The sequence below is a fragment of the Mesorhizobium sp. M0830 genome (assembly GCF_040319965.1).
Classification (GTDB): Bacteria; Pseudomonadota; Alphaproteobacteria; order Rhizobiales; family Rhizobiaceae; genus Mesorhizobium.
Genome location: NZ_JAMYOR010000023.1, coordinates 1 through 55858, shown reverse-complemented (window position 1 = coordinate 55858; position 55858 = coordinate 1). Strand labels below are relative to the sequence as shown.

General features: G+C 61.2%; 60 protein-coding genes and 1 tRNA gene (1 of these 61 cut by a window edge). 26 read left to right on the top strand and 35 right to left on the bottom strand.

The annotated features are described in order from the left end of the window. The 10 genes from NKI20_RS16010 to NKI20_RS15965 all read left to right on the top strand — a co-directional run. Nucleotides 1-838, top strand: the 3' portion of a protein-coding gene (locus NKI20_RS16010; protein ID WP_352831860.1) for a dihydroorotase. The gene continues 449 nt to the left of window position 1, outside the view; the window shows 838 of its 1287 coding nt (coding positions 450-1287); the start codon falls outside the window, past its left edge; it ends in the stop codon at nt 836-838. 58 nt (nt 839-896) lie between these two features. Next, nucleotides 897-1484, top strand: coding sequence for a glycerol-3-phosphate 1-O-acyltransferase PlsY (plsY, locus tag NKI20_RS16005; RefSeq protein ID WP_352831859.1), 588 nt, complete (start codon nt 897-899; stop codon nt 1482-1484). After that, nucleotides 1481-2620, top strand: a complete 1140-nt coding sequence (gene dprA, locus NKI20_RS16000) for a DNA-processing protein DprA (protein ID WP_352831857.1) — start codon at nt 1481-1483, stop codon at nt 2618-2620. The genes plsY and dprA overlap by 4 nt, the downstream gene beginning before the upstream one ends. A 216-nt stretch (nt 2621-2836) precedes the next feature. Further along, nucleotides 2837-3721 (top strand): dihydrodipicolinate synthase family protein, encoded by an 885-nt coding sequence (locus NKI20_RS15995; protein ID WP_352831855.1) that lies wholly within the window; start codon nt 2837-2839, stop codon nt 3719-3721. Nucleotides 3722-3744: 23 nt separating this feature from the next. After that, complete coding sequence (locus NKI20_RS15990; protein ID WP_352831853.1) at nt 3745-4404, top strand: GntR family transcriptional regulator; 660 nt, start codon at nt 3745-3747, stop codon at nt 4402-4404. 62 nt (nt 4405-4466) lie between these two features. Then, complete coding sequence (locus NKI20_RS15985) at nt 4467-5804, top strand: ABC transporter substrate-binding protein (RefSeq protein ID WP_352831851.1); 1338 nt, start codon at nt 4467-4469, stop codon at nt 5802-5804. After that, nucleotides 5804-6742: a carbohydrate ABC transporter permease gene (locus NKI20_RS15980; protein ID WP_352831849.1), complete on the top strand. Its 939-nt coding sequence runs from the start codon at nt 5804-5806 to the stop codon at nt 6740-6742. The genes NKI20_RS15985 and NKI20_RS15980 overlap by 1 nt, the downstream gene beginning before the upstream one ends. Further along, nucleotides 6743-7564 carry a carbohydrate ABC transporter permease gene (locus tag NKI20_RS15975; RefSeq protein ID WP_023759290.1) on the top strand — a complete coding sequence of 274 codons (822 nt, stop codon included), beginning with the start codon at nt 6743-6745 and terminating at the stop codon, nt 7562-7564. It begins immediately after the preceding gene. Nucleotides 7565-7601: 37 nt separating this feature from the next. Continuing rightward, nucleotides 7602-8660: an ABC transporter ATP-binding protein gene (locus NKI20_RS15970; RefSeq protein ID WP_352831847.1), complete on the top strand. Its 1059-nt coding sequence runs from the start codon at nt 7602-7604 to the stop codon at nt 8658-8660. 129 nt (nt 8661-8789) lie between these two features. Beyond that, nucleotides 8790-9260: a nucleoside deaminase gene (locus tag NKI20_RS15965; RefSeq protein ID WP_352831845.1), complete on the top strand. Its 471-nt coding sequence runs from the start codon at nt 8790-8792 to the stop codon at nt 9258-9260. Between the two features lie 117 nt (nt 9261-9377). Here NKI20_RS15965 and NKI20_RS15960 read toward each other — a convergent pair. Then, nucleotides 9378-9453 (bottom strand) — tRNA-Lys (locus NKI20_RS15960). Between the two features lie 249 nt (nt 9454-9702). Between NKI20_RS15960 and NKI20_RS15955 the strand changes: the two genes are divergently transcribed. Further along, on the top strand, nt 9703-10170 hold the full coding sequence (locus tag NKI20_RS15955; RefSeq protein ID WP_352732181.1) for a BA14K family protein: 468 nt from the start codon (nt 9703-9705) through the stop codon (nt 10168-10170). Nucleotides 10171-10277: 107 nt separating this feature from the next. Here the strand turns inward: NKI20_RS15955 and glpK are convergent, their stop codons facing one another. The 11 genes from glpK to NKI20_RS15900 form a co-directional block, all read right to left on the bottom strand. Beyond that, nucleotides 10278-11768: a glycerol kinase GlpK gene (gene glpK / locus NKI20_RS15950; protein ID WP_352831843.1), complete on the bottom strand. Its 1491-nt coding sequence runs from the start codon at nt 11766-11768 to the stop codon at nt 10278-10280. 94 nt (nt 11769-11862) lie between these two features. Then, nucleotides 11863-13590, bottom strand: a complete 1728-nt coding sequence (locus NKI20_RS15945; RefSeq protein ID WP_352606176.1) for an ABC transporter substrate-binding protein — start codon at nt 13588-13590, stop codon at nt 11863-11865. Nucleotides 13591-13671: 81 nt separating this feature from the next. Beyond that, on the bottom strand, nt 13672-13959 hold the full coding sequence (locus NKI20_RS15940; protein WP_352606174.1) for a DUF2160 domain-containing protein: 288 nt from the start codon (nt 13957-13959) through the stop codon (nt 13672-13674). Continuing rightward, nucleotides 13959-14291 carry a hypothetical protein gene (locus NKI20_RS15935; protein ID WP_352831840.1) on the bottom strand — a complete coding sequence of 111 codons (333 nt, stop codon included), beginning with the start codon at nt 14289-14291 and terminating at the stop codon, nt 13959-13961. Before NKI20_RS15935 ends, NKI20_RS15940 begins: the two co-directional genes overlap by 1 nt. Beyond that, nucleotides 14291-15214, bottom strand: a complete 924-nt coding sequence (locus tag NKI20_RS15930) for a carbohydrate ABC transporter permease (RefSeq protein ID WP_023759297.1) — start codon at nt 15212-15214, stop codon at nt 14291-14293. Before NKI20_RS15930 ends, NKI20_RS15935 begins: the two co-directional genes overlap by 1 nt. A 1-nt stretch (nt 15215) precedes the next feature. Continuing rightward, a complete protein-coding gene (locus NKI20_RS15925; RefSeq protein ID WP_023759298.1) occupies nt 15216-16082 on the bottom strand; it encodes a carbohydrate ABC transporter permease in 867 nt (288 codons plus the stop codon). Next, on the bottom strand, nt 16083-17165 hold the full coding sequence (locus NKI20_RS15920) for an ABC transporter ATP-binding protein (RefSeq protein ID WP_352606170.1): 1083 nt from the start codon (nt 17163-17165) through the stop codon (nt 16083-16085). It abuts the gene before it with no gap. A 9-nt stretch (nt 17166-17174) separates the two neighbouring features. Beyond that, nucleotides 17175-18254, bottom strand: coding sequence for an ABC transporter ATP-binding protein (locus NKI20_RS15915; RefSeq protein ID WP_352606168.1), 1080 nt, complete (start codon nt 18252-18254; stop codon nt 17175-17177). Between the two features lie 41 nt (nt 18255-18295). After that, the gene (glpD, locus tag NKI20_RS15910) at nt 18296-19822 is read right to left on the bottom strand and encodes a glycerol-3-phosphate dehydrogenase (protein WP_352831837.1); all 1527 of its coding nucleotides are present in this window, start codon (nt 19820-19822) and stop codon (nt 18296-18298) included. 126 nt (nt 19823-19948) lie between these two features. Beyond that, complete coding sequence (locus NKI20_RS15905; RefSeq protein ID WP_352606164.1) at nt 19949-20716, bottom strand: DeoR/GlpR family DNA-binding transcription regulator; 768 nt, start codon at nt 20714-20716, stop codon at nt 19949-19951. Nucleotides 20717-20844: 128 nt separating this feature from the next. Beyond that, nucleotides 20845-22257, bottom strand: a complete 1413-nt coding sequence (locus NKI20_RS15900) for a pyridoxal phosphate-dependent decarboxylase family protein (RefSeq protein WP_352831834.1) — start codon at nt 22255-22257, stop codon at nt 20845-20847. Between the two features lie 454 nt (nt 22258-22711). Between NKI20_RS15900 and NKI20_RS15895 the strand changes: the two genes are divergently transcribed. Then, a complete protein-coding gene (locus NKI20_RS15895; protein ID WP_352831832.1) occupies nt 22712-23911 on the top strand; it encodes a CPBP family intramembrane glutamic endopeptidase in 1200 nt (399 codons plus the stop codon). A 66-nt stretch (nt 23912-23977) separates the two neighbouring features. On the opposite strand, the gene NKI20_RS15890 is transcribed toward NKI20_RS15895, so the two are convergent. The 6 genes from NKI20_RS15890 to NKI20_RS15865 all read right to left on the bottom strand — a co-directional run bounded on the left by NKI20_RS15890 (nt 23978) and on the right by NKI20_RS15865 (nt 28921). Then, nucleotides 23978-24709: a proteasome-type protease gene (locus NKI20_RS15890; protein ID WP_352831830.1), complete on the bottom strand. Its 732-nt coding sequence runs from the start codon at nt 24707-24709 to the stop codon at nt 23978-23980. Between the two features lie 133 nt (nt 24710-24842). Then, a complete protein-coding gene (locus NKI20_RS15885; protein ID WP_023759307.1) occupies nt 24843-25637 on the bottom strand; it encodes a transglutaminase family protein in 795 nt (264 codons plus the stop codon). Between the two features lie 52 nt (nt 25638-25689). Beyond that, nucleotides 25690-26631, bottom strand: a complete 942-nt coding sequence (locus NKI20_RS15880; RefSeq protein ID WP_023759308.1) for an alpha-E domain-containing protein — start codon at nt 26629-26631, stop codon at nt 25690-25692. 63 nt (nt 26632-26694) lie between these two features. Further along, on the bottom strand, nt 26695-27054 hold the full coding sequence (locus tag NKI20_RS15875; RefSeq protein ID WP_352831901.1) for a four helix bundle protein: 360 nt from the start codon (nt 27052-27054) through the stop codon (nt 26695-26697). Between the two features lie 47 nt (nt 27055-27101). After that, complete coding sequence (locus tag NKI20_RS15870; RefSeq protein WP_023759310.1) at nt 27102-28514, bottom strand: circularly permuted type 2 ATP-grasp protein; 1413 nt, start codon at nt 28512-28514, stop codon at nt 27102-27104. Nucleotides 28515-28684: 170 nt separating this feature from the next. Next, the gene (locus NKI20_RS15865; RefSeq protein ID WP_010909609.1) at nt 28685-28921 is read right to left on the bottom strand and encodes an Lrp/AsnC family transcriptional regulator; all 237 of its coding nucleotides are present in this window, start codon (nt 28919-28921) and stop codon (nt 28685-28687) included. A 264-nt stretch (nt 28922-29185) separates the two neighbouring features. On the opposite strand from NKI20_RS15865, the gene NKI20_RS15860 reads away from it, so the two are divergent. Continuing rightward, nucleotides 29186-29605, top strand: coding sequence for a DUF4864 domain-containing protein (locus tag NKI20_RS15860; RefSeq protein WP_023759311.1), 420 nt, complete (start codon nt 29186-29188; stop codon nt 29603-29605). A gap of 4 nt (nt 29606-29609) precedes the next feature. On the opposite strand, the gene tgt is transcribed toward NKI20_RS15860, so the two are convergent. From tgt to coaD, 7 genes are read right to left on the bottom strand one after another with little or no spacing between them, the layout of a single operon-like run. After that, nucleotides 29610-30740, bottom strand: coding sequence for a tRNA guanosine(34) transglycosylase Tgt (tgt, locus tag NKI20_RS15855; RefSeq protein ID WP_352831827.1), 1131 nt, complete (start codon nt 30738-30740; stop codon nt 29610-29612). Further along, nucleotides 30733-31002 carry a hypothetical protein gene (locus tag NKI20_RS15850; RefSeq protein ID WP_352831825.1) on the bottom strand — a complete coding sequence of 90 codons (270 nt, stop codon included), beginning with the start codon at nt 31000-31002 and terminating at the stop codon, nt 30733-30735. The genes tgt and NKI20_RS15850 overlap by 8 nt, the downstream gene beginning before the upstream one ends. Beyond that, on the bottom strand, nt 30992-32080 hold the full coding sequence (queA, locus tag NKI20_RS15845; protein WP_352831823.1) for a tRNA preQ1(34) S-adenosylmethionine ribosyltransferase-isomerase QueA: 1089 nt from the start codon (nt 32078-32080) through the stop codon (nt 30992-30994). The genes NKI20_RS15850 and queA overlap by 11 nt, the downstream gene beginning before the upstream one ends. Next, complete coding sequence (locus tag NKI20_RS15840; RefSeq protein ID WP_352831821.1) at nt 32080-32529, bottom strand: DMT family transporter; 450 nt, start codon at nt 32527-32529, stop codon at nt 32080-32082. The genes queA and NKI20_RS15840 overlap by 1 nt, the downstream gene beginning before the upstream one ends. 12 nt (nt 32530-32541) lie before the next feature. Next, nucleotides 32542-33054: a peptidylprolyl isomerase gene (locus NKI20_RS15835; RefSeq protein WP_023759316.1), complete on the bottom strand. Its 513-nt coding sequence runs from the start codon at nt 33052-33054 to the stop codon at nt 32542-32544. Nucleotides 33055-33081: 27 nt separating this feature from the next. Further along, on the bottom strand, nt 33082-33669 hold the full coding sequence (locus NKI20_RS15830) for a peptidylprolyl isomerase (RefSeq protein ID WP_352606150.1): 588 nt from the start codon (nt 33667-33669) through the stop codon (nt 33082-33084). Nucleotides 33670-33686: 17 nt separating this feature from the next. Beyond that, nucleotides 33687-34187 (bottom strand): pantetheine-phosphate adenylyltransferase, encoded by a 501-nt coding sequence (gene coaD, locus NKI20_RS15825; RefSeq protein ID WP_023759318.1) that lies wholly within the window; start codon nt 34185-34187, stop codon nt 33687-33689. 298 nt (nt 34188-34485) lie between these two features. On the opposite strand from coaD, the gene NKI20_RS15820 reads away from it, so the two are divergent. After that, a complete protein-coding gene (locus NKI20_RS15820) occupies nt 34486-34638 on the top strand; it encodes a hypothetical protein (RefSeq protein ID WP_023759319.1) in 153 nt (50 codons plus the stop codon). A gap of 75 nt (nt 34639-34713) precedes the next feature. Here the strand turns inward: NKI20_RS15820 and gyrA are convergent, their stop codons facing one another. After that, a complete protein-coding gene (gyrA, locus tag NKI20_RS15815) occupies nt 34714-37515 on the bottom strand; it encodes a DNA gyrase subunit A (protein ID WP_352831818.1) in 2802 nt (933 codons plus the stop codon). 263 nt (nt 37516-37778) lie between these two features. Further along, nucleotides 37779-38633, bottom strand: coding sequence for a helix-turn-helix transcriptional regulator (locus NKI20_RS15810; protein WP_352831816.1), 855 nt, complete (start codon nt 38631-38633; stop codon nt 37779-37781). An 84-nt stretch (nt 38634-38717) separates the two neighbouring features. On the opposite strand from NKI20_RS15810, the gene NKI20_RS15805 reads away from it, so the two are divergent. Then, complete coding sequence (locus NKI20_RS15805) at nt 38718-39248, top strand: hypothetical protein (RefSeq protein WP_352831814.1); 531 nt, start codon at nt 38718-38720, stop codon at nt 39246-39248. A gap of 146 nt (nt 39249-39394) precedes the next feature. Further along, entirely contained in the window at nt 39395-40024 is a 630-nt protein-coding gene (locus NKI20_RS15800; RefSeq protein ID WP_023670949.1) for a MarC family protein, read from the top strand. Between the two features lie 16 nt (nt 40025-40040). Here NKI20_RS15800 and NKI20_RS15795 read toward each other — a convergent pair whose 3' ends face one another. The 3 genes from NKI20_RS15795 to NKI20_RS15785 are packed head-to-tail and all read right to left on the bottom strand — an operon-like array spanning nt 40041 to nt 41497. Then, entirely contained in the window at nt 40041-40472 is a 432-nt protein-coding gene (locus tag NKI20_RS15795) for an OsmC family protein (RefSeq protein ID WP_352831812.1), read from the bottom strand. Between the two features lie 48 nt (nt 40473-40520). Then, a complete protein-coding gene (locus NKI20_RS15790; protein ID WP_352831810.1) occupies nt 40521-40934 on the bottom strand; it encodes a DUF2306 domain-containing protein in 414 nt (137 codons plus the stop codon). Between the two features lie 41 nt (nt 40935-40975). Beyond that, the gene (locus tag NKI20_RS15785; protein WP_024503512.1) at nt 40976-41497 is read right to left on the bottom strand and encodes a single-stranded DNA-binding protein; all 522 of its coding nucleotides are present in this window, start codon (nt 41495-41497) and stop codon (nt 40976-40978) included. Between the two features lie 209 nt (nt 41498-41706). Between NKI20_RS15785 and NKI20_RS15780 the strand changes: the two genes are divergently transcribed. The 10 genes from NKI20_RS15780 (at nt 41707) to NKI20_RS15735 (ending at nt 50753) form a co-directional block, all read left to right on the top strand. Further along, a complete protein-coding gene (locus tag NKI20_RS15780) occupies nt 41707-42096 on the top strand; it encodes a cupin domain-containing protein (RefSeq protein ID WP_352831808.1) in 390 nt (129 codons plus the stop codon). A 45-nt stretch (nt 42097-42141) separates the two neighbouring features. Further along, a complete protein-coding gene (locus NKI20_RS15775; RefSeq protein WP_352831806.1) occupies nt 42142-42456 on the top strand; it encodes an ArsR/SmtB family transcription factor in 315 nt (104 codons plus the stop codon). Then, entirely contained in the window at nt 42453-42959 is a 507-nt protein-coding gene (locus tag NKI20_RS15770; RefSeq protein WP_352831804.1) for an SRPBCC family protein, read from the top strand. Before NKI20_RS15775 ends, NKI20_RS15770 begins: the two co-directional genes overlap by 4 nt. A 23-nt stretch (nt 42960-42982) precedes the next feature. Further along, nucleotides 42983-43588 carry an ATP-dependent Clp protease proteolytic subunit gene (locus tag NKI20_RS15765; RefSeq protein WP_352831802.1) on the top strand — a complete coding sequence of 202 codons (606 nt, stop codon included), beginning with the start codon at nt 42983-42985 and terminating at the stop codon, nt 43586-43588. A gap of 203 nt (nt 43589-43791) precedes the next feature. Next, a complete protein-coding gene (locus tag NKI20_RS15760) occupies nt 43792-44088 on the top strand; it encodes a hypothetical protein (RefSeq protein WP_352606135.1) in 297 nt (98 codons plus the stop codon). A gap of 713 nt (nt 44089-44801) precedes the next feature. Further along, entirely contained in the window at nt 44802-47723 is a 2922-nt protein-coding gene (gene uvrA / locus NKI20_RS15755; protein WP_352606133.1) for an excinuclease ABC subunit UvrA, read from the top strand. Nucleotides 47724-47757: 34 nt separating this feature from the next. After that, nucleotides 47758-48222 (top strand): GNAT family N-acetyltransferase, encoded by a 465-nt coding sequence (locus NKI20_RS15750; RefSeq protein ID WP_352606131.1) that lies wholly within the window; start codon nt 47758-47760, stop codon nt 48220-48222. Nucleotides 48223-48263: 41 nt separating this feature from the next. Next, nucleotides 48264-49067: a DUF72 domain-containing protein gene (locus tag NKI20_RS15745; protein ID WP_352606129.1), complete on the top strand. Its 804-nt coding sequence runs from the start codon at nt 48264-48266 to the stop codon at nt 49065-49067. 282 nt (nt 49068-49349) lie between these two features. Further along, nucleotides 49350-49490 (top strand): hypothetical protein, encoded by a 141-nt coding sequence (locus tag NKI20_RS15740; protein WP_245266605.1) that lies wholly within the window; start codon nt 49350-49352, stop codon nt 49488-49490. A gap of 111 nt (nt 49491-49601) precedes the next feature. Continuing rightward, complete coding sequence (locus NKI20_RS15735; protein WP_352831798.1) at nt 49602-50753, top strand: GGDEF domain-containing protein; 1152 nt, start codon at nt 49602-49604, stop codon at nt 50751-50753. A 47-nt stretch (nt 50754-50800) separates the two neighbouring features. On the opposite strand, the gene NKI20_RS15730 is transcribed toward NKI20_RS15735, so the two are convergent. From NKI20_RS15730 to urtB, 5 genes are all read right to left on the bottom strand, one after another. Next, nucleotides 50801-50977 carry a hypothetical protein gene (locus NKI20_RS15730; protein ID WP_023759335.1) on the bottom strand — a complete coding sequence of 59 codons (177 nt, stop codon included), beginning with the start codon at nt 50975-50977 and terminating at the stop codon, nt 50801-50803. Nucleotides 50978-51338: 361 nt separating this feature from the next. Further along, on the bottom strand, nt 51339-52034 hold the full coding sequence (urtE, locus tag NKI20_RS15725; RefSeq protein WP_352831796.1) for an urea ABC transporter ATP-binding subunit UrtE: 696 nt from the start codon (nt 52032-52034) through the stop codon (nt 51339-51341). A gap of 69 nt (nt 52035-52103) precedes the next feature. Beyond that, entirely contained in the window at nt 52104-52850 is a 747-nt protein-coding gene (gene urtD / locus NKI20_RS15720; protein ID WP_352606125.1) for an urea ABC transporter ATP-binding protein UrtD, read from the bottom strand. Between the two features lie 6 nt (nt 52851-52856). Continuing rightward, on the bottom strand, nt 52857-54089 hold the full coding sequence (urtC, locus tag NKI20_RS15715) for an urea ABC transporter permease subunit UrtC (protein ID WP_352831793.1): 1233 nt from the start codon (nt 54087-54089) through the stop codon (nt 52857-52859). Beyond that, on the bottom strand, nt 54086-55699 hold the full coding sequence (urtB, locus tag NKI20_RS15710) for an urea ABC transporter permease subunit UrtB (protein WP_352831791.1): 1614 nt from the start codon (nt 55697-55699) through the stop codon (nt 54086-54088). Before urtB ends, urtC begins: the two co-directional genes overlap by 4 nt. Nucleotides 55700-55858: the final 159 nt, after the last annotated feature.

Genomic DNA, 55858 nt, shown 5'->3' with positions numbered 1-55858 from the left:
CGCCGTCGCCTTCACCGATGGCCGCCACACCATATCGAGCGCGCTGATGATGCGCCGAGCGCTGACCTATGCACGCGACTTCGGCGCCACCATCGTGCATGAGACGCAGGACGCCGACCTCGGCTCGTCCGGCGTGATGAATGAAGGCCTCTACGCCAGCTGGCTCGGCCTCTCCGGCATTCCGCGTGAAGCCGAATCCATCCCGCTGGAGCGCGACCTTGCGCTGGCTCGGCTGACGCGCGGTTCGTACCATGCGGCAAAGATCTCGACGGCGATGGCGGCAAACGCCATGACGCGTGCGAAAGCCGACGGTGCTGCCGTGACATCAGGCGTCGCGATCCACAATCTGTCGCTGAATGAAAACGATGTCGGCGAATACCGCACCTTCTTTCGCCTGACGCCGCCCTTGCGCGCCGAGGAAGACCGGCTGGCGATGATCGAGGCAGTCAGGGACGGCACGATCGACATCATCGTCTCCTCGCATGATCCTCAGGATGTAGACACCAAGCGTCTGCCCTTCGCCGATGCGGCGGCCGGTGCCATCGGGCTCGAAACGCTGCTGGGTGCCGCATTGCGGCTCTACCACAATGGCGACGTGCCGTTGCTGAGGCTGGTCGAAACCTTGTCCACCGCCCCTGCGAGATTGTTCGGACTGCCTGGCGGCACGCTGAAGCCGGGCGCTGTCGCCGATCTTGCGCTTGTCGATTTCGACGAACCCTGGATCGTCAGCGAGAGCGGCATTCGTTCGCGCTCGAAGAACACATGTTTCGAAGGCGCACGCATGCAAGGCAGGGTCTTGCAAACGTTGGTGGCGGGCCGCACAGTGTTCTCGTTCTGAGCTGGCCACCGCGCACCGCGCCTGACCCGGCTAAACTGGGGGAAATGCGGGGGAAACAATGACTTACAGCCTGCTCCTGGCATTGGTGTTCGGCTATTTGCTCGGTTCGATTCCTTTCGGACTTCTGCTCACCCGCGCGGCCGGCCTTGGCGATGTGCGCAAGATCGGCTCCGGCAACATCGGCGCCACCAATGTTCTGCGCACCGGCAACAAGGGCCTTGCCGCCGCGACGCTGCTGCTCGACGCGCTGAAGGGCACGGCCGCCGTGCTGATATCAGGCCATTTTTCGCCTGAACTGGCGATCTGGGCAGGCCTTGGCGCCTTTCTGGGCCATCTCTTCCCGGTATGGCTGGGTTTCAAGGGCGGCAAGGGCGTCGCCACCTATCTCGGCGTGCTGATCGCCCTTGCCTGGCAGGTAGCGCTGATCTTCGCCATCGTCTGGCTGGTGATGGCATTCCTGTTCCGATATTCCTCGCTGGCGGCGCTGACGGCAGCCGTCGTCGTGCCGATCGCCCTCTATCTCTTGAGCACGCCGCAGAATGCTGCCCTGTTCGTGGTGATGAGCATCATCGTATTTATCAAGCACCGGGAAAACATTTCTCGCCTGCTTGCCGGCAACGAGGGCAAGATCGGGGCCAGGGAGTGAGCGAGCCGGCTGCCGGGCCGCGCCTCAGCGACCGGCAGCGGCTGAGCTGGCTGCGGCTTATCCGCACCCAGAATGTCGGCCCCGCCTCTTTTCGCGACCTGATCAACCGCTTCGGTTCGGCCGAAGTGGCGCTCGAAATACTGCCGGAGCTGATGATTTCAGGCGGCGCCAAACGCATCGCCCGCATTCCTTCCATTGCCGAAGCCGAGGCCGAATTGGAAACGGCCAGAAAGGCTGGCGCGCGCTTTGTCGGCATCGGTGAGACAGACTACCCACCGCTTTTGCGCAACATGGACCATCCGCCACCGCTGCTGGCGGTCAAAGGCAGTGCCGCCGTGTTCCGGCTGCCGGGGGTCGCCATCGTGGGCGCCCGCAACGCATCGCTGGCCGGCATCAAGATGGCCCGCATGCTGGCGGCGGAACTCGGACGCGACGGCTACGCAATCGTCTCCGGCCTGGCGCGCGGCATCGACACGGCGGCGCATCAGGGCAGTCTTGCGACCGGCACGATCGGTGTTTTGGCTGGAGGCCTCGACCTGCCCTACCCGCCCGAAAATGCCGGCTTGTGCGAGGAAATTGCCGAGCGCGGCGCCGTCATATCGGAAATGCCGTTCGGCTGGCAGCCACGCGCACAGGATTTCCCGCGCCGCAACCGCCTAGTCGCGGGCGCGGCCCTTGGGCTGGTGGTTGTCGAGGCAGCGCAACGTTCGGGATCGTTGATCAGTGCAAGGCTCGCCGGCGAAATGGGCCGGCTGGTTTTCGCCGTTCCCGGCTCGCCGCTCGATCCACGTGCCGCCGGCACCAACGGCCTGCTCAAGGATGGCGCCACGCTGGTCACCGAGGCATCGGACATTTCCCGGGCAATCGCCCCGCTGACCGGCATGCGGGCGCCCGACGTGCCACCGTTCGAAGAACCGCCCGACTTCTCGGTCACGCCACCGCCCGGCGAAAGCGATCGCGCCCGCGTCGTCGAGACGCTCGGCCCGACGCCAGTGCCGATCGACGAGATCATCCGCCACACCGCCCTGCACCCGGCCCAGGTCTTCATGGTGCTGCTGGAACTCGACCTCGCCGGCCGCCTCGAGCGCCATGCAGGAGGCAACGTTTCGCTGCTGTTCGGGGATTCTTCAGTCTGAACTGAGAACACCTGATCTGAGGCATATGAACTGAGGATCGGTGACGTCTTGCTTCGGAGCGATGCTGTTCGCATTCTGGAAGCGACAGATGTCGATGTCACGGAAAGTGAACTCGCTGTGCCCTGCGATAGCTTCGAAAAAACGCACCAACCCGATTTACAACTAACATGTTAGTGAGCTATCACTGCTGGCGAACTTCTTTTCGGAGACTTCCCGGTGACATCACGCTTTGGCCTTTCAGCCGCCCTCGCCACGCCTTTTGATGCCTCCGGGCAGATCGCCATCGCGCCGATGATCGCCCAGGCCAGGCGTTGCCTGGCGGAGGGGTGCACCAGCGTGACGCTTTTCGGCACCACCGGCGAAGGCGCATCGGTGGGCGCCTCGGAGCGGCGGTCGGTGACCGAAGCCATGCTGGCTGCCGGCATCTTGCCACATCAGCTTGTTGCCGGCGTGCTGGTCGATGCGGCCGAGGACGCCGCCGAACAGGCACGGCATGCCTTGCAGCGCGGCGCCCGCAACATTCTGCTTGCGCCGCCGAGCTATTTCAAGAATGTCGGCGAGGACGGCCTTTTCGGCTGGTTTTCCACTGTTTTTGCCGCGCTCGGTCCGCTCGCCCGTGACGTGCTTCTCTACAACATCCCATCTGTCACGATGGTGAAGCTCTCGCTTGGCCTGATCGGCCGCTTGCGCACCGCCTTTCCGGATGTCGTCGCGGGGGTCAAGGATTCCGGCGGCGACTGGGCCTACAGCGAGGCGCTGCTCAGCGCCCATGGCGATCTGGTCATCCTAATCGGTGACGAACGGCATCTGGCGCGAGCGGTGCGAATTGGTGCTCAAGGCGCCATCTCCGGCATGGCCAATTTCGTCACCGGCGAAATCCGCGCGATGGCCGAGGACGGGCGCGATGATACCCGCGTCGAGCGTTTCGTGCTCGAATTGCTCAAATATCCGGTCACGCCGGCGGTGAAGGTCATGGTGGCGCGCAAGACCGGCGACGACCGCTGGCTGGCGGTCCGCCCACCGCTGGAGCCGATCGCTTCGCAGGGGCGCCAACAGCTTGCCGTCGCCTATGACAGTCTGTTTGCCAGGGAATCAGCCTGACCGGCAAAGGAAAGCGCGCTGAAATGGAAGACGGCAGCGAACCGACCACCCTTAGGGAAAAAGCCTATGCCAGCTTCACGCGGCATTTGCTGGCCCGCGATCTGCTGCCGGGGCAATTCGTGTCGCAGCGCGAACTGGTTGCCTTCACCGGCCTGCCGCTCGGTGCCATTCGCGAGATCGTGCCGCGTCTCGAGGCCGAAGGGCTTCTGACGACGATCCCGCAGCGCGGCATGCAGATCGCCCATATCGACATCAGTCTGATCCGCGAGGCTTTTCAGTTCCGACTGTTCATGGAGCGCGAAGCGGTGGCGCTGTTCACCACCAGCGCCCCCGACGAGGAACTTGCCCGCCTGCGACGCGAACATGAGGAGATGCTGGCGCAAGCCCTTTCGCAGACCCCGACACCGGAAATGGAAGCGAAGGCCCAAAAGATCGACTGGGCGATGCACGACACTTTCATCGATGCGCTGGGCAACGAGATCATCGCCAAGGCCTATCTGGTCAACTCGGTGAAGATCCGGCTGATCCATCAGGAGCGCTTCCGCATCGACGGGCGCGTCGTGCCGGTCATGCGCGAGCACCTCGCGGTCATCGAAGCCATGGAGAGCCGCGACCCGCAAAAGGCGGTCGAGGCGATCAGCCTGCACATCGACAACGCGCGCCGGCTGGCGCTGCAAATCTGAGGAACCATGAGCCGCGCCGCGGTCGCGGCGCAATCGACAACGACAGCAACCGGGAGGAAGAAATGTCGTCCAATCTGTTCAACCCAACCAGGAGGCAACTCTTGCAAGGAACCGCGGCACTCGCTGCCGCCGGGCTTGCGGGCGTCCGCCCAAGCTTTGCCGCCGCCGTCGACTGGAAGCGCTTTGCCGGCACGACGCTCGACGTCAATCTGGTCAAAAGCCCGCGCAGCGACACCCTCATAAAATATCTCGCCGAGTTCGAGGAGTTGACCGGCATCAAGGTCAATGCCGAGGCGACGCCCGAACAGCAGCAGCGCCAGAAGACGGTGATCGAACTGAGCTCCGGCAAGCCGAGCTTCGACGTCGTGCATCTGAGCTACCATGTGCAGAAGCGACAATTCGAAAAGGGCGGCTGGCTGGCCGACATATCAGGCTATCTCACTGACCCCGCCCTGACCGACCCCGGCCTGGTCGAAAGTGATTTCGCCGATGCCGGCATGCTGTTCGCCAAGGACAGCCAGGGCGTGCTGCGCTCGCTGCCTTTCTCGGTCGACTATTGGATCGTCTACTGGAACAAGGAGCTTTTCGAGGCCAAGGGCCTCAAATATCCCGAAACCTTCGAGCAACTGGTGGCCGCCGCCGAGGCGCTGACCGACGCGTCGAACAACACCTACGGTTTCGTCGCCCGAGGCATCAAGAACGCCAACACGCCAGTGTGGACGTCACTGATGCTCGGCTACGACATGACGCCACTCGATGGTCAGGGCAAGCTGCGCACGACGTCGCCCGAGGCGATCGAGGCCGCCAGCCTATACCAGAGGCTGATGACCAAATCCGCGCCTCCAGGCGTCACCGGCTTCAACTGGGCCGAAGCGCAGTCCGCCTTCCTGCAAGGCAAGATCGGCATGTGGTTCGACGGTGTGGGCTTTGCCCCGCCGATGGAAAATCCTGAAAAATCGCGGGTGGTCGGCAAGGTCGGCTATGGTGTTATGCCCAAGGGCCCCAAGGCGCACGCCTCGGGCACGTTCGGCGACGGCATCGGCGTGACGGCCGCCAGCGAGAAGAAGGAGGCCGCCTATCTGTTCTGCCAGTGGGCAGTGTCGCCGGTCATGGGTGCGCGCCTGCTGCAGGCAGGCGCCGGCGTCCCGTTCCGCAAGTCGGTGCTTGAAGATCCAAAAGTGCGCGAAGGCGTCACCATGCCGGCGAGTTGGCTCGATGCGGTGGTCGGCTCCGGTAATGTCAGCCGGCTGTCGCTGCCGGTCATCATCCCGGTCACCGAGTTCCGCGACATCTATGGCGTGGCACTGACCAATTTGATTGCCGGCGCCGATCCGGCGGAGGAGCTGAAGAAGGCTACCGAACAGTTCCAGCCGGTTCTCGACAGGAGCGAGCAAGGCTGATGTCCGCCACCGCCCCAGAACGCACCGGGGTGACGACGCAAGCCATCGAAGGGAGCCAGACGATCCGGCTGGCTCCCAACTACTGGCCTTTCGTCATTCCGGCGCTCGTCGTCGTCGGCGCAGTGATCGTCTTTCCCTGGGCCTTTACGCTGTGGATGAGCGTCAACCGCTGGACGCTCGGCCAGTCGCGAAGCTTTGCCGGGATGGAAAACTATTTTCGGCTGGCGGTCGACCAACGCTTCTGGGAATCGCTGCTCCACACCTTGAGCTACACCTTCCTTTCGGTTGCCGCGCCGATGTTGCTCGGCACTGTCGCCGCCCTGATCTTCGACACCAGGTTTCCGCTGCGCGGCCTGTTGCGTGGTGTCTTCGTGATGCCGATGATGGCAACGCCCGTTGCCGTGGCGCTGGTCTGGACGATGATGTTCCATCCTCAGCTCGGTGTTCTCAACTACCTGCTGTCGCTGGTCGGCATCCCGGCGCAGGAATGGATATTCAACGCCAACACGGTCATCCCCTCGCTGGTCGCGGTCGAGACCTGGCAATGGACACCGCTGGTGATGCTGATCGTGCTGGGCGGCCTGGCGTCCGTGCCGCGCGAGCCATTCGAGAGCGCCGAGATCGACGGCGCCAATGCCTGGCAGCAATTCCGCTATCTCACTCTGCCGATGATCGCGCCGTTCCTGATGATCGCGGTGATCATCCGCACCATCGATGCGCTGAAGAGCTTCGACATCATCTACGCGATGACCCAGGGCGGACCCGGTACGGCCTCGGAGACCATCAACATCTATCTCTACAACACCGCCTTCTCCTACTACGACATCGGCTATGGCTCGGCCATGGCCGTAGTGTTCTTCATCGTCATCGTCGCCTTGTCCTTCATCCTCTTGATGTTGCGCCAGCGCTCCCAGTGGATCGGCGTGGAGGGCAAATAGATGAGTTCACGGCTGCTCAATCAGGTCGGGCTGTTTTTCGCGGCCCTGGTCTTCGTCTCGCCGGCGATCCTGTTCTTCCTCTGGATGATCTCGCTGTCGCTGAAATTCGAGATCGACAACGGCGCCTATCCGCCGATCCTGATCCCCGAACATCTCGCCTGGTCGAACTATGCAAAGGTGTTCGAGGAGAACAACTTCCTGCTCTATCTCTGGAATTCGGTTCTGGTGACCGGCACGGCGACACTGCTGGCACTGCTGATCGGCGTGCCGGCCGGCTATGGCATCGCACGGCTCAAGGCCGAGCGGTCGGCGGTCGTCATCATGATCGCCCGCATGACGCCGGGGCTTTCCTATCTCATCCCGCTTTTCCTGCTGTTCCAATGGGTCGGCATTCTCGGCACGCTATGGCCGCAGATCATCATCCATCTGGTGGTGACCGTGCCGATCGTCGTCTGGGTGATGATCGGCTATTTCGAGACCACGCCGATGGAACTGGAGGAAGCGGCCAACATCGACGGCGCCAGCTCCTGGCAGGTGTTCCGGCTGGTCGCCTTGCCCATCGCCAAGCCGGGCATCGTGGTTGCCTTCATCCTGTCCGTCATCTTCTCATGGAACAATTTCGTTTTCGGCGTGGTGCTCGCCAGCCGCGAAACGCGCACGCTGCCGGTCGCCGTCTACAACATGCTGTCCTACGAGCAAGTCAGCTGGGGTCCGCTCGCCGCCGCCGCACTTGTGGTGACGCTGCCGGTGCTGGTGCTGACCATGTTCGCACAAAGGCAGATTGTCGCCGGACTGACCGCCGGCGCCGTCAAGGGCGGCTGAGCGCTACCCTACATCCAATTTTTTTCGAGGAAACCCAATGGCTTCGGTGACAATCAACAACGTGCAGAAGGCCTTCGGAACGGCCAAGATCATTCACGATGTCAGCGTCGATATCGCCGATGGCGAGTTCGTCATCCTGGTCGGTCCGTCGGGCTGCGGAAAGTCGACGCTGCTGCGCATGATTGCCGGACTTGAAACGATTTCGGGCGGCAGGATCGCCATTGGCGATCGCATCGTCAACAATCTGCGTGCGCGGGACAGGAACATCGCCATGGTGTTCCAGAACTACGCGCTCTATCCGCATATGACGGTGGCCGACAATATGGGCTTTGCCCTGAAGATCAAGAAAGCCGATCCGGCCGATACCGCCAGCCGCGTCGGCAGGGCCGCCAGCATTCTGGGCCTCGACAAGCTGCTCGACCGCTACCCGCGCCAGCTTTCCGGCGGCCAGCGCCAACGCGTAGCCATGGGCCGCGCGATCGTGCGCGACCCGCAAGTCTTCCTGTTCGACGAGCCGCTCTCCAATCTCGACGCCAAATTGCGCGTCCAGATGCGCGGCGAGATCAAGGCGCTGCACCAGCGACTGGGCACCACGACGATCTATGTCACGCACGACCAGATCGAGGCCATGACCATGGCCGACAAGATAGTCGTGCTGCACGACGGCCTCGTCGAGCAGATCGGCGCGCCGCTCGACCTTTACGACCGCCCTGCCAATCTCTTCGTTGCCGGCTTCATCGGCTCGCCCGCCATGAACTTCATTGCCGGCCGTATCGAGGAAGGCGTGTTCCGCAGCACCGGCGGGCTGGTCCTGCCACTGCCGGAAGGCATCCACCCCGCGCATGCTTCGGGGAACGACCTCGTCTATGGCATCCGCCCGGAACATATTCGTGCGACCGCCCAAGGCATCGATGGCAAGGTTACGCTCCTGGAAGCGACGGGGTCGGAAATCTTCGCCAAGGTGGATTGTGGGGGCGAAGAGATCTCCTGCCTTTTCCGCGAACGGCTTGCGCTCAAGCAGGGCGAGCCGGTGCGCATCGAGATCGACCGCGCCTGTGCTCACCTGTTCGATGCCAAGACCGGCCGGCGATTGTAGGGCAAAGGTCCGATATCCCAGCGCAAAGGTCTCAAGCGGCGGTTAGCTCTTGCCACGAGCGTCCCTTGGCAGCAATCTCGGCTCGAAGAGCCGCTCATCGGGTGGATGCCGGCGCGACAGGATTTTGCCATGACCCGCGATCAGATGCTCGCCCACCTCCGCGCCGCCGATGAAGTCGCGCGCGAGGCGGCGGCGCATGGGCATCATCCGTTCGGTTGCGTGCTGGTCGGGCCGGACGACCGCATACTGATGCGGCAGGGCAATCTCGACACGGTGCGCCATGCCGAGACCGAGATCGCCCGGCGCGCCGCGGCGGCCTACGAGCCGGAGTTCCTGTGGCAATGCACGCTGGTCTCGACCTTTGAGCCGTGCGCGATGTGCGCTGGTACGATGTATTGGGCGAATATCGGGCGGTTGGTCTACGGGTGCGATGAGACCAAGATCCTTGCGCTGACCGGGGACCACCCTGAGAACCCGACGATGAGCCTCTCCTCGCGCACCGTGTTCGGCTCCGGCCAGAAAAAGATGGAGGTCTTTGGCCCCTTCCCCGAAATCGAGGACGAGTTGCACGAGCCGCACCGCGATTTCTGGAAGCGCTGACGCTTCGTGCCAGTCGGCAACCGGTCGATGGCAACAGCCATCGGATCGATCGGAGCCGTAATGCTGCTGCCGTGCGCGTGGGAAAGTCTCCCCGCTCGTTATGGTGGAATATCGATTTGGTGAGCGCGATGGGATTCGAACCCATGACCTACTGATTAAAAGTCAGTTGCTCTACCGGCTGAGCTACGCGCTCCCGCGGGCTCAAAAGCCGCCCTCGAAATTGCGCGGAACATAGGGAGAGTGCCTCGACCGGTCAACCGGAAAAAGAGGGTTCGTAAACATGGCTTCGCCCCGTCGGGGCACTCTCTCGCCGCATCAGCGGAGAGAGCAACTAAGGAGCTCAGCCGTTTTGCCCGCAGCGGCATCCTGTCCCGGGAACAATTGCATAGGCCACTCGTTTTCCCAGCACGGGGACGTCCGCTAACCCTCGAGGAGAAGAGCAATGAACAGAATCACAGTGGGTATGCTGGCAGCCACGCTCTCGGCCACATTCGTTACGGCGGAGGCGGTGCCCGTCAACGCCCAACCGAACTATGTGCCGCAATCCCAGGTCGCGGTGCCGGATGTGCAGACAGTCCAGTACCAGGAGTGGCGCAAGAACCGCTACAATCGCAGCTTTTCGCGTGACCGCAATTTTTCCCGCAATCGCGTGATCTATTGGAACGGCCATCGCGGCTATCGCGAATATCGCCCCGGCTATCGCCGCCACGGCGATTATTGGTTCCCGCTCGCGGCCTTCGCTACCGGCGCGCTGATCACCGGCGCCATCATCAACAACGAACGCAATCGCGTCTATGAGGGCAATTCGCATGTGCAGTGGTGCTACGATCACTATCGCAGCTACCGTGCTTCGGACAACACGTTCCAGCCGAATTATGGCCCGCGCCGTGAGTGCCGTTCGCCTTACTGATTGAGTGAGTGGGAGTGATAGCGCTCCATTGAAGACCCGTGCCAGAAGTGGCGCGGGCCTTTCTTTTCGGTCAGCCCGCCCCATCACCGACCACTGATGGCCGTTTATTACACACTCAGCGTCCTGCGCACAGCATCGCGCCAGCCCGCAAGCTTGGCTGAACGAGTCGACATATCCATATCCGGCTGGAACCTCCGTTCCTGCGCCCAGCTTTTCGCAAACTTCTTGGCATCCGGCCACACGCCTGCCTTCGAGCCGGCAAGCCATGCGGCACCCAGCGCCGTCGTCTCCAGAATGGTCGGGCGGTCGACCGGCGCATCGAGGATGTCGGCGAGGCGCTGCATGGTCCAGTCGGACGCTACCATCCCGCCATCGACCCGAAGCACGGTCTTGGCCGAAGCCCCCTTCCAGTCCTTGCGCATGGCGTCGAGCAGGTCGCGCGTCTGGTAGGCGACGGCCTCCAGAGCGGCGCGGGCGAACTCCGCCGGACCGGAATTGCGGGTCAGGCCGAAAATGGCGCCACGTGCATCGGCGTCCCAATGCGGTGCGCCGAGGCCGACGAAAGCCGGCACCAGATAGACATTCTGCGTCGGATCGGCTTCGGCTGCCAGTTTGCCGCTGTGCTCGGCCTTGCCGATCACCTTGATGCCGTCGCGCAGCCACTGCACGGCAGCACCGGCAATGAAGATCGAGCCTTCCAGCGCATAGGTGGTCTTGCCGTTCAGCCGGTAGGCGATGGTGGTCAAAAGCCGGTTTTTCGAGCGCACCAGGTCACTACCGGTGTTGAGCAGCGCAAAACAGCCGGTGCCATAGGTGGATTTCATCATGCCCGGTTCGAAACAGGCCTGGCCGATGGTCGCCGCATGCTGGTCACCGGCAACGCCGAGGATTCTTATCGCGGCGCCGAAGAGATTTTTCTCCGTGATTCCATAATCATCGGCGCAGTCCTTTACCTCGGGAAGCATTTTGGCCGGGATGTTCAGAATGGCCAGCAGCTCCTCATCCCAGGCATTCTCAGCGATGTTGTAGAGCAGCGTGCGCGAAGCATTGGTGGCATCGGTGGCGTGGACCTCGCCGCCGGTCAGCCGCCAGATCAGAAAACTGTCGATTGTGCCGGCCAGCAATTCGCCCTGCTCGGCGCGCTTTCTGGCGCCCTTCACCTTGTCGAGCATCCAGGCGATCTTGGTGCCGGAGAAATAGGGATCGAGCAGCAGGCCGGTCTTGCGGGTGAATTTCTTCTCCAGGCCATGCTTTTTCAATTTCTGGCACAGCGGCGCGGTGCGCCGGTCCTGCCAGACGATGGCGTTGTGGATCGGCTTGCCAGTCGCCCTCTCCCAGATGACGACGGTTTCGCGCTGGTTGGTGATGCCGAGCGCAGCCACTTCGGGAGCATTCCGGCCGGCCTTCTTCAGCGCCGCCTTCACCGTCGCCACCACACTCGCCCAGATCTCCTCAGGATCATGCTCGACCCAGCCGGAGGCCGGATAATGCTGCGTGAATTCCTTCTGCCCGCTGCCGACGACCTTCATCTGGTCATCGAACAGGATCGCCCGTGTCGAAGTCGTTCCCTGGTCGATTGCCAGCACAAAACCGCTCATTCCAGCGCCCTCCGCCTCGATACAAAGAGGGGAGACGGCAACGAGCCGCCTCCCCTAATTTCACACGGGCGCGCGAACGCCCGCATAGACAATGCTACTTCTGCCAGCTCTTCACCAGTTCGTCGTAGTTGATGGTGATCGGCTTTTCCTTCTCGTTCTCGATCTTGAGCTGAGGAGCGAGATTGCCCTTCTTGACCGCGTCGGCGTTCCAATAGGCGAGGTCATGCTCTTCGGCCATCTTCGGGCCGATATCGCCCTGGACGCCCGACTTCTCGATACGGCTCATCACCTTTTCCTGCTCGCTGCAGAGCGAGTCCATCGCCTCCTGCGCCGTCTTGGCGCCCGACGATGCATCGCCGATCGCCTGCCACCAGAGCTGTGCCAGCTTCGGATAATCAGGCACGTTGGTGCCGGTCGGCGACCACTGGACGCGAGCCGGCGAGCGGTAGAACTCGATCAGGCCGCCGAGCTTCGGAGCGCGCTCGGTGAAGCTCTTGTCGTGGATCGTGCTCTCGCGGATGAAGGTCAAGCCGACATGGCTCTTCTTCACGTCGACGGTCTTCGAGGTGACGAACTGCGCGTAAAGCCAGGCGGCCTTGGCGCGGTCGGTCGGCGTCGACTTCATCAGCGTCCAGGAACCCACGTCCTGATAGCCGAGCTTCATGCCGTCCTTCCAGTAGACGCCATGCGGCGACGGTGCCATGCGCCATTTCGGCGTGCCGTCGTCGTTCAGCACTGCCTTTGCGCCGGCATCGACCATCGAGGCGGTGAAGGCGGTGTACCAGAAGATCTGCTGCGCGACCGCGCCCTGAGCCGGAACCGGGCCGGATTCGGAGAAGGTCATGCCCTGGGCTTCGGCCGGTGCGTAGGCCTTCAGCCAGTCGAGGTACTTCTGGATCGAATAGACGGCAGCCGGACCATTGGTATCGCCGCCGCGCGCCGTGCAGGAGCCGACCGGTCGCGAATTCTCGTCGACCTTGATGCCCCATTCGTCGACAGGCAGACCGTTCGGGAGGCCTTTGTCGCCGTTGCCGGCCATGGACAACCAGGCGTCAGTGAACCGCCAACCGAGCGACGGATCCTTCTTGCCGTAGTCCATGTGGCCATAGACCTTCTTGCCGTCGATCTCGCGGCCGGTGAAGAACTCGGCGATGTCCTCATAGGCAGACCAGTTGACGGGAACGCCGAGGTCGTAGCCGTACTTGGCCTTGAAGTCGGCCTTGTTCTTCTCGTCGTTGAACCAGTCGTACCGGAACCAGTAGAGGTTGGCGAACTGCTGGTCGGGAAGCTGGTAGAGCTTCTTATCGGGCGCGGTCGTGAACGAGGTGCCGATGAAGTCCTTCAGGTCGAGGTTCGGATTGGTGACGTCCTTGCCGTCGCCCGCCATCCAGTCGGTCAGGTTGCGCACCTGCTGGTAACGCCAGTGGGTGCCGATAAGGTCGGAATCGTTGACCCAGCCGTCATAAAGGTTCTGGCCGGTCTGCATCTGGGTCTGGATCTTCTCGACGACGTCGCCTTCCTGGATGACGTCATGCGTGATCTTGATGCCGGTGATGGCGGTAAAGGCCGGCGCCAGCACTTGCGATTCATACTGGTGCGTGGCGATGGTTTCCGAAACGACCTTGATGTCCATGCCGGCGAAAGGCTTCGCGGCATCGATGAACCACTGCATTTCGGCTTCCTGGCCGGCGCGGTCGAGCGTCGAAAGCGGACCGATTTCCTTGTCCAGGAAGGCTTTCGCCTCGTCCATACCGGCATAGGCGTTGCCAACCCCGAGCAATAGGACAAGCGCAGTCGTTGATGTTAAAAATTGCCGTCGCATTGTGTTTCCTCCACTGTTTTAAGGTTTCAAGTGCGATCTGGAGCGGCCGCCGGCACGCGGTCGCTCCAACAGTTTCCCCCTCTATACGTAGCGGAACACGCCAACGGCGTAGACCACGGAGAGAGCGAGAGCCCACCACAGGTTGGGTCCGACAAGACCCAACCAAGCGAGATGGATAAAGGCGCTGCCAAGCAGCGACAGGAAAAGACGGTCGCCACGCGTCGTCTCGAAGCGCAGGAGGCCGATGCGCGGATTGCCGCCCGGCGAGGCATATTCCCACGCCGCCATGCCGCACAGCAGCAGAAAGATTGTCCCGAAAAAGGCCGCCGTCGGCCAGGTCCATGCCATCCAGGTAAGGTCGAAATTCATCAGTGCTTCTCCATCACCGTACGCTTCACAAAGTCACAGCTTTCGGCAGAGTAAGCGACAAAATTCATCAAGCCGGAGAGATGCATAAATGCGTGCCATGCGATGGCATCGCTGTTTGAGCCTTTAACCTCTGCCCGCAAATCGTTGAGATCGTCGTAGACGTCTCCCATCACGAGGCTCGGAGGGCTGAGGTTGAATGCGTCAGCGAAATAGACCTTCCAGTACTGACTTTGCTTGACGTCGATATGGTCGACGCCTTGAGCTTCGAGACGATCAAACAAGCTGCTCGCGAAATCGCGCAGTTCGGAGATTTTGATAACCGCTTCCGCCATCAAACCCTCCCCAGGGCAAAGCCCTTGGCGATGTAGTTGCGCACGAACCAGATGACCAGCGCGCCGGGGATCAGCGTCAGCACACCGGCGGCGGCGAGCAGGCCCCAGTCCATGCCGGCGGCCGAAACCGTACGCGTCATGGTGGCGGCGATCGGCTTGGCGTCGGTCGTGGTCAGCGTGCGGGCGATCAACAATTCCACCCACGAGAACATGAAGCAGAAGAAACAGGCGACGCCGATGCCGCTCGCGATCAGCGGCATGAAGATCCTGACGAAGAAGCGCGGGAACGAATAGCCGTCGATATAGGCGGTCTCGTCGATTTCCTTCGGCACGCCCGACATGAAGCCTTCGAGGATCCACACCGCTAATGGCACGTTGAACAGGCAATGCGCCAGCGCGACGGCGATGTGGGTGTCGATCAGGCCGAAGGCCGAATAGAGCTGGAAGAAGGGCAGCGCGAACACCGCCGGCGGCGCCATGCGATTGGTCAGCAGCCAGAAAAACAGGTGCTTGTCGCCGAGGAAGCGGTAGCGCGAGAAGGCGTAGGCCGCCGGCAGCGCCGCAGCCACCGAGATCACCATGTTCATCACCACATAGGTGATCGAGTTGACGTAGCCCGAGTACCAGGACGCATCGGTGAAGATGGTGACGTAATTGGCGATCGTCGGTGCATGCGGATAGAGCGTCAGCGAGGAGACGATCTCGGCATTGGTCTTGAAGCTCATATTGATGAGCCAGTAGATCGGCAGCAAAAGCACGATGATGTAGACCGTCGGCACGATCCACCACCAGCGCGATTCCTCGCCGCGGCGGCGCATCAGCCGCGCGATCTGGTCCTGCGACATAGCACTGGCGAGCCCTTCCGAAGCCGTCGTTTCGCTCACTCTGTCCTGCCTCGTCGTTCTTTCGTTGGCGCCGCCCATCTCAGCGCTCCGCGTCGTAATTGGTCATCACGGTGTAAAACACCCATGACAGCAGAAGGACGATGAGGAAGTAGACCAGCGACATGGCCGCGGCCGGACCGAGGTCGAACTGGCCGAGCGCCGTCTTGACCAGGTCGATCGACAGGAATGTCGTCGAGTTACCCGGTCCGCCGCCCGTCACTACGAAAGGCTCGGTGTAGATCATGAAGCTGTCCATGAAGCGCAGCAGCACGGCGATCAGCAGCACCCGGTTCATCTTCGGCAGCTGGATGTAGCGGAACACCGCCCAGCGCGAGGCACCGTCGATCTTGGCCGCCTGATAGAAGGCATCCGGAATGGAGACCAGGCCGGCATAGCAGAGCAGCACGACGAGGCTGGTCCAGTGCCAGACGTCCATGATGATGACGGTGACCCAGGCATCGAACGAATCCTGCACGTAGTTGTAGTCGATGCCGAGCGCATTGACGTAATAGCCGAGCAATCCGATGTCGTTGCGCCCGAAAACCTGCCAGATAGTGCCGACGACGTTCCACGGGATCAGCAGCGGCAGTGCCATCAGCACCAGGCAGACCGGCACACCCCAGCCCTTTTTCGGCATGTTGAGGGCTATGAAGATGCCGAGCGGCACTTCGATGGCAAGGATAATGAAGGAGAAGATCAGGTTGCGGACCATCGCTTCCCAGAAGCGGCTGGAAGAGAGCAGTTCCTCGAACCACTCGGTGCCGGCCCAGAAGAAGACGTTGTTGCCGAAAGTGTCCTGCACCGAATAGTTGACGACCGTCATCAGCGGGATGACCGCCGAGAATGCCACCAGCACCAGCACTGGCAGCACCAGGAACCAGGCCTTGTTGTTCCAGGTTTTTTCCATCTATGCCCCCATCTCGACGCGAGCCATCTCAACCAGCCAGGAATCGGCATAAATGTTGATGCCGGCCGGGTCGAACCGCACCTTCGGATCGGCGGGTACGGCTTCGTCCTCGCCGATCACGGCAGCGATGTCGCGGCCTTCAAGCTTCGCGCGCACCACCTTGTGGCGGCCGAGATCCTCGATCTTGCTGACCTGTACGGCCATGCCGTCACGGCCGAGCCGGACATATTCGGGACGAATGCCAAGCTCTATGGCGCCGGTGGCTGCCTTGGGTGCGCCTGGCAGTTCGATCCGCTGGGCCCCAAGCATCGCCGTCTTGCCCTCGATCGCCACCGGCATGACGTTCATGCCCGGCGAGCCGATGAAATAACCGACAAACGTATGGCGCGGTCGCTCGAACAATTCCGCCGGCGTGCCGATCTGCACGATGCCGCCATCGTACATGACCACGACCTGGTCGGCGAAGGTCAGCGCCTCGGTCTGGTCGTGCGTCACGTAGACCATGGTGTAGCCAAAGCGGCGATGCAACTGTTTCAGTTGCGAGCGCAACACCCACTTCATGTGCGGATCGATGACGGTCAGCGGCTCGTCGAACAGGATGGCGTTGACATCCGAGCGCACCAGTCCGCGGCCGAGCGATATCTTCTGCTTCTGGTCGGCGGTCAGCCCCCTCGCCTTCTTCTTCGCCCAGGACGCAAGATCGATCATTTCCAGCGTCTCGCGCACCTTGCGGTCGACATCGGCTTCCGGCACGCCGCGATTGCGCAGTGGGAAGGCCAGATTGTCGTAAACGGTCATCGTGTCGTAGATGACCGGGAACTGGAACACCTGCGCGATGTTGCGCTCTTGCGTCGACAAGTTGGTCACGTCCTTGCCGTCGAACAGCAACCGGCCATGCGAGGGATGAAGCAGGCCCGAAATGATGTTGAGCAGCGAGGTTTTGCCGCAGCCCGAAGGCCCGAGCAGCGCATAGGCGCCACCATCCTCGAAGATGTGATGCACTTCCTTGAGCGCAAAATCGGCATCCGTGCGCGGGCTCGGCAGGTAGGAGTGGCGGATGTGATTGACGTCGATGCGCGCCATATCGCTCTCCTATGCCGCCAGCTTTGGCGCGCTTACGGCGCTGCCTTGCCCGTCGAAGACCATGATGTGGCGCGGGTCGATGAACACGTCGATCGCGGCGTCAATCTCGAAATCGAGGATACCGTGGCTCAGCATAACCCAGCGCGCATCGGCGAAGTCGAGATGAATGAAGCTCTCCGACCCGGTGATCTCGGTGATGGTGACCTTCGCACGCACCGGCACGGCCAACGGATTGGGCCGATCGAGTGAAAGATGGTGCGGCTGGAAGCCAACCGTATAGTTCGCATCGGCAATGCCGACGAGTTCGGCGGGCACCGGCAGCTTGACGCCGCCTTCGAGCAAAAAGTCCGGACCCTTCTTGGCCAGCACGATGGTGTTGAGCGGCGGGTCGGCGAAAGTCCTGGCCGTCACCAGGTCGACCGGCTTGCGGAACACGTCGATTGTCGGGCCGAACTGGGTGATGCGTCCTTCGGAAAGTGTCGCCGTATTGCCGCCGAGCAGCAGCGCTTCGTGCGGCTCGGTCGTGGCATAGACGAAGATGGTGCCGGTGGCGGCAAAAATCCTCGGCAGTTCGGCGCGCAGCTCTTCGCGCAATTTGTAGTCGAGATTGGCAAGCGGCTCGTCAAGCAGCACCAGGCTGGCATTCTTGACGATGGCACGCGCCAGTGCGGTGCGCTGCTGCTGGCCCCCGGACAGGCTGAGCGGCGTGCGGTCGAGATAAGGTGTCAGCTTGAGAAGTGCGGCGGCATTGCGCACTTCCTTGTCAATCTTCGCCTGTTCGGTGCCAGCCACCCTGAGCGGCGACGCGATGTTCTCGTAGACGGTCATCGCCGGATAGTTGATGAACTGCTGGTAGACCATGGCGATCTTGCGCTGCTGCACCGGCACGCCGGTGACATTTTGACCGTCGAACCAGATCGAACCGGAGGCCGGCACATCGAGGCCGGCCATCAGCCGCATCAGGCTGGTCTTGCCGGAAAGCGTGGGGCCGAGCAGTACGTTGAGCGAGCCATGCTGGAGCGTCAGCGACACGTCGCGGATATGCTCGACCGCACCAACCGTCTTGGTGACGTTCCTTAGTTCCAGCATGACGCCTCCTCCCAGGCTTTCTGCATCAGCTCAAACCCTCTTCATTCCGCAGCCGCGACATGTCGCCGGCTTATGCCGTGCATGAATTCATCGAGCACCGCTACCTGCTCGCGGCTGAGATACAGACCGCGCTTGGTCCGGCGCCACAATACATCTTCAGCGGTGACAGCCCATTCGTTTTGAACGAGATAGCGCACCTCAGCCTCAAAAAGATCGGCGCCGAAGTTGCGGCCCAGATCGGCATTCGATTTGGCCAACCCCAACAGCATCCTTGCGCGGGTGCCGTAGAGCCTGGTCAGTCGCCGGGCCAGGCGCGCGTCGAGGAACGGATAGGCGGTTTTCAGCTTCGCCACTTCGGCATCGAAACCGGTGGCCGGGAAATCGCCGCCCGGCAATGGCGCGTTTGCCGTCCATGGCTTGCCGCGCTTGCCGAGAAAACCCTCGATCTTTTCCAGCATCGATTCCGACAACCGGCGATAGGTGGTGATCTTGCCGCCAAAGGCGTTGATAATCGGGGCAGCGCCCTCGCCGCCATCTGCCTTGAGCACATAGTCGCGCGTCGCTTCCTGGGCCTTGGAGGCGCCATCATCATAGAGCGGACGCACGGCCGAATAGGTCCAGACGATGTCCGAGCGCTTGACCGGTTGCGCAAAATATTCGCTTGCCGCGGCGCAGAGGTAGTCGATCTCTTTGTCGCTGATCTTCACGTCATGCGGGTCGCCGGGGTAATCCTGGTCCGTGGTGCCGATCAGGGTGAACTCGTCCTCGTAAGGAATGGCGAAAATGATGCGACCATCCCTGTTCTGGAAGAAATAGGCGCGCGGATCGTCGAATTTCTTGGCGATGACGATATGGCTGCCTTGCACGAGGCGGACATTGTGCACATCGTTGAGCCCAACGACGCCGGACAGCACATGATCGACCCAGGGGCCAGCGGCATTGACCAGCAGGCGCGCCTTGATTTCTTCGGTCTTGCCGGTCTGCAGGTCTTCGATCTGAATCGTCCACAATCCGTTTTCGCGGCGTGCGCCGACCACTTTCGTGCGGGTGCGGACCGTTGCGCCACGATCGGCGGCATCACGCGCGTTCAGCGCCACCAGCCGTGCATCATTGACCCAGCCGTCCGAATATTCGAAGGCCTTCTTGAACAATGGTTTCAAAGGCTTGCCGGCCGGATCCCTGGCCATGTCAAGCGTCCTGGTCGCCGGCAGCAATTTGCGCCCGCCAATGTGATCGTAGAGAAACAGACCCAGCCTGATCAGCCAGGCCGGGCGCAGGCCTTTGGCATAGGGCAGCACGAAGCGCATCGGCCAGATGATGTGCGGCGCGTTCTTCCACAGAACCTCGCGCTCCATCAGCGCCTCGCGCACCAGGCGGAATTCGTAGAATTCGAGGTAGCGCAGGCCGCCATGGATCAATTTGGTCGAGCCTGAGGAGGTTCCGCTGGCGAGGTCGTTCATCTCGGCGAGGAAGACGGAAAAGCCACGCCCGACAGCATCGCGGGCAATGCCGCAGCCATTGATGCCGCCGCCTATGACGAAAATGTCACGGATCGGAGATGCTTCCACAAATTCCTCCAACGATTTCGCATTGCACCATTTTTGGCCTTTTACGAAACCGTGTCGGGATTATTTCGAAATCATAACGAATGTCAAACGAAATATCACGAGCGTGTGATGCCAAGCCGAAATCGCCTAGGCGAGCGAAGTCTCGATCAATTGAACCTCGGCCTCCTGGCAGATTTTGCGCACCGACGGGATGTCGCAACGGTCGGTGATGAAGGTGTTGACCTGCGACAGGTGGCCGATGCGCACCGGTGCGGTTCGCTCGAATTTGGTCTGGTCGGAAACCAGGATGACATGCCTTGCATTGGCGATGATCGCCTGCGCCACTTTGACCTCGCGGAAATCGAAGTCAAGCAAGGCGCCGTCATGGTCGATCGCCGAGGCGCCGATCACCGCATAATCGACCTTGAACTGCCTGATGAAGTCGACCGCCGCTTCGCCGACGACGCCGCCATCGGAACCGCGCACTACGCCACCCGCAATCACAACCTCAATCGACGGATATATCCGCATCCTGTTGGCAACATTGATGTTATTGGTGATGACCATGAGGCCGTTATGATCGAGCAGCGCCTTGCTGACCGACTCTGTCGTGGTGCCGATGTTGATGAACAGCGAGGCGTTGTCGGGAATCAGCCTGGCCGCCGCCCGGCCGATCGCCTCCTTCTCGTCGGCGGCGATCTTGCGCCTAGCCTCATACTCCATGTTCTCGATGCCGGACGGGAACAACGCGCCGCCATGGATGCGCGAAAGCAGCCGCTGGTCGCACAGATCGTTGAGATCCTTGCGTATGGTCTGCGGCGTCACATTGAAATGTGTGGCCAGATCCTCGACCAGCACCCGACCATGATCCTTGGCCATCTGGATGATTTCGGCATGGCGTGGCGACAAATACATAGGACAACCTCCCGTTTTCGTTTTTCTTGTCTATAGTCGAAAACGAAACCAATGAAAAGGCATAAGCCGGCTAATGAAATGCATATGATTGCAAAGGCAAACGCCAGCGCAATTCCGGCCGGACCAGATCAGGCCATACTCCGCGCGATTTCCGTGATGACAGTGAAAGCCATATCGACATCGGCGGCGGTCGCTTCGAATTGGCCGACCTGAAAACGGATTGCTATCCGCCCATCGACCCTCGTCTGCGTCAGGTAGATGCGGCCATCGTCGTTGATCGCATTGACCAGCCGCAGATTGTGCGCGTCCGCATCAGCATCGGTTACCGCGTTGTGCCGGAACGAGAACAGGGACAGCATCAGTTCGCTGACGATCTCGAAGTCCGGCTCGCTTGCCAGCCGCGCGGCTAGTCCTTCGCTCCACGCGACATGGTTGCGGATCATCGTTCGCAAGCTTTCCAAGCCATGAGCACGCAACAGGAACCACAATTTCAGCGCGCGGAAACGCCGGCCGAGCGGCACCGACCATTCGGAATAGTTGATGATGCCGTCGCGGCCATGCGTCTTCAGATAATCTGGCTTGATGGCCAGCGTCCTGACATGGCTTTCCGGGTCGCGCAGGAACTGGATCGAGCAGTCGAACTGGGCTCCGAGCCATTTGTGCGGATTGAAAACGACCGAATCGGCACCTTCAACGCCCGCCCAAAAATGCCGATACTCCGGACAGATCATCGCCGAGCCGGCCCAGGCAGCATCGACATGCAGATAAAGCCCGTGCCGTTGCGCCACCGCGGCGACGCCAAGGATATCATCCGTGCCGCCGGTGCTGGTGCCGCCGACACAAGCGATGATGCCCGCCGGCAGCATGCCGGCTTCCCGGTCGGCGACGATTGCCGCCTCGAGCGCTGCCGTGTCCATGGCGCGAAAACGGCCGCCGACAGGAATGCGCACGAGATTGTCCTCGCCGATGCCGGAAATCCAGATCGCCCGATCGATGGAGGTGTGCGCCTGGTCGGAGGAATAGATGCGCAGCCGCGCCTGCCCGGCCAACCCTTGTTTGTTGCCTTGCCAGTCCAACGCCCGTTCACGCATGGTCAGCACCGCGGCCAGCGTCGCCGACGAGGCTGAATCCTGGATCACCCCGGAAAACCCTTCCGGCAGGCCGAGCGCCTGGCGCATCCAGTCGACGGTGCGTGTTTCGAGCTCGGTTGCCGCTGGCGACGTCTGCCAAAGCATGCATTGCGCGGCCATCGCCGAAACTAGATATTCCGCCACCACCGAAACAGGCGCCGCATTGGCCGGGAAGTATGCAAAGAAGCGCGGATGCTGCCAATGCGTCATGCCAGGCAAAATCTTCTCTTCGAAGTCGGCGAAGATCCGGTCCATCGGTTCGGCGTCTTCCGGCGGCGAAGCCTCTATGCTTCTAAAGATGTCGCCGGGCTCGACCAGTGGCCGCACCGGCCGCTCGCGCAGCGTGTTTCGGTAGTCGGCGCCCCAGTCGGCGGCGCGCCGCGACCACTGCCGGAAATCATCACTGTTCATTGTATCTCCCTTGGAGTGGACATTTCCTCTGCGGCGCGACGGTAGAATTGCCTTGGTGTGTTCGTCCAGCGGCCTGATCACAAACTGCGTCGTCGCCAGATCGCCAGCACGACGACGCACGCGCTCGCCAGGCTCCCGGACATTGATCTTCTTGAGGGTCGAAATCGGACCAGCAGCGGCGGCATCGCTTCACAGTCGTGCAGTTCCCCACCAACGGCCGGAATGAAGACCTGATTCTATTCTACGTCGAGAACCATGAAATGGCAGATCGACAGTTGGGCCAACTGGAGATCAGATTCTCAACTTTCTAAATCAGATCGCTTGTCCCCACGGTCATTTCCCATTCGCCTCCGGCAGCTTCCAACCAGAACATCCAGCCTCTCCGGAGGTTATTGACTTGCGCTGGCGCGTGAACTTAAATCGATCAAAAAATAACTACGACCTATTGTCGTAAATGGGGGCTCTCAATTTGGTGTGGTTGAGATGGGTCTATAAGAGATACCCAAGACGGGCCTCTTTATTTGAACTTTTGTTTTTAATTGGACTGATAATCACCTATCTATGGATAGTACCGTTCTGGTTTTGGAGCATCTACCGCTTAAATATCGCGTTGCCGGACAGCGTATCGGCGTTCTTCTACGAAGTTTGGCTAGAAAAGAACTTTATACGATCGTTTCTGATCGCTTCAATTGTATGTTTTATTCTGGCAAGCATCTACATACGACGTACTTCGTCGCGCGAAATGGGTATTACTGCTACCAACATTTGGATCTCAGGACGCGACTGCATATATTTAGTTCTAATTATCTGTATATGCGCAATCGCCATCATAGCTATATCAAATAACTATTTATCAATAGAGGGATATCTATCAAAACAGAAAATAACTGGCAGGACTTTATTATCCGACATTTTTGTAGCCATCCTGTCTGGCACGGCTCAGCAATTTCTTCTGCAGAGCTTTATTCTGCAACGAACGCTAGCAATATTTAGAAACAAGCCGACAGCGATTCTTTGCTCATCATTTGTATTTTGCCTTATCCACGCGCCAAACATAATACTGATGGTCGCCACCATGATTTTCGGCACCGCGTGTAGTTTTCTGTTCATTAGGAATAGAAATATCTTCACCATTGGAATCATGCATGGTGTAGTCCAACAGGCCTTAAGGATATTTCTTGCGTCAATCATTTTGTCTGGATCTTACCTCGACGGTAGAGGATATTTTACATTCGATCTGAGCGTAGGGCCTCCTAAAGGATACCCGGCATACCTGGCTGAATTGGAGTACAAAGGAAGCCTCCCTCTGGCGCAGAGTGCTGCCGGAGGCGTAATTATCATCCCGGTTTTGGTAGCAAACAAGAGCACGAAGACGTGGTCTTCAACTGATAAAGACTATCTGGTGTCGGTTGGTTATCGCCTCATCGACCAAAACGGAGATGTGATATCAGCAGACAATCCTTTAACGCCCTTCGACACACCAATTGAGCCCGGGAAGTCCGAGACCGTCGAGATCACGTTGAACGCGCCCTTGAAGGGTGGAGACTACTATTTGGAAGTCGATATCGTGCGCTCTAATTCAGATTCGGAAGCAATAACCTGGTTTAGACGCAAAGGTTCAAAAACGATACTCATACCTATTTCTGTGCGTTAAATCGCTTCGAGCAAGACGCGCCCGACGCAGGTGTACCTGGTAGGAAGGAACAGAGGCGCGTCTTCGCTATCCAGGGAATTCCGGCAGGCTGGCAAAAGCCGCCTTCAGCGCATTCGACCAGCCGTCCGAGATCGTGCGATAGTACTGATCGTCCTGACCGAACCGCTTCTTCAACCCGACCGTGAAGGCGTCCTTCTCAAGGAAGAGCAGGTCGAGCGGCAAGCCGACCGACAGGTTCGACTTCAACGTCGAATCGAACGACACCAGCAGCAGCTTCACCGTCTCGGCAAGGCTCATCGACTTTTCATAGGCGCGGATGATGATGGGCTTGCCGTATTTGGTCTCGCCGATCTGGAAGAACGGCGTGTCATCGGTCGATTCAATGAAATTGCCTTCGGGGTAGATCATGAACAGGCGCGGTTCGCTGCCCTTGATCTGGCCGCCGAGGATGAAGGAGGCATTAAAGTAGGAATCTGCCTTTTCGCCCGCAGGCGACGAATTGGCGATGACCTCCTTGACTGTATCGCCGACCAGCCGCACCGTCTGATACATTGATGGCGTCTCCAGCAGCGTGGCGTGACGATCGGCAACGGCCTTGGTGCGTTCGTCAAGCAGGCTGACCACGGCCTGCGTCGTCGCCAGGTTGCCCGCCGACATCAGCACGATGACGCGCTCTCCCGGCTGCTCCCAGACATGCATCTTTCGGAAGGTGGAAATCGAATCCATGCCGGCATTGGTGCGCGTGTCGGACATGAACACGAGCCCGCGATCGATCTTCAGGCCAACGCAATAAGTCATGGAATCTCCCTAGAGCAATTCCAGAAAAAGTGTAAGGCGGTTTTCCGCCCGGAATTGCTCCAAACAAAACAAGTGGAGTGGTTCATCGTTTTCGTGAAACGACGAACCGCCCCACCGGCAATCTTGCGAAGGATTACTGCTCCACCGTGACGGTGACGGCAAGCTGTTCTTCCGCCTGTCCCAGCCGAATTCCCGACACCGGCGTAGCGTCGCGGTAATCGCGTCCCGTCGCCACCTTTACATAACGCTCGTCAGGCGAAATGCCATTGGCGGCATCGAAGGCAACCCAGCCGAGGCCCGAAACATGCGCTTCGGCCCAGGCATGGCTTGCGGCCTGCTCGACCGTCGCATCCAGCATCAGATAGCCGCTGACATAGCGGGCTGGAAAGCCCATGGCGCGCGCCGCGGCGGCAAAGATATGGGTGTGATCCTGGCAGACACCGGTTTTGAGCGCCAAGGCTTCCTCCGCGGGCGTCGTCGCATTGGTAGTGCCGGACGTGTAGGCGACGCGCTCGCCGATGACTGCCATCAGCCGGTGCAGCCTTTCGATGTCAGTGCCCTTGCCGATCGATGCGGCGAGTTCGCGAACACCGCTGCCGATCGCCGTCAATGGCGTTTCATGGCTGTACAGCCAGAGCGGCGTGAAGCCTTGGTGTGGTCCGGAGACGCCTGCCGTGTCGCGCGTCACCACTTCGCCTGATGCTTCCACCGTGATGAAGTCGCGCTCACCCTCGACGCTCAGCAGCCTTGTGTCATTGCCGAAATGGTCCACAAAGCGAACCTCTTCGCGCGCGCCTTCGATGGTCAGAGCCCAGGACAGAACGGTCTGCGTCGATCCGCTGACCGGAAGCAGCCGCAAGCGCTGCAACAGATAGTGCACCGGTGCATCGTAGCGGTATTCGGTCCGGTGGGTGATCTTCAGCCGCATGCGCTATGTCCCGCCTGTGAGCATGATCTTGTCCCACTTTTCGGAGTCATGCTCAATTGAACCGGTAGTCCTGCGCGATCTCGTCGCCAAGCCTGGTGTTGTCGCGAATGAAATTGGCCAGGAATTCATGCAGGCCCGCGTCGAATATGTCCTTGATCGATCCTGCTCTAAGCATGGCCTGCGTCTTGTCCGCCGTCGCGTGGCAGGCATGGCGCTCGCCATAGTCGTCGCCGAGGAACTTCAGATGTTCGGACAGGAAGCGATAGCAGAAGGTCAGAGAACGCGGCATGCGGACATTGAGGATCAGATAGTCGGCAATGTTGGTCGGTTTGTAGTCGGCATCATAGACCCAGCGATAGGAGCGATGCGCCGACACCGAACGCAGGATCGATTCCCACTGGTAGTTGTCGAGCGTCGAGCCGACCCAGGAGATCGACGGCAAGAGCACGTAGTATTTCACGTCGAGGATGCGCGCCGTGTTGTCGGCGCGCTCGACATAGGTGCCGAGCTGCGAGAAATCGAAGATCTCGTTGCGCAGCATGGTGCCATAGAACGAGCCGCGGATCAGCGCCGTCTCGCGCTTGATGGCGTCGAGCACGCTGGGTAGGTCGCGCTCGTCGATCGGCCTTGCCAGCATCCGCTTCAGCGCCATCCAGGCTTCGTTGATGCTTTCCCAGGTCTCGCGCGTCAGCGCGGTGCGCACCATGCGGGCATTGTTGCGGGCCGTTTCGATCGAAGACATTGTGCTGGAGGGATTCGACGTGTCGCGCAAAAGAAAGTCGGCGACATTGGCGGCGGTATAGTCAGAATATTTCTGGCTGAAGGTGATGTCGGAACCGGCGCTGAGCAGCACCGAATTCCACTCTTCCGACGCGCTCTGGGTGCGGGTCAGCGCCATGCGCAGACCCGCATCGACCAGCCGCGCCATATTCTCCGCCCGCTCTATGTAGCGGTTCATCCAGTAAAGCCCGTTGGCGGTGCGGCCGAGAAGCATGTCAACGTGCCCCGATTTTGAGCGAATAGCGAATAGCGAGTAGCGAATAGCGGGATATCGGCTTCATGACTTTTGTTGCAAACTCCTGATCATGGAACGCAGCATTTTCCCGATCTCATCGGCTTTGCTAAGCAAACGCACCACCTCCGCCTCAACCATCAACCCTACTTTTTCAGACAAGATCAGGTGTGTTTCCAACTCTTTGAGAGATCCCTGCGCCATGCGCAGAAACTGAATGAATGATCCTGTATTTTCTCGCCCATGTCCTTCGGCGATGTTCGCGGCAATTGATACGGACGACCGCCGCATCTGAGAGGTCATCCCGTAGACTTCGCCGGTTGGGAAGGCTTTCGTTACGGAATAACAATCTACAGCCAACTCGACGGCCGCCTTCCAGACAATTAAGTCCCTGTAAGAATTGATCGCCGTCTTGCTGCCCTCCTTCCCCTATTCGCTATTCGCTATTCGCTCTAATCATCCAGCACCCACGTATCCTTGGTGCCGCCGCCTTGCGAGGAGTTGACGACCAGCGAGCCTTCCTTCAGCGCGACGCGGGTTAGCCCGCCGGGGACGATCTGGATGCGGTCGGAGACCAGCACGTAGGGCCTGAGATCGACGTGGCGCGGCGCCAGCCCTTTTTCCGTCAGGATCGGGCATGTCGACAGCGCCAATGTCGGTTGGGCGATGTAATTGGAGGGTTTGGCCGCGAGCTTCTTGGCAAACGTCTCGCATTCTTTCTTGGTCGCCGCAGGCCCAACCAGCATGCCGTAGCCGCCGGACCCATGGACTTCCTTGATCACCAGCTCATCGATGTGTTCGAGCACATATTTCAGGCTGTCGGGCTCCGAGCAGCGCCAGGTCGGAATGTTGCCGAGGATCGCCTTGCGGCCGGTATAGAATTCGATGATCTCGGGCATGTAGGAATAGATCGCCTTGTCGTCGGCGATACCGGTGCCCGGCGCATTGGCGATGGTGATGTTGCCGGCACGATAGACATCCATGATGCCAGGTATGCCAAGTGTAGAGTCAGGGCGGAAGGTCAGCGGGTCGAGGAACGAATCGTCGACTCGGCGGTACAGCACATCGATCTGCTTGTAGCCTTCGGTCGTGCGCATCGCGACATGGCCGTCGACGACCCGCAGATCCTGGCCTTCGACCAGTTGCACGCCCATCTGGTCGGCCAGGAAGGCGTGCTCGAAATAGGCGGAGTTGAAGCTGCCGGGCGTCAACACGGCAATTGTCGGCGCGCCCTTGGTGCTCTGCGGCCGCACTGCCGCCAGCGACTGGCGCAGAAGCTGCGGGTAGTTCTCCACAGGCCGCACCTTGATTTTCTGGAACAGCTCGGGGAACAGCTGCATCATCGTCTCGCGGTTCTCCAGCATGTAGGAGACGCCCGACGGCGTGCGCGCATTGTCCTCCAGCACATAGAATTCGTCCTCTGAGATGCGGACGATGTCGACGCCGATAATGTGAGTGTAGACGCCGGCCGGCGGCCTGACCCCGATCATTTCCGGCAGGAATGCTTCGTTCCTGGCGATCAGTTCCCTTGGGACGCGCCCGGCGCGCAGGATTTCCTGGCGATGGTAGATGTCATCGAGGAACGCGTTCAGCGCCTGGACGCGCTGCTCGATGCCTTGCGTGAGACGCCGCCACTCATTGCCCGAAATGATGCGGGGAACGATGTCGAAAGGGATCAGCCGTTCGGAGGCTTCCTGCTCGCCATAGACGGCGAAGGTGATGCCGGTCTTGCGGAAGACGCGTTCGGCGTCCTGCATCTTCTCGGTAAGCCTGGCCGGATCCTGCTCCTTCAGCCAGCGATCATAAGCCGAATACGGTCTTCTCAATCCGGAAACTTCCGGAAGCATTTCATCGAACGCTGCCAATCGCATACTCCCCTGTGACACCATTTCACTGGCGTCGCCGGAGAAAATCAAGCGCAATCGGTGATTTGGGAGATACGCACGATCAGTATGTTGCGGCTGCCTAAAATTGAGGCAGCTGAAATACAAAGGTAATCAGGCTTTGCCTCGTGTCCGGGCAAGTGGTTTTCCAGCTAGAAAGCGCGGAACGTGACGACGGTGAATGTGTCTTTGATGCCGGGGAGAATCTGCACCTTCTCGTTGACGAAATGACCGACGTCTTCCTCGTCGTCGACATAGAATTTGGCGAGCAGATCGTAGTTGCCGGCGGTGGAGTAGATTTCCGAAGCGATCTCGGCATCGGCAAGCGCGCTGGCAACCTCATAGGATTTGCCCAGTTCGCATTTGATCTGCACGAAAAATGCCTTCATGGCTTCGTCCCGCTAAACATCCAAGTCCAAGCGGCCCTTCTGGCAGACTGGAGGCGGGCTTTCAAGCGCTGGAATCCGTACCCAGCCGGCCTGGGCTCGGGCTGCGGTTCCCGCAGCTCCGCCACCGACATGCCGCGTCTAACCGGGCGAGATGAATATTCACCAATCGCTGAAACCGGGATGCACCGCCAAGCGTATGTTATGATGCGTCTTCGGACAGCACGTTTTGAGGGAAGATATTTCGCGAGCCAACGGAGACAGGCCATGCGCCGCGCCTTTTTCGCATTCGCAGTCATTCCATTCATCTTGGTGTCGTCGGCGTTTGCCGGCGACGCTGAGATCAAGGCAGCGCAGTCCGTCATCGACGGCCAGTTGAAGGCTCTCATCGCCAATGACGGCGCCACCGCCTACAGTTTCGCCGCACCGAACGTGAAACGGATTTTTCCGACCGTCGACGCCTTCATGAACATGGTGACCAACGGCTATCCGCCGGTGCGCAAGCCGCAAACCTACTCTTTCGGCAAGGTCGAGGAGACGGCTCCGGGTTCGATCGTCCAGCAGGTGCTTATCGTCGGACCCGACGGCAAGGACTACGAGGCTGTCTACACCTTGCAGCAGCAGCCCGACGGCACCTTCCAGATCACCGGCTGCAGCCTGCGCGCCTCGAATTCACTCAGCACCTGAGGCTTCACAGCAACGGGATATCGCCCTTTGCCCAGCCTTCCGCGATCTCTGCCGAGCGCGCTTCGAACGCGCCGGCCCCAATCGAGGTGCGAATGTCCTGCATCAGCTTCTGATAGTAGGAAAGATTATTCCATGTCAGAAGCATCGCCCCAAGCGCCTCCTGCGAGCGCACCAGATGGTGCAGATAGGCACGCGAATAGTCCCGGGCGGCAGGGCAATCGCTCTCCTCGTCCAATGGACGCGGGTCGTCGGCATGGCGGGCATTGCGCAAATTGACCTTGCCGCGCCTTGTATAGGCAAGGCCATGGCGGCCGGCCCGTGTCGGCATCACGCAATCGAACATGTCGATACCTCGCGCCACGGATTTCAGGATATCGTCAGGCGTGCCGACGCCCATCAAATAGCGCGGCTTGTCAGCAGGCAGTTCCGGACAGGTGATGTCGAGCATCTCGAGCATCACCGCTTGCGGTTCGCCGACGGCAAGACCGCCGACAGCGTAGCCCTTCAGCCCCATCGCGCTCAGCGCCTGCGCCGACCGCACCCGTAGTGCCGCGTTATCGCCGCCTTGCACGATGCCGAACATCGCCTTGCCCGGCTGGTCGCCGAACGCCGTCTTGCAACGTTCGGCCCAGCGCAGCGACAACTCCATGGCGCGCTCGATCTCCTTCATCTGGGCCGGCAGCGCCGTGCATTCGTCGAGCTGCATCTGGATATCCGAATCGAGCAGCCCCTGGATCTCGATCGAGCGCTCCGGCGACATCTCGTAGGCGGCGCCATCGATATGCGAGCGGAAGGTGACGCCCTTTTCGGTCAGTTTTCTCAGCTTCGACAGCGACATCACCTGGAAACCGCCGCTGTCAGTCAGGATCGGATGTGGCCAGCGCGCGAACTCGTGCAAGCCGCCGAGCCGCGCCACACGCTCGGCGCCGGGCCGCAGCATCAGATGATAGGTGTTGCCCAGGATGATGTCGGCACCGACACCGCGCACCTGGTCCATATACATGGTTTTGACAGTGCCGCCGGTGCCGACCGGCATGAACGCCGGCGTGCGGATTTCACCGCGCGGCATGTCGATCACGCCGCGCCGTGCTCTGCCGTCAGTCGCCAGAACCTTGAAGCTGAACGGCTTAGCCATTGAATTCCTTGTCATGGACCGGTGCGCCGGGTGCCTGCCTGTCGAGCGACTGCCGGTAGTGGATGCAGCCGCGCATGAATTTGGGCCAGGGCGGCACGGCGATCGCGGGCTCGATCCTCTCCGGCAACAGCGACCACAAATCGGGGTGATGCCAGCACAGATCATGCCCTGTCGCATCGCGGTGGGCACGAATGCCGGCGCGCAGTTTCTTCACCTCCGCGATCAGGGCGTCGCGGTCCATGTTCTTGAGGTCATCGTCCATCGCTCGTCTCCGCTCGATAAAGCAGGCTTGAGTCGCCATAGGAATAGAACCTGTAACGGTTCTCGATGGCATGCTCATAGGCCGCACGCATCGTATCAAGTCCGCTGAAGGCCGAAACCAGCATGAACAGCGTCGAGCGCGGCAGATGGAAATTGGTCATCAGCAAGTCGGCAGTGCGAAAGCGATAGCCGGGCGTGATGAAGATGTCGGTTGGGCCGGACCAGGCAGCCATGGCACCGTTCTCACGCATAGCACTCTCCAGCAGGCGCAGCGAGGTTGTGCCTACGGCGACGATGCGTCCGCCCCTCGCCTTCGCTGCGTTCAACGCGTCGGCGGTTTCTGCGCTGACTGAACCCGTCTCGGCATGCATCTTGTGGTCGGCGGTATCGTCCGCCTTCACCGGCAGGAACGTACCGGCGCCGACATGCAAGGTGGCGAAGCGGCGTTCGATGCCCTTGGCGTCAAGCGCTGCAAAAAGCTCCGGCGTGAAATGCAGGCCCGCTGTCGGTGCCGCGACGGCACCTTCCTCGCGGGCATAGATGGTCTGGTAGTCGGCCCGGTCGCGTTCGTCGTCATCGCGCTTCGAGGCAATATAGGGCGGCAGCGGAATGTGGCCGACCGCGTGCAGCGCCTCGTCGAGGAAAGGCCCTGACAGGTCGAAGCCAAGCAGCGCCTCGCCGCCCTCGCCTTTCTCGATCACCGTAGCGTCAAGCTGGCCGAGAAAACAGGAATTGCCGTCATGGCCGAAATGAATGCGGTCACCGGCAGCAATGCGCTTGCCCGGCCGCATGAAGGCCAGCCAGCGGTCGGGCGCCATGCGCATGTGCAGCGTGGCCTCGACCTGTGCCGCCGCCTCGCCGCGCCGCCTGATGCCTTTGAGCTGCGCCGGAATGACTTTGGTATCGTTGAACACCAGCACGTCGCCGGCCCTGAGCAAGGATGGCAGGTCACCAACCGTCCGATCGTCGAGCCCCTCGCCGGGCTTCACGACCAGCATCTTGGCGCTGTCGCGCGGCTCTGCCGGACGAAGCGCGATGCGCTCTTCCGGCAAATTGAAATCAAAGAGGTCGACGCGCATCAATAGAGCCGGACGAGCAGCGCTCCGGCCAGCAGCAGCACCGCACCGGCAACGCGGCCGAGCGAGATTTCACGCACCGCGACGCCGAGGAAGCCGACGCGGTCGATGAGCATGCCGGCCAGCAACTGGCCGGCCACCAGAAACGCCATCAGCGCGGCGGCGCCGATGCGCGGTGTCAGGATCGTCGACAGCGTCACATAGAAGCCGCCGAGCATTCCGCCTACGACGAACAGCCAGGGCGCCGGCGCTTTCCAGTCGAGCGAGATGCCTTGCAGCTTCACCACCGCGAGGGAGATGACGCCAAGCACGATCGCGCCCGATAGAAACGAAAACGCCGCCGCCGCGACCGGAAGCCCGAGATCGCGCGCCAGTTGCGAATTGATTGGCGCCTGAATGGCAATGAAGGCGCCGGACAGGATGCCGAGAAGCGACCAGACGACGCCCATCATTGTCGATTACCCTTACTTGACGTCGGCCGCGACCTTCAGCGACACGATCTTGTCGGGATCCTGCACCGGCTCGCCGCGCTTGATTTTGTCGACATTGTCCATGCCTTCGATGACCTGGCCCCAGACCGTATACTGGCGGTTGAGGAAGGCGGCATCGTCGAAGCAGATGAAGAACTGCGAATTGGCCGAGTTCGGATTCTGCGAACGGGCCATCGAGCAGGTGCCGCGGCCATGGTTGGCGTTTGAGAATTCGGCCTTCAGGTCCGGCTTTTCCGAGCCACCCATGCCCGCGCGGGATGGAGCAAATGTCGGTTTGGTCGAATTGCCGAACTTGACGTCGCCGGTCTGCGCCATGAAGCCCTCGATGACGCGGTGGAAGACCACCCCATCATAAGCGCCTTCGCGGGCCAGTTCTTTGATGCGGGCGACATGGCCGGGCGCCAGGTCGGGGAAAAGTTCAATGACCACATTGCCCTTCGTCGTTTCCATGATGAGCGCGTTCTCGCGATCTTTGATTTCGGCCATGTCAGATATCCTTTTGAAAAAACACAGTTATTTGTCGGCGGCGATGCGCACTTTGATCATCCGGTCAGGATCGGTGACCGTGCCATTGTCCGCTTCGTCGCCCTTCTTGATGTTGTCCACCAGCTCCATGCCGCTGACGACATTGCCGACGATGGTGTACTGGCCATCAAGTGGCGGCGCCGGTGCGAACATGATGAAGAACTGCGAATTGGCGGAGTTGGGGTCCTGCGAGCGGGCCATGCCGACCACGCCGCGTTTGAAGCGTTCGGTCTGCGAGAATTCAGCCGGCAGATCGGCCAGATCGGAACCGCCGGTGCCGACGGCCTCGGCGCTGAAACCCTTCTTCATGTTGCCGAACTTGACGTCGCCGGTCTGCGCCATGAAACCATCGATGACGCGGTGGAAGGCGACGTTGTCATAGGCGCCCTGGCGCACCAGCGTCTTGATTTGGGCAACGTTCTTGGGTGCGAGGTCGGGCCGAAGAGCAACGGTCACATCGCCGTCCTTCAGCGTGATGATCATGGTGTTTTCCGGGTCGGCGGCGAAAGCCGAGACCGATGCGGTCACGAGGCCGGCAAACACGACGAGGAACGAGGCGAGCTTCTTCAGCTGCATGGTTTTCTCCGAGAAACTTATTTTGCGAATTTGGCGGTGAGCGCACCGGCAACCGCCGCCGGCACGAAGGGGCGAATGTCGCCTCCCATCGAGGCAATCTGGCGGACAAGTGTGGCGGTAATGGTGCGCACGGAGGGGCTGGCGGGCAGAAAAACCGTCTGCAGTTGAGGCGCCATGGTCTCGTTCATGCCGGCCATCTGCATCTCGTAGTCGAGGTCGGTACCGTCGCGAAGGCCGCGGATCATGATCGACGCGCCCTGCTTCCTGGCAGCGTCGATGACCAGACCGTCGAAGGCGACGACCTTGATGCGGGTGCTGTCGCGGCCGAATTCCGCTTTCGTCGCCGTCTCGATCAGCTTCACCCGTTCCTCGAAGGAAAACAGCGGCTGCTTGCCCGGATGAATGCCGATCGCCGCATAAACGACATCGGCCACGGCCAGCGACGCCTTCAGCACGTCGAGATGGCCATTGGTCAGCGGGTCGAAAGAGCCGGCGTAGAGGGCGATGCGTTCAGTCATGGCTGGTGCTTCTAATGCATGATCCCAAAAAGTGGAAACCGGTTTTTGGAAAAGATCATGCTCAAATGAAAGCTAGAGCCTGTTCCATCTTCCGTCCATCAAGATGGAACAGGCTCTAGCGAGCCTCTCTCGCAAAGGCAAATCCGATTGGCGCGCCGGCCGTGAACCTTTTCCGGCACATGGACGACAGATGAACACGCTGATCACGGAGCCTTCACGCAGCGTTCACTAGGTTGCGCCTTAATAAGATGAAACCAAAATCCCACCTATCCGTTGTAAGGCGCAGGAGAACACGCACATGCTGATCTACATGCTCGCCATCGCAATGACCGTCGCCATGCTGATCGCCACCCTACTTGGGCTGCATCATGAGGCACAACGCGTCCGCGTCAAGGCTAACACCAAACGCTTCGAAGGCTTCGGCCCCCGCAAGCCGTATCGCCACCACTAAGTCGGTCCAGACTTGCTGCCACGCCGGCCGATGGGCCGGCGTTGCTATGTCAAAATCGAACTCTGGATGCCGTGCTTACTCCGCACCTTCGGGACCGGCATCAGGCGCAGGAGGAGTGGCCTCGGTACCGACTTCAACGATCTCTTCCTCGTCCGATTGCGGCTCAGAGATCCGCTCGACCGAAACCACCCTTTCACCCTCGGCCGTATTGAAGATGGTCACGCCCTTGGTGGCGCGGCTGGCGAAACGGATGCCGTTGACCGGCACCCGGATGACGGTGCCGCCGTCTGATACCAGCATGATCTGATCGTCATTGCCGACCGGGAAGGTCGCCACCAGCCGGCCGATCTCGGCTACCTTGGAAACATCGGTGGCGCGAATGCCCTTGCCGCCGCGTCCGGTCAGCCGGAAATCGTAGGACGAAGAGCGCTTGCCGTAGCCATATTCCGTCACCGTCAGCACGTACTTCTCATGTGCCTTGAGGAATTCGTAGCGCTCGTCGGAAAGCTCGGTCTCCTCGCCGACCTCTTCGTTGGTCAGCGCGATCTCTTCCTCTTCGCCGGCTGCGATTCCGGCGGCAAGCCGCCGTTCGGCCGCCGCCCGCTTCAGATAGGCGGCGCGCTCGGCTGGCGGCGCATCGACGTTCTCGATCACCGCCATGGAAATCACCCTGTCGGTGCTGGCCATGGCGATACCACGCACGCCGACCGAGTTGCGGCTCTGGAAGACGCGCACGTCGCCGACCGAGAAGCGGATGCACTGGCCGGAACTGGCGGTCAGTAGCACGTCGTCATTGTCGGTGCAGGTCTCGACGCCGAGGATTTCGTCACCCTCCTCCTCCAGCTTCATGGCGATCTTGCCGTTGCGGTTGACCTGGACGAAGTCGGAAAGCTTGTTGCGGCGCACAGTGCCGCGCGTGGTAGCGAACATCACGTCGAGCTCGCCCCAGCTGGTTTCGTCCTCGGGCAGCGGCATGATGGTGGTGATGCGCTCGCCCTGCTCGAGCGGCAGCATATTGATCAGCGCCTTGCCGCGCGACTGCGGGTTGCCGATCGGCAGCCGCCAGACTTTTTCCTTGTAGACGATGCCGCGCGAGGAGAAGAACAGCACTGGCGTATGCGTGTTGGCGACGAACAGCCGGGTGACGAAATCCTCTTCCTTGGTCGACATGCCGGAGCGGCCCTTGCCGCCGCGGCGTTGAGCCCGGTAGAGCGACAGCGGCACGCGCTTGATATAGCCGGAATGGCTCACCGTCACGACCATGTCCTCACGCTGGATCAGGTCCTCGTCTTCCATGTCCGAACCGCCTTCGGAGAGCTCGGTGCGCCGCGGCGTGCCGAACTCGTCGCGCACGGCGGCAAGCTCGTCCTTGACGATCTGCTGGACACGCGCGCGGGAAGACAAAATGTCCAGATAATCAATGATTTCGGCGCCGATCGTGTTCAACTCGTCGGCGATCTCGTCGCGGCCGAGCGCCGTCAGGCGCTGTAGGCGCAGTTCGAGGATGGCGCGCGCCTGCTCCTCGGACAGGTTGTAGGTGCCGTCTTCGTTGATGCGATGGCGCGGATCGTCGATTAGGAGGATCAGCGATTCGACGTCGCCGGACGGCCAGCGCCGTTCCATCAACTGCTCGCGCGCTGTCTGCGGATCCGGCGCGGTGCGGATCAGCTTGATGACCTCGTCGATGTTGGCGACGGCGATGGCGAGACCGACCAGCACATGGGCGCGGTCGCGTGCCTTGCGCAGCAGGAATTTCGTCCGCCTTGTGATCACCTCCTCGCGGAAGGCGACGAACGCCTTCAGCATATCGGTCAGGTTCATCACTTCGGGCTTGCCGCCGTTCAGCGCCACCATATTGGCACCGAAGGAGGTCTGAAGCGGCGTGAAGCGATAGAGCTGGTTGAGGATGACGTCGGCAACGGCGTCGCGCTTCAGCTCAATGACGACCCGGTAGCCCTGGCGGTCGCTCTCGTCGCGAATGTCGGAAATGCCTTCGATGCGCTTGTCGCGCACCAGTTCGGCCATCTTCTCGATCATCGACGACTTGTTCACCTGGTAGGGAACTTCGGTGATGATGATCGACTCGCGGTCATTGCCGCGCTGTTCGATGTTGACCTTGCCACGCATGACGATTGAGCCGCGGCCGGTCGCATAAGCGCTGTAGATGCCGGAACGGCCAAGCACGATGCCGCCGGTCGGGAAATCCGGTCCCGGAATGATCTCCATCAGCGCCGGCAGATCGATCGCCGGATTGTCGATGATGGCAATCGCGCCGTTGCAGACCTCGCCGAGGTTGTGCGGCGGGATGTTGGTCGCCATGCCGACGGCTATGCCGCCCGAGCCGTTGACGAGAAGATTGGGAAACCGTGCAGGCAGAACCTTCGGTTCGCTGCCCGACGCATCGTACGTGTCCTGGAAATCGACGGTGTCCTTGTCGATATCCTCCAAGAGCTCGTGCGCAACCTTGGTCAGCCGCGCTTCCGTGTAGCGCATCGCCGCCGGCGGATCGCCGTCGATGGAGCCGAAATTGCCCTGTCCGTCGATCAGCGGCACGCGCAACGACCAGTCCTGCGCCATGCGTACCAAGGCGTCGTAGATGGAAGCGTCGCCATGCGGATGGTATTTACCCATCACGTCGGCGACGGGACGCGCCGACTTCACATATTTGCGGTTCCAGTGGTAGCCGCTCTCATGGGCGGCGAAGAGAATGCGGCGATGCACCGGCTTCAGACCGTCGCGCACGTCGGGCAACGCACGGCTGACGATCACGCTCATGGCGTAATCGAGATAGGAGCGTTGCATCTCCTCGACGATGGATATCGGCTCGATGCCGGTGGGGCCGCCGTCGGCGCCGCGCGGTGTCTTCTGGTCGGTCAAATCGGATCACAATCTAATCAGGAATCACTCGGTGCTTATATAGGAAGCAAGGCCGAAACTCCAACATGTCAGGCACTTTTCCAGTGTCATTTTTGGTGGTAATTTCAAAAGGATACCACTGATTGCGACGATATGGCCAAGGCGGTTTCTCCACCACCGAGGCAAAAGCCCGCAATCGACCGTTTTCCCTGCGCGAAAGCCCCGAGCGCAATGAATTGGACCCGTGGCTGCCTTTGCGAGCACTGAGCGGGTGGGCGCGGATTTCACGAGACCGGAGCGACCCGGATGTCGCGAAATGCACCACGGCAGGCGCGATAGTGACCCGGCGTTTCGCCCATGATACGCCGAAACCGCCGGTTGAACGTCGACAGATCGTTGAAGCCGGCCTCGAAGGCGATCGCCGAAACCGCATCATCCGACATGCGCAGCCGCATCGCTGCTCTGTGCAGCCGGGTCTTGAGCAGGAATTGATAGGGCGTCATGCCCACGACCTGCCCGAAGACACGTAGGAAATGATAGGGGCTGGTCGCCGTCTCGTCGGCAAGCGCTGAAAGCGAGACCGGCCTGTCGGCATCGAGTTCGATCCGCCGCACCGCCTCGGCAACCCGTTTCTGATCGCGGCGGCTTGGCGTGCGCCTGACAGGCGTCGGGCCGCAGACTTTTGCCACGGCGGCACCGGCAATGCGCAGCCCGAGTTCCTCGAAGGCGTTGGTGTCGGCCATCTCGCGAGCGGTTTCCGCCTCGGCGAACAAGGACGCCAAGACCGGCAAAGGTGGCAGGCGGGGCGCCTCGAAGGCCAGCTTCCTGGCGCCCGGCACGCCGGCCGCGATCCGTTCCATATAGACCGGTCCGAAATGGAACGAGAGGCAACGATCGCCGCTGCCGTGCTCGTGCCCGCATTCGTAGCACGTGCCGGGATTGCCGAGCAGGAGCGCGCCGGGCGCCAGCATCGCCGTGCCTTGTTGGGCGCGATAGCGGAACGTGCCGCTGGTGACCGCGGCGACACAGAAATCCCGATGTGCTTCCTCGAACGGCCTATCACCAGCGCTGGCCGTGCAAATCACATCCGATACCTGCCAGCCAGGTCCGGATGCGAGTGAGCGTGTGGTCGCTGTCATGACCGAAATATAGCAATTTTTCCCAAGCCTAGAACCCCGTCACCGCCTACTCCTCCGGTCTCCTGACAAGAAGAGACCGGAGCCATGTTCGACCAATCCTCGTTTGCCGAAGCCTTGCACAGTCCCGGACCAGCAGAAGGGCTTGCCGAAAAACTGAACCTTTACGGCCGCTTCGTCGGCGCCTGGATGTTCGATGCCTCGCGCCATCTTGATGACGGCACGGTGCTGACCGGGCGCGGCGAGGTGCACTTCGGCTGGGTACTGGAAGGCCGCGCGATTCAGGATGTCTGGATCCTGCCCGCGCGTGACGCCGGTCCCTCGCCGTCGCTCGGCAAATGGACGTTCTATGGCACGACGTTGCGCCTGTACGACCCGACTGCCGACGCCTGGCACATTTTCTGGAGCGACCCGCGCAACCAGTATTATAGCCGCCAGCTCGGCCACGCCGAGGGCGATACGATCGTGCAAGTGGGCGATGATGGCACCGGATCCTCCGTGCGCTGGAGCTTTTCGCGGATCACCGAAGACAGCTTCCGCTGGCTTGGCGAGCGCTCGCACGACAATGCCGCGACATGGCGGCTGGAAGTCGAGTTCCTGGCCCACCGAATGGAATGAAAGCGTCGCGATCCTTCACGCGCCTCTGTCCCGCCGGCATCGAAGTTCTTGATACGCGAACGACTTTTTCGCTGACGGTTCCCACCGACCGGGCTTTGCTCTACCACTGTCATGGTGCGGGCACGGCCCGGCGGGAGGGGTCAGAAATGCCGAGTTTCGACAGTCTGTTCAATGCCTTCGTGACCATTCTCGTGACCATCGATCCGCCTGGGCTGGCACCGCTGTTCCTCGCCGTGACACGCGGCATGAACCGCGAGGAGCGCCAGCAGGTTTCCGTCCGCGCCTCGATCATCGGCTTCCTGGTGATGGCGCTGTTTGCGGTTGCCGGCGCCTCCATCCTGTCGGTGTTCGGCATCACGCTGCCGGCCTTCCGGGTCGCCGGCGGTTTTCTGCTGTTCTTCATCGCATTCGAAATGGTGTTCGAGCGACGGCAGGACCGCAAGGAGAAGATCGGCGACGTCGCCATCACCAAGGACATGATCCACAACATCGCCGCCTTCCCGCTGGCGATCCCGTTGATCGCCGGCCCAGGCGCGATTTCAGCGACCGTGCTGCTCTCCGGTTCCTTTCAGGGATTTGCCGCGCAGGCTGCCCTGGTCGGCATAATCTTCGTCTGCCTCGCCATCACCTACCTTGTGTTCGTGCTGTCGGAGCGCATCGACCGCATCCTCGGCCAGACCGGGCGTTCGATTCTCACCCGCCTGCTTGGCGTCATCCTGGCGGCGCTTGCCGTCCAGTTCGTCGCCGACGGCATCAAGGCGTTGATGGCAGGCTGAGCGGCGTCCCTACTGCCTACTGCCTACTCACGCCCGTATCGATCACTTCGAAGTCGTGTGTGATCGTAGCGGTCTTGGCCAGCATAGCGGAGGCCGAGCAGTATTTCTCGATCGAAAGATCGATCGCCCGCTTGACCTTGTCGCTGGAAAGAGCCCGACCCTTGACCACGAAATGCATATGGATGCGGGTGAAAACCCTGGGCTCGGTTTCGGCTCGGTCGGCGTCAAGTTCGACGATGCAATCCTCGACCGCTTCCCGGCCCTTCTCGAGAATATGGACGACATCATAGGCCGAACAGCCGCCGGTCCCGATCAGCACCAGTTCCATCGGGCTCGGGCCCGGCGTCCTTCCTTCCGGCCCGGACGCGGTTCCGAGCACGACCTTGTGGCCGCTACCGGACTCGCCGACGAAGGTGCGCTCCTCGACCCATTTTACGCGTGCTTTCACCTGACATTTCCTTCCACTCGAGCTCACCGCCTCAAGAATTAAATCGGATCACGGGCCGGCTCGCGCGACGCCAAAGACGACGTCGTGCATGACCCTGCCCGGCAACAGGGTGAAGATGCCGGCGCCAATCAACGCGAAAACGTACAGCGAAATCATGACCTTGCGATGCTTGGCGACGCGCTGATTATGGGCGTGCCACACGGCCAGCGGCACGGTGACCAGCACCAGGATCGACAGGAAATGGATAGGACCGAAAGGGCCGATGAGGCGTATCTGATGAATCCAGAAACTCGAGACCGCGATGACCAGCATCAGCGCGGCCCAGACATAACCCGCGATGCGGTGGCGCGGGGTTCCCTTCGGCAGTACCAGCTGCGCGGCCCCTATCGCCAATGCGGCGAAGGCTGCAAAGGCATGCCAGGGTATAGGAGATGGCGCGGCAAGCAGCGGGTCCAGCGACATTGCCCTCTCCGTTGGTTGCTTTCTTTACGATCGATTTGTCGTCAGAACGGGATTTCGTCATCCAGTTCGCGCGACGAACCGCCACCGCCGCCGCTCTTGGCACCGCCGCCACCGCGATTGAAGCCTTCGCTCGGGCTGGACTGGCCGAAATCGGAACCACGGCTGCTGCCACCACCGGCATAGCCGCCGACCTGTCCGCCCTCACCCTGCCCGCGTGCGTCGAGCATCTGCAGCTCACCACGGAACTTCTGTAGCACGACTTCCGTCGTGTACTTGTCGGCGCCGGTCTGGTCCTGCCATTTGCGCGTCTGCAGCTGGCCCTCGACGTAAACCTTCATGCCCTTCTTCAGATACTGCTCCGCCACCTTGGCGATGCCCTCATTGAAGATGACGACGTTGTGCCACTCGGTTTTTTCCTTGCGCTCGCCGGAATTCTTGTCGCGCCAGCTTTCCGACGTCGCGATGCGGATGTTGACGACCGGTTCGCCCGAGTTCAGCCGGCGGATTTCAGGATCCGCACCGAGATTGCCGACCAGAATGACCTTGTTGACGCTACCCGCCATGATATTTCTCCGCTCATCCGAACCAATTTTTGTCGCAGCACCTTACAGGCTGCCGACGTCAGCCGCCTGCTAAGGCTGCCTTTTCCCACAAGGTTTTTGTTCTCTTTTCGTTCTATTGTATGTACGACGTTCTGTCAATGTTTGTCAGCAAGACGTAGTGTCCCGGTCCGAGATTTTCCATGAAATCGGGAATGGATCGGGACGACCAAATGAAGTTCGTGGCCCATGAGGACCAGCAGCGCGAGCAATGGCGAGCAGGTGTGGAAACGCGTATGCATGTGTCAGCCAGCAACGGTGCATCGCAACTTTGCATATTCGAACAATGGGTCGAACCCACGGTCGGTGCCCCAACGCATTGGCATCCCGTAGAGGAAGTGCTGACCGTCATCGCCGGCAGGGCCGAGATGTGGATCGACGATGAGCACCGCGTCCTGACACCGGGCCAGTCTCTGGTCGTTCCCGCAAACAGGAAACACGGGTTCAAGAACGTCGGCACCGGAACGCTTCATATTCACGCCGTGCTCGCATCGCCGATCTTCGAGGCGACGTTTGATGGGCCTGTTGGGGCAGTGAGGCGCTGGCTTCCGGCAGTCTCGTGAAAACAGCGCTTGCCAAATCAATAAGTGTAGACTTATGCTTTGGCCATGATCGAAGCAGAGATTTTCCGGGCCCTGGCCGACCCGACGCGCCGAGCCGTCTTTGAGCGGCTCGCCTCTGGCGAAATGACGGTATCGGAATTGCGCACCGGCATGACGGTGTCGCAACCGGCGGTATCGCAGCATCTGGCGGTGCTGCGCGGCGCCGGCCTGGTGGTCGAGCGCCGCGCGGGCCGCAACGCCTATTACCGCGCCGACCCGCAAGGGCTCGGCCCCTTGCTCTCCTGGATCGAACGCTACCGGACCTTCTGGCCGGAACGCATCGAAAGACTGAAGGCGGTTTTGAAGGACATGGACCAATGAAAAACGCTCGATCGATGAAGGCCGACAGCCATCGCGAGATCTCTCCCGATGCGATCGAATTCGAGTATGACCTTGCCGAGCCGCCGGAAAAGGTATGGCGGGCTCTGACCGTGCCTGAGTTGCTCGCCGCCTGGATGATGCCGAACGACATCAGGCCGCAGACCGGCAATCGTTTTGCCTTCGCCGGGCCGGACGCAGCGATCGAATGCGAAATTCTCGACGCCGAGCCGGAGAAGCTGCTGCGCTATTCCTGGCGGGAGCAGCCAGGCGACGCCGCGCGACAGGATAGCCTCGACAGCGCATTGGACAGCATTGTCACCTTTACACTTGCCCCTACAGTTTCCGGCGGCACCCATCTGCGCATTGTCCATGACGGCTTCGCCCGCAAGGCAATGCCCGCGGTCGCCATGGCGGGCGCCAACTGCCGGCTTTCACTCGACGCAACCGATTCACGCAAGCCAATCGCCGCAAACACGCCTCGCCTCTTGTTGCGTGCAGCCTGAACAGGGACAATGGAGAGAAGATCATGAGCGGTGTTGCCAGTCTGGTGCCGATGGTCATCGAGCAATCGAGCCGCGGCGAACGCGCCTTCGACATCTTTTCGCGGCTGTTGCGCGAACGCATTGTCTTCATCAATGGCGAGATCAACGACGACATCTCGGCGCTGGTCTGCGCACAGTTGCTGTCGCTGGAATCGGACAATCCCGACAAGGAGATCTCGCTCTATATCAACTCGCCGGGCGGCGTGGTGACCAGCGGCTTCGCCATCTACGACACGATGCAATACATCAGTTGCCCGGTCTCGACCGTGTGCATGGGCTTTGCCGCCTCGATGGCCTCGTTCCTGCTGATGGCAGGAACGGCCGGGCGTCGTATCTCACTGCCGAACGCCACCATCCTGCTGCATCAGCCGCTTGGCGGCTTCCAGGGTCAGGCCTCCGACATCCAGCGCCATGCCGAGCGCATCGTCCAGACGAAACGGCACATGGCCGAACTCTACGCGCAGCATTGCGGCCGCACCTATGAAGAGGTCGAACGCACGCTGGACCGCGACCACTTCATGACCGCCCGCGAGGCCCAGGCCTGGGGCATCGTCGACCATGTCTTCGACACACGAGAAAAGGCGGCATAAAAGTGGGCCGGATCGCATTCCCGCCCGCGGTCAAGTGGTCGCCCAAAGTGGCCCGGTTTTGGGAGAATGACATGCATAATGACATGCATAAAGACAAAGGGCTAAAACGCGTCGCCTGAATCCGCTCTCGAAACACGACATGCTTTGGAAGATTTGACGATGTCGGGCTGGTCCCGTCGACGGCATGCCACTATCATCCTGGGATGATCGACACTCATCCGCCCAGAACATTGCACCGTGTGATCGCCATTGTAGCGCTCGCGTGTCTCTCGAGCGGCTCGGCGTTCGCAGACGATAGCTCGGCGCAGGCGCAAAAAAGAGCCCTGCCCGGCGTGGCCGGCGATTATCGAATCGCCAAGCCGGCTCCCGAGCCCGAACCCGACGACGCATTTCCCGGCAACGGCAACGGCCAGTTCAAGATCGGTGACACGGATGTCAGGATTTCAGGCAGCATCACCGTCGATGTCGGAGCCGGCTCAATCCGGCAGCCGCGCCACTGATAGTGGTGCCGGCGTGCCGCGCAGGCATATCGCCAACAAGACAATCCGCACATAAATGGCCCCGCCGTGCTTTGCGCAAACGGACGGGGCCTTTTTGGATCTCAAATCCAACTTCTACCGGGGGCGTACTGCCGGCATTTGATTTCGGATGCAACGCGGCGTCAGCCGACGATCCGACTGCAGTCTCTGATTTTTACGGAGTATGGCAGGTCACGGTTTGTCGGGTGGCGCAGACGCTAAACCCTGGCACTTATGCCTGCCGCGGCTCCAGTAACAACTGGAACCCTGGGGGACGATCCGGTGGCGTCATAGCTCCGCTCCTTTGTCCATTCCAACGTTGTCGTCTCGAAGCACAAATCGCTAATGCCTGCGGCGTCTCGCAGGCCGCCTCCGGGCGGCGAGACCATCGAAAGACGGCCGGCTTCGTTGACTACCAGAGTCTGCCCCCGTGTGTCGGGGACGTCAACCGGCAATAGACAGATACCGAAAAATGTGATCGCCCGGAGATTGCGTACAGGTCAGTTTTTGCACAGCTTTGTCAGGAGCGTGTTCGGTCTTTGTTCTTTCCGCTTGCCCGTTTACGCGAAAGACGGTTAAACGCTTTTGTTGGGAATTGTGGCGTCTCTCGACGCGGCGGCAAAACTACCTACATAGGGGATGGCTGGGAAACTCGCCATTCCAGGAAATTCCAGATTCTGAGGCGGCGACCGGCGATGGCCGACCATAAATATCTTTCCATTCGCGGGGCGCGCGAACACAATCTGAAGAATGTCGATCTCGACCTGCCGCGTGACAGCCTGATTGTCATGACCGGCCTGTCGGGTTCCGGCAAATCCTCGCTTGCTTTCGACACCATCTATGCCGAAGGGCAGCGCCGCTATGTCGAGAGCCTGTCGGCCTATGCCCGGCAATTCCTCGAAATGATGCAGAAGCCTGACGTCGACCAGATCGACGGCCTGTCGCCTGCCATCTCGATCGAGCAGAAGACCACCTCGAAGAACCCGCGTTCGACGGTCGGTACCGTCACCGAGATCTACGACTACATGCGCCTGTTGTTTGCGCGCGTCGGCATCCCCTATTCGCCGGCCACCGGCCTGCCGATCGAGAGCCAGACGGTTTCGCAGATGGTCGACCGCGTGCTGGCGGTCGAGGAAGGCACCCGTCTGTTCATCCTTGCGCCGATGGTGCGCGGCCGCAAGGGCGAGTACCGCAAGGAACTGCTGGAGTTGCAGAAAAAGGGCTTTCAACGCGTGAAGGTCGACGGCGTCTTCTATGAAATCGCCGACGTGCCGGCGCTGGACAAGAAATACAAGCATGACCTCGACGTCGTCGTCGACCGCATCGTCGTGCGCGGCGATCTGGCGACACGGCTCGCCGACTCCATCGAAACCGCTTTAAAGCTGGCCGATGGGTTGGCTGTCGCCGAATTCGCCGACAAGCCGCTCGATGCCAGCCAGACCGGCGAGGATTCGGTCAACAAGTCGAAGAACGAGACGCATGAGCGCATCCTGTTCTCGGAAAAATTTGCTTGTCCCGTGTCCGGCTTCACCATTCCGGAAATCGAACCGCGCCTGTTCTCGTTCAACAATCCGTTCGGCGCCTGCCCGACCTGCGACGGTCTTGGTAGCCAGCGCGCCATCGACGGCAATTTGATCGTGCCGGACGAAAACATCTCGCTGCGCGACGGCGCCGTCAGCCCATGGGCGAAGTCGACCTCGCCCTATTACGCGCAGACGCTGGAAGCGCTCGGCAAGGCCTATGGCTTCAAGCTCGGCGACAAGTTCAAAGACCTGACCGAAGAGGCAAAGGAAGCCATCCTGCGCGGCACCGGCGAGCGCGAGATCACCTTCCAGTACGACGACGGTCTGCGCTCCTACAAGACCACGAAAACCTTCGAAGGCGTCATTCCCAATCTCGAGCGGCGCTGGAAAGAGACCGAATCCGCCTGGATGCGCGAGGAGATCGAGCGCTTCATGTCGGCCACACCTTGCCCGGCTTGCAAAGGTTATCGGCTGAAGCCCGAGTCGCTGGCGGTGAAGATCGCCGGCAAGCACATCGGCGAAGTCACCGAGCTTTCCATCCGTAAGGCCGACCGGTGGTTCACCGACCTGCCCGCCTCGCTGAACGACAAGCAGAACGAGATCGCGGTGCGTGTGCTCAAGGAAATCCGCGAGCGGCTACGTTTCCTCAACGATGTCGGGCTCGACTATCTGACCCTGTCGCGCAATTCCGGCACGCTGTCGGGCGGCGAGAGCCAGCGCATCCGGCTGGCGTCGCAGATCGGCTCCGGCCTCACCGGCGTGCTTTACGTGCTGGACGAGCCGTCGATCGGCCTGCATCAGCGCGACAATGCCCGCCTGCTCGACACGCTCAAGCACCTGCGCGATATCGGCAACACGGTGATCGTCGTCGAGCATGACGAGGACGCCATCCTGCATGCCGACTACGTCGTCGATATGGGCCCGGCCGCCGGCATCCATGGCGGCGAGATCATCGCCCAGGGCACGCCGCAGCAAGTCATGGCCAACCCCAATTCGATCACCGGCAAATATCTGTCGGGCGCGCTCGAAGTGGCGACGCCTGACGTGCGCCGCGAAGCGAAGAAGAACCGGCGCCTCAAGATCGTCGGCGCTCGCGGCAACAATCTGAAGAACGTCACCGCCGAAATTCCGCTCGGCACGTTCACCGCCGTCACCGGCGTGTCGGGCGGCGGCAAGTCGACCTTCCTGATCGAGACGCTGTTCAAGGCGGCCTCGCGCCGCATCATGGGCTCGCGCGAACACCCGGCCGATCATGACCGCATCGAGGGCCTGGAATTCCTCGACAAGGTCATCGACATCGACCAGTCGCCCATTGGCAGGACCCCGCGCAGCAATCCGGCCACCTACACCGGCGCCTTCACGCCGATCCGCGACTGGTTCGCCGGCCTTCCAGAAGCCAAGGCGCGCGGCTATCAGCCCGGCCGCTTCTCGTTCAACGTCAAGGGCGGGCGCTGCGAAGCCTGCCAGGGCGACGGCGTCATCAAGATCGAGATGCACTTCCTGCCCGACGTCTACGTCACCTGCGACGTCTGCCACGGCAAGCGCTACAACAGAGAGACGCTCGATGTGCTGTTCAAGGGCAAGTCGATCGCCGACGTGCTCGACATGACCGTCGAGGAAGGCGTCGATTTCTTCGCCGCGGTGCCGGGCGTGCGCGACAAGCTCGATACGCTGAAGCAGGTCGGCCTCGGCTATATCCATATCGGCCAGCAGGCAACGACGCTGTCCGGCGGCGAGGCGCAGCGCATCAAGCTCGCCAAGGAACTGTCGCGCAAGGCAACCGGCAAGACGCTCTACATCCTCGACGAGCCGACCACCGGCCTGCACTTCCACGACGTCGCCAAACTGTTGGAAGTGCTGCACGAGCTGGTCGACCAAGGCAACACGGTGGTCGTCATCGAGCACAATCTCGAAGTGATCAAGACCGCGGACTGGGTGCTCGACCTCGGCCCCGAAGGTGGCGATGGCGGCGGCGAACTGGTCGCCTCCGGCACGCCGGAAGCAATCGTGCGCGAGAAGCGCAGCTACACCGGTCAGTTCCTCAAGGAGCTGCTGGAGCGACGCCCCGGAGGCAAGCGCGAAGCCGCGGAGTGATGATCGGACCGGCGGCACGTGGGGGAGCTTTTGAATGACAATCAGAAGAGCGCTGGCCGGTGATCTCCAAACTGTCGTGTCGCTGACCGAAGCCGCCTATGCTCCCTACACCGCATTGTTCGGCGCGCCGCCGATCCCGGTCACCGAGGACTACGCTCCGCGCATCGAGCGCGGTGAGGTCTGGCTGCTGGAGAGCGGCGGCGAGCTTGCCGGAGTGCTCACGCTGGAGCGGCATGACGATCACGCGATGATCTTTTCCGTCGCCGTGGCCCCGGCCTTCCAAGGCAAGGGCCTCGGCGTCGCCCTGCTCAAACACGCCGACGAACAGACGCGCCTCTGGGGCTTGCCCGAGGTGCGGCTCTACACCAACGCCAGGATGGAGCGGAACATCGCGCTCTATCTGGCCTATGGTTTCCATGAAACGGGTCGCAGGCCCAATCCCTACCGGCCAGGCTGGGTGCTCGTCGACATGGCAAAGCCAGTCGATGAAGCGGCCTGATTTTTCTTCACTGGCCAGATTTCTTCACTGGGAGGATGACAATGAGCACATCGGGAACAATCCGCGCCGGCATGGGCGGCTGGACCTTCGAGCCCTGGGATACGTCCTTTTATCCCGACAAGCTTTCCAAGGCCAAGCAGCTGAACTACGCCAGCCGGCAGGTGCCGACCATCGAGGTCAATGGCACCTACTATTCCAGCTTCAAGGAACCGACCTTCGTCAAATGGGCCAGCGAAGCGCCGGACGGTTTCGTCTACGCGCTGAAGGGCAATCGCTTCGTCACCAACCGCCGCATGCTCGGCGAGGCCGGCGAATCGATAATGCGCTTCCTCGGCTCAGGCGTGACCGCGCTCGGTGAAAAGCTTGGGCCGATCCTGTGGCAGTTCGCGCCGACCAAGAAATTCGATCCGGATGACTTCGAAGCCTTCCTGAAACTGCTGCCGGAAAAACAGGACGGCGTTGCGCTGCGCCACGCGCTTGAAGTACGCAACGATAGCTTTATCGTGCCGGAATTCGTGGCGCTGGCGCGCAGACACAAGGCGGCGATCGTCTATGCCGATCATGCCAAGTATCCCGACATCGCCGACGTTACAGCCGATTTCGTCTATGCACGGCTGCAGACCGGCAGCGACGACAATCCCGATTGCTACACGTCGAAGGGTCTCGATGAATGGGCCGCGCGTGCAAAGACCTGGGCGGAGGGCAAGCAGCCGGCCGACCTGCGGCGTGCCGATCCCGGTACCGATGCACCAGTCCAGCCGCGCGACGTGTTCGTCTACTTCATCACCGAGGGCAAGGTGCGCGCGCCGTTCGGCGCCATGGCATTGATGAAGCGAGTGAATTAGAGCGGCGAACCTCCATCAGGCGCCTTAGATTGTTGTTGGAACCTGCCCGGCGCATTGATCGTTTTATCCTGGCAGACGGCGACGTTTGCGACATCGCGAACGCTGAGCCAACGATCCCGCAAGTTCCTGCATCGGAAGCAGGGACTTGAAAAAGGGCAACGACAAATGGCTATCATCCTCCTCGGAGCATTGCTTACTGTCGCTGGCGTTGTGTACATGGCAGGCGCCGTCCTTTGGCGCGGGAGGCTTAGCGATCCTGCGCCTGTCGTTCCGGATCGCCCGATGCCACACCTCGCAACACCAGGACCGACGCTCGAGCCACGCCGGCGGGGGCTCAGTTTCCTCGGCCTGTCGCAGAATTGGCCAGGCCTGTTGATGATGGGCATTGGCCTGGCGCTGCTGTTGTTGTCGGCGCTCTTCTGATACTCTGCGGAATCTCGACATCTTCACTGATATCGTAACCTTATCGATACTTCCTTGCTGCATGAATCCAGTTGGGCGCAGAGTTGCTCCAGCGCGGGCAAGGAAGAGGGCATGTCACTCGACTACAACTCACTGCTGCTCGCTGTCGGCTTTTCCGCCGCCTGCCTCAGCCTGACGTTGTTCGGCATCTGGCTTACAGCGCGTTCGGAGAAATTCTTGCTGACCTGGGCGGCCAGCGTGCTGCTGGTTGTCGGCGACGTCTTCACCTACAAAGCCTATATCGACAAGCCCGGACCGATGCTCGGCGTCGCCTCATTTACGCTGCTGCTGCTCGGCTTCTCGACCATGCTCGGCGCCGCCCACCAGTTCACCACGGGCCGCTCTCCGCTGCCGCGCATCGCGCTCGGCGCCAACATCTCGCTGGCCCTAGCCCTGCCGCCGATGGTGCTCGGCTATGACGGACTGGGGTTCATGCTGGAGAATTTTTTTGCCGCGCTGCTGCTCTTCGCCACCGCTCTCGAATACTGGAAGGGCCGTGCCGAATCCCCTGCCCCGATCATCGGGGTCGCGGCGCTCTATTCGATCACCGCCGTATCCTTCGTGCTGTGCGCCATGGTTCTGGCATCGGACGGCAAGCTTGTGCTCGGCCATGCGCCGAGCAACTGGGCCGAGGACCTCAGCCTGGTCATCGTCATCGCCTGCATGACCGGTATCGGCTCCCTTTCGCTGGCACTCAACCAGGGGCGCCTGGCACAGTATCACCGCCGCAACGCGCTGACCGATCCGCTGACCGGCCTTCTCAATCGCCGAGCCCTTTTCGACATGCACGGCGATGCGCCCGTCGGCGCCTTCACGGCCGTGGTGGTGTTCGACCTCGACGGCTTCAAGGCCATCAACGACGAATTCGGCCATGCCGCCGGCGATGAAGTGCTGAGGGTGTTCGCCAGGGATCTCGCCGGCAATCTTCGCCCGGCCGATGTCGCTGCGCGCATGGGCGGCGAGGAATTCGCGCTGGTGCTGAAGCGGACCTTGCCCGAAACGGTGGAAGCCACCGCCGAATCCATCCGGGCAGCTTTCGCCGCGCGTCGCATCGAAACCGAGGCAGGCTCGCTGATTTGCACGGTCAGTGCCGGATTTGCTTTCGGCACCAAAGAGGGCCTCAGCTTCGACAAGGTGCTCAGCGCCGCCGACAAGGCGCTCTACGCCGCCAAGCGCGGCGGCCGCAACCGCGTCACCGCCTCGGCATTACGGCGCGTGGGTTAGACCACGCGCATCTATGCCATGGCGACGGCCCGGAGAGATTGCGGCTCTTATGCCGCCATGACGATTTCATTGAAAGCGTCCAGGTCGACATAGAAGACCTTGGTGATCTCCTCGATCAGGTCGTCATGGCCGTAGCCTTGGGACTTCAAGATGTTGATGGCGGTGATGATATCGACGCGCTCGGTAAGCCGCCGCTTCTGGTAGTCCTCGACATAACGTTCCATGGCTGTCCCTTGGCCTGTGTGCCCAAACGCGTTTGAACGACAGAGATCGCAGGAGAGAAGCTAGGAAGCCTTGCTTGCGTGAAACTTGCCCGGTGCTAGCCACGCCCTCGATCTGCGATGAACCAGACTGATACGGAAGCGGCCGACTCACAAAAGCCCTGTGAAAGACTAGCACGCGGTATATGGTGCACCAGTGACGCAGATGGCTGGATCGGAGAAATATTGGACTTGCCAAGGACTTCGGATCGTCAACTGAAGTCCAGCGACGATTCTAGAGCGCGTCGCGTCGAAACGGATTCATGCGCCGCGCTTCCATTCATGTCGTTGTCTCAAAACGAGGGCCACTTTTGAGCGACATGCATTAGACCGTCAGGAACTTGCGTACATCAGCACGGTCTAAATCTTCCGCCGGGCCGGTATGGACGATCAGGCCACGGTCCATGATGTTGACCTCGTCGGCGAGTTCGCGGCAGAAATCGAGATATTGTTCGACCAAAAGCACGGCGATGCCGGCCTGGTCGCGCAGATAGCGGATGGCACGGCCGATATCCTTGATGATCGACGGCTGTATGCCTTCGGTCGGCTCATCGAGCACCAGCAGCTTCGGCCGCATCACCAGCGCCCTGCCGATGGCGAGCTGCTGCTGCTGGCCGCCGGAAAGGTCTCCGCCACGCCGGCCGAGCATCTGCTTGAGCACCGGGAACAACTCGAAGACATGCGCGGGAATGTTGCGGTCGGTCCGCTTCAGGGGCGCGAAGCCCGATTCGAGATTTTCCCGTACGGTGAGCAGCGGAAAGATCTCCCTGCCCTGCGGCACGAATGCGATGCCCGACCGGGCGCGGTCATACGCCGCGCTCCGGTCGAGCGCCTTCCCCTCGAAGGCAACGCTTCCGCTCGTCAGCCGGTGGTGGCCGACGATCGATCTCATCAAACTGGTCTTGCCGACGCCGTTGCGGCCGAGCACGCAGGTGATCTTGCCCGCGCCCGCCTTCAGCGACACGCCGCGCAGCGCCTGGGCGGCGCCGTAGTGCAACGTGGCATTGGAAACTTCGAGCATGTCAGCGCCTTCTCCAGAACCTGAGAAACGACAGATCGAAGCGATGGAATTGAACCCGCCAGACCATGCTCATCTCCCCAGATAGACTTCGACGACTCGCTCGTCGGCCGACACGAAATCGAGTGTGCCTTCCGACAGCACCGAGCCCTCGTGCAGGCAGGTGACCTTGACGCCGAGTTCGCGCACGAAATGCATGTCGTGCTCGACGACAATGACGGAATGATCGCGCGCAATATCCTTGAGCAGGCGCGCGGTTTCCTCGGTCTCTGCATCGGTCATGCCGGCGACCGGTTCGTCGACCAGAAGCAGCTTCGGATCCTGCGCCAGCAGCATGCCGATCTCGAGCCACTGCTTCTGTCCATGGCTGAGATTGGCTGCCAGGTCGTTCCGCTTGTCGCCAAGCCGGATGATGCCGAGGATGTCGTCGATCTGCCTCGTCTCTCGGGCCGAGCGGCGATGGAACAGCGCCGGGAAGATCGAGCGCGGACCCTTCAGCGCCAGCATAAGGTTTTCCTCGATCGTGTGGCTTTCGAAGACAGTCGGCTTCTGGAATTTGCGACCGATGCCCATCATGGCGATCTCGGCCTCGTCATGCTTGGTGAGATCCACCTCTCCGTCGAAGAACACCTCGCCCTCGTCGGGCCGCGTCTTGCCGGTGACGATGTCCATCATCGTCGTCTTGCCGGCCCCGTTGGGGCCGATGATGGCCCGCATATCGCCCTTGTCGAGCACCAGCGACAGGTTGTTGATGGCACGGAAACCGTCGAAGGAAACCGAGACGCCGTCGAGATAGAGGATCGTGTTCGACTTTGACATGATCGCTCACTCCGCCGGCTGCGGCTCGGGGCTGGTCGCGGACCAGTCACCGGGCTTTCTCGCTTCGCTACGAACAATCTTTGCCGGCAGTGGGACGTCGGCATCGGTGCCGGCTTCCTCGGCAATCGAGGCTGCCCGCAGCGCCTTGGCGTTGCCGCGCCAGGAATCCCACATGCCGACGATGCCCTTGGGCAGCAAAAGCGTGACGGCGACGAACAGCCCACCCAAGGCAAACAGCCAGAACTCCGGCAGCACGCCGGTGAACCAGGATTTGCCGGCATTGACCAGCAACGCACCGATGATCGGCCCGACAATGGTGCCGCGTCCGCCGACAGCGGCCCAAACGACGACCTCGATCGAATTGGCCGGCTCGAATTCGCCCGGATTGATGATGCCGACCTGCGGCACGTAGAGCGCACCCGCAATCCCGGCCATGACAGCCGACACGGTGAAGGCGAACAGCTTAACGTTCTCCGCCCGCCAGCCGAGGAAGCGCGTGCGGCTCTCGGCGTCGCGCACCGCCATCAAGAGCTTGCCGTATTTGGAGCCGACGATCGCCCAGGTGACGAAAACGGCGAGTGCGAGCGTCACCGCGCTGGCCGCGAATAGCGCCGAACGCGTCGCGTCGGCTTGCACGTTGAAGCCCAGAATATCCTTGAAATCGGTCAGCCCGTTATTGCCGCCGAAACCCATGTCGTTGCGGAAAAACGCGAGCAGCAGCGCATAGGTCATCGCCTGGGTGATGATGGAGAGATAGACGCCGGTGACACGGCTGCGGAAGGCAAACCAGCCGAAGACGAAGGCGAGCAGGCCCGGCACCGCCAGCACCATGAGGCCGGCGAACCAGAAATGATCGAACCCAGTCCAGAACCACGGCAATTCCTTGTAGTTCAGGAACACCATGAAATCGGGCAGGATCGGGTTGCCATAGACGCCGCGCGAGCCGATCTGGCGCATCAGATACATGCCCATCGCATAGCCGCCGAGCGCGAAGAAAGCGCCGTGGCCGAGCGAAAGAATGCCGCAATAGCCCCAGACAAGGTCGAGCGCCAAGGCGAGCAGCGCGTAGCAGAGATATTTGCCGGTCAGCGCCACGATATAGGACGGGATGTAGAACGCGCTCATCGGCGAGGCCGCCAGATTAAGCAGCGGCACGATGATAGCCACCGCCAGCAGGATGAGAACCGTGATGGCGATGCGGCGGTCCGCGCCGGCGGCGAAGAAGCGTCCTGAGATCATGCCTCCACCGCCCTGCCCTTGAGCGCGAACAGGCCGCGCGGGCGCTTCTGGATGAACAGGATGATCAGGACCAGCACGACGATCTTGCCGAGCACGGCGCCGGCATAGGGCTCAAGGAATTTGTTGACGATGCCGAGCGAGAAGGCGCCGACCAGCGTGCCCCACAGATTGCCGACGCCGCCGAAGACGACGACCATGAAGCTGTCGATGATGTAGCCACGGCCAAGATTGGGCGAGACATTGTCGATCTGGCTGAGCGCGACACCGGCGATGCCGGCAATGCCGGACCCTAGCGCGAAAGTCAGCGCGTCGACCCACGGTGTCCTGATGCCCATCGAGGCGGCCATGCGCCGGTTGGCGGTGACCGCGCGCATCTGCAGGCCCCAAGGCGTGCGCTTCATGACATAGAGCAGCACCGCGAAGACGGTGAGCGCGAAAACCAGGATCCACAGCCGGTTCCAGGTGATCGCAAGCTGGCCGAGATTGACTGAGCCCGACATCCAGGAGGGGTTGCCGACCTCCTGGTTTGTCGGCCCGAAGATCGAGCGTACCGACTGCTGCAGGATCAGCGAAACGCCCCATGTCGCCAGCAGTGTCTCCAACGGCCGCCCATAAAGGAAACGGATGATGCCGCGCTCGATGATCAGACCAACCAGAGCCGAGACGAGGAAGGCGAGCGGCAGTGCAATGACCAGCGACCAGTCGAACAGGTCCGGAAAAGACGTACGGATCAACTGCTGGACGACGAAGGTCGTGTAGGCGCCCAGCATGACCATCTCGCCATGCGCCATGTTGATGACGCCCATGACGCCAAAGGTGATGGCAAGCCCGATTGCCGCCAGCAGCAGCACCGAGCCAAGCGAAATGCCGTACCAGATGTTCTGGCCCGCATCCCAGAAGGCCAGTGTCGAGTTGATGGTGGCGATCGCGGCTGTCGCCGCTTGCTTGACCGCATCCGGGGAATTCGCCTCGACCGAAGTCAGCAATGAAACCGCATCACGGTCGCCCCGTGCACCGATGAGTGCAATTGCGGCGAGCTTGTCCGCGTCTGGCCGGTCGGAGACCAGGACGGAGGCCGCACGAGCCTGTTCGAGCAGAGCCTTGACGCTGGCCACGGTCTCACTGGCGATCGCGGTGTCGAGCGGCTCGATGTTTGCGGCATCGGGTGTCTTGAACATGGTGTCGGCGGCGGCAATGCGGACAGTCGGATCCTTGGCGCCAAGCGTCAGCGTGCCCAGCGCATCGCGGATGACGCGGCGCAGCGTATTGTTGACCTTGATCTTGGTGATTTCGTCCTTGGCCGCTTCGCCCGACGCTTCGCCGCTCAGCGGATCGAAAAGCAGGACGCTCTCGCCTGCTTCCTTGCCGGCAAACACCAGGGCATCGGCCTTGCGGACATAAAGATTGCCGTCGGCGAGTGCCGCAAGCAGCCGCTCCACCGCCGGATCGCCGGTAGCCGCCAGTTCGTGGACGACGGCTCCTGTCTCCGAAAAGCCCTTGGCCGTCGCGAATTTGGCGATGATGCCGCGCAGATCGGCCTCGCCTGCGCCCGATGACGACAGCATCGCCAGCAGGAACAACAGCGTCAGGCCCGCGCGGATCAAGGTCATCGGCTTCTGTTAGCCCCTTGGAGGTTTGAATTGGGCGTGCGGCGCGCGGGGGGACACCGGCGCGGCCGCGCCGGGAGGTCAGATACGCCACGGTCCTGGGGCGAACGTCGAGACCGCGGGCGGGGATCTAGGTTCTTTTGCGCCCCCCAGCGCCGGGGG

Bases quoted from the DNA above. Each gene is read 5' to 3' on its own strand.
- plsY (WP_352831859.1), top strand. From the start codon at position 897: ATGACTTACAGCCTGCTCCTGGCATTGGTGTTCGGCTATTTGCTCGGT.
- NKI20_RS15990 (WP_352831853.1), top strand. From the start codon at position 3,745: ATGGAAGACGGCAGCGAACCGACCACCCTTAGGGAAAAAGCCTATGCC.
- NKI20_RS15985 (WP_352831851.1), top strand. From the start codon at position 4,467: ATGTCGTCCAATCTGTTCAACCCAACCAGGAGGCAACTCTTGCAAGGA.
- NKI20_RS15980 (WP_352831849.1), top strand. From the start codon at position 5,804: ATGTCCGCCACCGCCCCAGAACGCACCGGGGTGACGACGCAAGCCATC.
- NKI20_RS15975 (WP_023759290.1), top strand. From the start codon at position 6,743: ATGAGTTCACGGCTGCTCAATCAGGTCGGGCTGTTTTTCGCGGCCCTG.
- NKI20_RS15970 (WP_352831847.1), top strand. From the start codon at position 7,602: ATGGCTTCGGTGACAATCAACAACGTGCAGAAGGCCTTCGGAACGGCC.
- NKI20_RS15965 (WP_352831845.1), top strand. From the start codon at position 8,790: ATGACCCGCGATCAGATGCTCGCCCACCTCCGCGCCGCCGATGAAGTC.
- NKI20_RS15955 (WP_352732181.1), top strand. From the start codon at position 9,703: ATGAACAGAATCACAGTGGGTATGCTGGCAGCCACGCTCTCGGCCACA.
- glpK (WP_352831843.1), bottom strand. From the start codon at position 11,768: ATGAGCGGTTTTGTGCTGGCAATCGACCAGGGAACGACTTCGACACGG.
- NKI20_RS15945 (WP_352606176.1), bottom strand. From the start codon at position 13,590: ATGCGACGGCAATTTTTAACATCAACGACTGCGCTTGTCCTATTGCTC.
- NKI20_RS15940 (WP_352606174.1), bottom strand. From the start codon at position 13,959: ATGAATTTCGACCTTACCTGGATGGCATGGACCTGGCCGACGGCGGCC.
- NKI20_RS15935 (WP_352831840.1), bottom strand. From the start codon at position 14,291: ATGGCGGAAGCGGTTATCAAAATCTCCGAACTGCGCGATTTCGCGAGC.
- NKI20_RS15930 (WP_023759297.1), bottom strand. From the start codon at position 15,214: ATGGGCGGCGCCAACGAAAGAACGACGAGGCAGGACAGAGTGAGCGAA.
- NKI20_RS15925 (WP_023759298.1), bottom strand. From the start codon at position 16,082: ATGGAAAAAACCTGGAACAACAAGGCCTGGTTCCTGGTGCTGCCAGTG.
- NKI20_RS15920 (WP_352606170.1), bottom strand. From the start codon at position 17,165: ATGGCGCGCATCGACGTCAATCACATCCGCCACTCCTACCTGCCGAGC.
- NKI20_RS15915 (WP_352606168.1), bottom strand. From the start codon at position 18,254: ATGCTGGAACTAAGGAACGTCACCAAGACGGTTGGTGCGGTCGAGCAT.
- NKI20_RS15905 (WP_352606164.1), bottom strand. From the start codon at position 20,716: ATGTATTTGTCGCCACGCCATGCCGAAATCATCCAGATGGCCAAGGAT.
- NKI20_RS15900 (WP_352831834.1), bottom strand. From the start codon at position 22,257: ATGAACAGTGATGATTTCCGGCAGTGGTCGCGGCGCGCCGCCGACTGG.
- NKI20_RS15895 (WP_352831832.1), top strand. From the start codon at position 22,712: ATGGGGGCTCTCAATTTGGTGTGGTTGAGATGGGTCTATAAGAGATAC.
- NKI20_RS15890 (WP_352831830.1), bottom strand. From the start codon at position 24,709: ATGACTTATTGCGTTGGCCTGAAGATCGATCGCGGGCTCGTGTTCATG.
- NKI20_RS15885 (WP_023759307.1), bottom strand. From the start codon at position 25,637: ATGCGGCTGAAGATCACCCACCGGACCGAATACCGCTACGATGCACCG.
- NKI20_RS15880 (WP_023759308.1), bottom strand. From the start codon at position 26,631: ATGCTTCTCGGCCGCACCGCCAACGGGCTTTACTGGATGAACCGCTAC.
- NKI20_RS15865 (WP_010909609.1), bottom strand. From the start codon at position 28,921: ATGAAGGCATTTTTCGTGCAGATCAAATGCGAACTGGGCAAATCCTAT.
- NKI20_RS15860 (WP_023759311.1), top strand. From the start codon at position 29,186: ATGCGCCGCGCCTTTTTCGCATTCGCAGTCATTCCATTCATCTTGGTG.
- tgt (WP_352831827.1), bottom strand. From the start codon at position 30,740: ATGGCTAAGCCGTTCAGCTTCAAGGTTCTGGCGACTGACGGCAGAGCA.
- NKI20_RS15850 (WP_352831825.1), bottom strand. From the start codon at position 31,002: ATGGACGATGACCTCAAGAACATGGACCGCGACGCCCTGATCGCGGAG.
- queA (WP_352831823.1), bottom strand. From the start codon at position 32,080: ATGCGCGTCGACCTCTTTGATTTCAATTTGCCGGAAGAGCGCATCGCG.
- NKI20_RS15840 (WP_352831821.1), bottom strand. From the start codon at position 32,529: ATGATGGGCGTCGTCTGGTCGCTTCTCGGCATCCTGTCCGGCGCCTTC.
- NKI20_RS15835 (WP_023759316.1), bottom strand. From the start codon at position 33,054: ATGGCCGAAATCAAAGATCGCGAGAACGCGCTCATCATGGAAACGACG.
- NKI20_RS15830 (WP_352606150.1), bottom strand. From the start codon at position 33,669: ATGCAGCTGAAGAAGCTCGCCTCGTTCCTCGTCGTGTTTGCCGGCCTC.
- coaD (WP_023759318.1), bottom strand. From the start codon at position 34,187: ATGACTGAACGCATCGCCCTCTACGCCGGCTCTTTCGACCCGCTGACC.
- NKI20_RS15820 (WP_023759319.1), top strand. From the start codon at position 34,486: ATGCTGATCTACATGCTCGCCATCGCAATGACCGTCGCCATGCTGATC.
- NKI20_RS15810 (WP_352831816.1), bottom strand. From the start codon at position 38,633: ATGACAGCGACCACACGCTCACTCGCATCCGGACCTGGCTGGCAGGTA.
- NKI20_RS15805 (WP_352831814.1), top strand. From the start codon at position 38,718: ATGTTCGACCAATCCTCGTTTGCCGAAGCCTTGCACAGTCCCGGACCA.
- NKI20_RS15800 (WP_023670949.1), top strand. From the start codon at position 39,395: ATGCCGAGTTTCGACAGTCTGTTCAATGCCTTCGTGACCATTCTCGTG.
- NKI20_RS15790 (WP_352831810.1), bottom strand. From the start codon at position 40,934: ATGTCGCTGGACCCGCTGCTTGCCGCGCCATCTCCTATACCCTGGCAT.
- NKI20_RS15785 (WP_024503512.1), bottom strand. From the start codon at position 41,497: ATGGCGGGTAGCGTCAACAAGGTCATTCTGGTCGGCAATCTCGGTGCG.
- NKI20_RS15780 (WP_352831808.1), top strand. From the start codon at position 41,707: ATGAAGTTCGTGGCCCATGAGGACCAGCAGCGCGAGCAATGGCGAGCA.
- NKI20_RS15775 (WP_352831806.1), top strand. From the start codon at position 42,142: ATGATCGAAGCAGAGATTTTCCGGGCCCTGGCCGACCCGACGCGCCGA.
- NKI20_RS15770 (WP_352831804.1), top strand. From the start codon at position 42,453: ATGAAAAACGCTCGATCGATGAAGGCCGACAGCCATCGCGAGATCTCT.
- NKI20_RS15765 (WP_352831802.1), top strand. From the start codon at position 42,983: ATGAGCGGTGTTGCCAGTCTGGTGCCGATGGTCATCGAGCAATCGAGC.
- NKI20_RS15760 (WP_352606135.1), top strand. From the start codon at position 43,792: ATGATCGACACTCATCCGCCCAGAACATTGCACCGTGTGATCGCCATT.
- uvrA (WP_352606133.1), top strand. From the start codon at position 44,802: ATGGCCGACCATAAATATCTTTCCATTCGCGGGGCGCGCGAACACAAT.
- NKI20_RS15750 (WP_352606131.1), top strand. From the start codon at position 47,758: ATGACAATCAGAAGAGCGCTGGCCGGTGATCTCCAAACTGTCGTGTCG.
- NKI20_RS15745 (WP_352606129.1), top strand. From the start codon at position 48,264: ATGAGCACATCGGGAACAATCCGCGCCGGCATGGGCGGCTGGACCTTC.
- NKI20_RS15740 (WP_245266605.1), top strand. From the start codon at position 49,350: ATGCCACACCTCGCAACACCAGGACCGACGCTCGAGCCACGCCGGCGG.
- NKI20_RS15735 (WP_352831798.1), top strand. From the start codon at position 49,602: ATGTCACTCGACTACAACTCACTGCTGCTCGCTGTCGGCTTTTCCGCC.
- NKI20_RS15730 (WP_023759335.1), bottom strand. From the start codon at position 50,977: ATGGAACGTTATGTCGAGGACTACCAGAAGCGGCGGCTTACCGAGCGC.
- urtE (WP_352831796.1), bottom strand. From the start codon at position 52,034: ATGCTCGAAGTTTCCAATGCCACGTTGCACTACGGCGCCGCCCAGGCG.
- urtD (WP_352606125.1), bottom strand. From the start codon at position 52,850: ATGTCAAAGTCGAACACGATCCTCTATCTCGACGGCGTCTCGGTTTCC.
- urtC (WP_352831793.1), bottom strand. From the start codon at position 54,089: ATGATCTCAGGACGCTTCTTCGCCGCCGGCGCGGACCGCCGCATCGCC.
- urtB (WP_352831791.1), bottom strand. From the start codon at position 55,699: ATGACCTTGATCCGCGCGGGCCTGACGCTGTTGTTCCTGCTGGCGATG.